Raw genomic sequence first — 56017 nt, forward strand, 5'->3', positions numbered from 1 at the left:
CACTCGTAGCTCAGCTGGATAGAGTACTCGGCTACGAACCGAGCGGTCACAGGTTCGAATCCTGTCGAGTGCACCATTTAAGAGTTAGTTGCAGCAATGCAGGTAGCTCGGCTTCAACCAGTTGTGATCTGGTCTAAAAACACAATCTGCACTCGTAGCTCAGCTGGATAGAGTACTCGGCTACGAACCGAGCGGTCACAGGTTCGAATCCTGTCGAGTGCACCATACAAACAAAAAGCCCGCCTAGTGCGGGCTTTTTGCCGTCTGGGATTTGTGTCGGATTTTATCTTTTTCTGCTGCTTCCTGTGTTTTCCTTCCGGGCTGCGTCGTCGCAGTTCATAGATGCGGCCAATGCTCAGCTTTGGCTCGCAAGCGCTTGTTCTTTCCAGTTTTTTAACGTTAAAAGCGAGCGCACGGTGTATCATTGCGCCCGTCAGCCCCGCCGGGGCTTGTGGAATACCTCCATGGACTTACCCAGTAGTTACTCAGTACCCCGTTTTACCAATCATGAATTGACTGATTGATCCTTCCGGCGTGCCCCGCTGCTGGGAGTGGAGTTCGCCTATGACCGAAGTAGAAGTAAAGAAAACTCAAGAAAGCCTGCAGGATCGCCTGGCTCAAGTCATCGAGCTGCTGCAGCGCCAGCGTGTGGTCGAAGAACTCACGCACCGCCAGGATGGCCCGAACCGCGACCGCGTTGAAAACCTGGTCCACCGGCAAAACCTCGTCGAGCTGCAACGCAAGCTCGATGACCTGCACTCCGCCGACGTCGCCTATATTCTCGAAGCCTTGCCGCTGGATGATCGACTGACCCTCTGGCAGTTGGTCAAGGCCGACCGCGACGGCGACATCCTGCTTGAAGTCTCCGACTCGGTCCGTGAAACCCTGATCGCCGACATGGACGATCACGAGCTCCTGGCTGCGGCCAAGGAGATGGACGCTGATGAGTTGGCCGACCTGGCCCCTGAGCTGCCTCGTGATGTTGTCCATGAGCTGATGGAAGCCCTCGATGGCCAGCAGCGTGAGCGTGTGCGCTCCGCGTTGTCCTATGACGAGGATCAGGTCGGCGCCCTGATGGACTTCGAGATGGTCACCATCCGCGAAGACGTCAGCCTGGAAGTGGTCCTGCGCTACCTGCGCCGGTTGAAAGAGTTGCCCGGCCATACCGACAAATTGTTTGTGGTCGACTACGAAGGCATCCTCAAGGGCGTGTTGCCGATCAAGCGCCTGCTGGTCAACGACCCTGAAAAGAAAGTTGCCGATGTGATGGCCAGCGACCCGGTGAGCTTTCATCCGGACGAAGACGCCTATGACGCCGCGCAGGCGTTCGAGCGTTATGACTTGATCTCCGCTCCGGTGGTCGACAAGAACGGCAAGCTGATCGGCCGTCTGACCATCGATGAAATGGTCGACCTGATTCGTGAAGAGAGCGAAACCGAAGTCCTCAACATGGCGGGTCTGCGTGAAGAGGAAGATATTTTTGCGTCAGTCTGGCGTTCGTTGCGCAACCGCTGGGCCTGGCTGGCCGTCAACCTGATCACGGCCTTCATCGCGTCGCGGGTGATCGGGCTGTTTGAGGGCTCTATCGAGAAGCTGGTGGCTTTGGCGGCATTGATGCCGATCGTGGCGGGGATTGGTGGCAACTCCGGCAACCAGACCATCACCATGATCGTACGCGCCATGGCGCTCGACCAGGTCAATACCGGTAACACCTCGCGGCTGATGCGCAAGGAGCTGGCCGTGGCGCTGATCAACGGCGTGGTGTGGGGCGGCGTGATCGGTATTGTCGCTTACTTGCTGTATGGCAGTTGGTCACTGGGCGTGGTGATGACTGCTGCCATGACTCTCAACCTGCTGCTGGCTGCGTTGATGGGGGTGTTGATCCCCATGACCCTGGCGCGCCTGGGGCGCGACCCTGCGATGGGTGCCAGCGTGATGATTACCGCCATGACTGACAGTGGTGGCTTCTTCATCTTCCTGGGCCTGGCGACAATCTTCCTGCTCTGATCCTCCACGGCACGCCGGCTCCCCTGTAGGAGCTGGCTTGCCAGCGATTGCCTTCACGGGCTGCATCGCCTGAATCGGCACCAAGCGGGCTCCTGCACAAATTCCAGGCAAAAAAAAGCCAGCACATGGCTGGCTTCGGCTTTCATTTGTAACTTAATTGGCTTCTGCGGCCGCCTCAACGTCGTGCGCGATAAGCGAGACGAGAGCATTTTGCTGGCGGTGGGAGAGCTGACGAAAACGCTGCAGCAGTTCGCGTTCGTGCAGCGACAGCTCGGGGCTGTCCAGGCGCATGCTCAACTCGTCGCCCAACGCACCTTCCTGAATGAGGCTCTGTTCCAGGCGCGCGATGATTTCGGAGTTCATGCTGCGGTGATGATTGCGAGCCACCTCGGCAATGCGTTCCCGCATTCCGTCTGGCAGACGTACGACGAACTTGTCAGCCGTACGGCTGGAATAAATTGCCTGTTTCAATGGGCGCATATATTTAACCGGTTAGTTCAGGGGAGCGGTTTTTGGAATTGGCCGCAAGATGAGTGTTAAGACAAGACTCACGACCAAAGTTCAACCCTAATTGCAAAGAGGCCGCATCATGCCTCAGATTTGACATTTCCTTGGCGTCAATTCTGTGACAAATATTGAACTGCCTAAAGGCTTTATGCCAGCACTCATTTGCATTTTTGCGGACTGGTTGGAAAACTTCTGCACGAGTGATCCCGCCAGGGAACTTCCCGTAAGTCCAGGCCACCACAGGGTTTAAGGCCGCACATCGTATAGCAAAGTGGCCTTTTGCCCTTATCTTTAAGACTAGTGGCAATTTGCCGATTTACTAGGACGAGGCGACATAAGGTAGGCGGGGGGCGATGCGAGAGGGGGTTAGCGTAGCACCGGGTCAAACTTGATTTTGCGGCCGACGATGAGCGTCAGCAGCAGCAGGCTTGCGCAGATGCCAGCCGCAACAAAGGCGGTGGTTTGCCCGTCCTGGGACTCGGCACCCAGACCCAGGATGCCAGTGGCGACGGTCAAGCACAGGAACAGCCAGGCAGATTTGGTCATCAGTTGTTTCCTCAGAAAACCCAGTGTTCGGAGGCAGGCGCCGCTTGGGTGCCTTGGGTCAGGCGCACTGGCGATTGCGCGTTGGGTGTCATCACCGCCAATTGCGGACGTTGCTGCAGATGGTGTGGCACCGCCTGGCTGATCTGGGCCGGGTCGTTGCTGCCGGTCGATTGGAAATGAAACATCACCAGTGCAGCCAGGGCTACGGTGTTGAGGGCTAACAGAAGGGCACTGTTCATGGTCATGTTCTCCGCTTAACGCCGTGGCTGAAGGGGTTTGTAGGAGAAGTATTGCAGGTCTCGTGCCAATCTATTATTTCAATAAAATCAATGGCTTGAGTCTACTTTAAAACGCTGAAAGGTTGCAATTTGCAATGCTGGCATTTTGAGGGAGTGCATTTTGCACGATGGCGCCCAAGTGCCCGTGTTTACGGGCCGAAACTGCATTGCGCCAGGCAAGGATTGGCCTACATTCAAAAAGCCAACGGACGACATGACAAAACCTACCTCGGCCGTTAACATGCACGCCGTCCGTCGCAGCGCCCCTGGCCTGATGGATGTCATTGGTCCCAGTAGCTCAATTGGATAGAGCATCCCCCTCCTAAGGGGAAGGTTGGCCGTTCGAACCGGCCCTGGGACACCAGATTCGCAGTTCACAAACAAGCCCCGTACAGCACCTGCTGGCGGGGCTTTTTTGTGCGCGCCGGGGCTTTTCACACTTCAGTCGAACCTTGCCGCCGATCGAGGTTCACAGCAGGTGCCGCCGGCTATTTTTCGCAACGCTGTACCTTGCATACCCTCCGGCAGCGTCTGAACCGTGAAGCAAAATAATCCCCGGAAACAGCGCCATTCGCCTGTCCGGAACCTGCAACCCCGGACTATCATGCCGATAGCCCTGTCTCTTACCGCAAGGAGCCGCTCGGAACGCCGATGCGCCAGATCTGGAAATCTTTTCGAGCCCTTTATTTCGCCTCCTTGATGATGCTGATCGGCTCCGGCCTGCTCAGTACTTACCTGGCCCTGCGCCTGGCGGCCGACCATGTCGACAGCCTGTGGGTGGGTGCGTTGATGGCAGCCAACTACTTTGGCCTGGTGCTGGGCGGCAAGATCGGGCATCGCCTGATTGGCCGGGTCGGGCATATCCGTGCCTATGCCACCTGTGCCGGGATCGTCGGGGCGGCGGTGCTGGGCCATGGCTTGATCGATTGGCTGCCGGCCTGGATCGTGCTGCGTACGATCGTGGGCCTGGGGATGATGTGCCAGTACATGGTCATCGAGAGCTGGCTCAACGAGCAGGCGGACGCCAAGCAACGTGGCGTGGTGTTCAGCGGCTATATGATCGCGTCCTACCTGGGGCTGGTCCTCGGTCAACTGATCCTGGTCATGCACCCCCAGCTCGGCCTCGAATTGCTGATGCTGGTCGCGCTGTGTTTTGCCTTGTGCCTGGTGCCGGTGGCCATGACTCGCCGCATTCACCCGGCGCCCCTGCATCCGGCGCCGATGGAGCCGCGCTTCTTTATCAAGCGCGTGCCGCAGTCGCTGAGTACCGTGCTGGGCGCCGGGTTGATCGTCGGTTCGTTCTACGGCCTGGCGCCGCTCTATGCCTCTCAGCAAGGGCTGACGACAGAGCAGGTGGGCCTGTTCATGGGTAGCTGCATTTTTGCCGGCCTGGTGGTGCAGTGGCCGCTGGGTTGGCTGTCGGACCGCTACGACCGCGCGCTGTTGATCCGTTGCTTTGCGTTGTGCCTGGCGGTGGCGGCGTTGCCCTTGGCGGTAATGACCCAGGTGCCGCTGGAAGTGCTGTTCGTGGCAGGCTTCGTGTGTTCCCTGGTGCAGTTTTGCCTGTACCCGCTGGCCGTGGCGTTCTCCAATGACCATGTGGAAGGCGATCGTCGCGTGTCGCTCACCGCCATGTTGCTGGTGACCTACGGCGTCGGCGCCAGTGTCGGGCCGCTGCTGGCGGGTGTGGTGATGAAGATGTTCGGCAGCCACATGCTGTACGCGTTTTTCAGCCTGTGTGCGCTGATCCTGGTATGGCGTATCCGGCCGAAAGCCGTGACCAACCTGCACCAGGTGGACGACGCACCCTTGCACCACGTGGCGATGCCCGACAGCATGTCCAGCTCGCCGTTGGTGGCTGCCCTTGATCCGCGGGTGGATGAACAGGTGGTGCAGGAGCAGATGCAGGTATCCGTACCTGAACCAGAGCCTGAAATCGAGCCCGAGTCTCCCGCTGATGAATCGGTGGTCGAGGCACCAGTCGATCCGCTCGACCCGGACGAGCATCCCCATGATTTGAGCAGGGCACGCCCCTGAAAACAAAAAACGGGCAGATCCCATCAGGATCTGCCCGTTTTTTTATGACGCCAAGCTTTAAAAGTCGTCGTCTTTATCGAAGCGGCGTGCTTCGCGTTGCAGCTGGTAGACGAAACGCTCGACCTGGCGCTGCACCAAGCCACTCATGTTGTGGAAGCGCACGCCGGCGAAGGTGGTGTTGATCTTCTCTTCGAAGTGCAGGTAACGCAGCTCGACCGAGGTGGTCATGCTGCCAAAGGGCAGGGCGGCGATGAAGCGGTCGTAGACCTGGCCCAATTGCAGGCGCTCGGAAATATCGCCATCAAAGCGCAGTTTGCAGCCGGTGGCGGAAATATCCAGCAATTTGCCACTGATCGGCGCCTTGAGTTTCTCGCCGCCCAGTTCGATGTTGACCAGTTGGGCCAGCTTCAAGGCGGCCCGGAAAGCGTTGCGACGCTGATGGTAAACCACCTCGTCGGGCAAGCTGCCGGTGTAGATGCGGTGGCCGTCCTTTTCGCTGATGCTCATGGCGCCGTTGCTTTCCCACGCAACACGCACGCCGTCGTGGAAGCCTTCGATGCGGAACGGCTCACCGTTTTCCAGGTGGCGTTCGCCGTCACGCGGGATCATTTCATCCAGGGCCAGGGTGCCGCCCTCGCGGTCGACATCCACCAGGTAACTCTGGAAGCGTTGGCTGCGTTCGTGGAAGGTGATGATCAGCGGGTCATGGCTTTCTTGCAGCATCCGCAAGGTGCCGGCGATTTCCAGAGGCGTGGTGAGGACCTTGGGTGGCTGCGGGGCATCTTCCGCATTAAGGGCGTTGAACACGGTTCTTCCATCTCCAGACAAAATACGACTACACGCAAGAGCAGGCATTTTGCCAGTATGTGGCGCGACTTGGATAGGCCGCGCGGTAAACGGGCATCAGGCTTGGCTGCGGGTGCTTGGCTTGACCAGGCGCGAGGTGGATCCCTGGGCGTTGTAAAGCGCCGGAGGCTCACCGCCGTGAAGTATACGCAACTGGTTGGCGGTCGTAGCTTGCTGAAGCTGGATCGACTGACCGTTGAGCAGGTTGGCTTCCTGGCACTGGGCGAGCAATTGATTGAGTTCTTTGCTCTGGGCCAGCAATTGATCGCCGACCGAGGAGTGGCTGGCCAATTGTGCCAGGCCATCATGGTCTGCCGGCAGGCCGAGGCTGATGAGGATTTCGCTGCGTTTTTTGCCGTGCTGTTCCAGCAGGACAATCAGCGATTGTTTGCGCGCCAGAATTTCTTCCAGCAAGGGCATGTCCCGGCCGAAGAGTGCCAGGGATTCTTCTTTCAGCAGCTCGAGCAAATGTTGCGTCGGCGCTAGATCATCAATGATCAGTTGAAGCAAATGTTCGTCGTGATGCATGGCTGGCCTTGGGGTTTAAGCGTCCAAAAGCCCGGCGCAGGCCTGTGCCTAGCGCTCGGCTTCGAAATTAAGCAGCTTGCTGGCTACACGGTTGCTGTCGACTTTATAGCTGCCATCGGCGATTGCCTGTTTCAATTCGGCCACACGGGCTTTATTGACTACCGGTTGATCGCGCAGCGAGTCAGTGACCTTCTGCAACTGTTGAGCCTCATTGCTCAGGTGTACGGATTCCCCGCTCTGGCTGGCGCTCGCCTGTTCTGCCTTCGCGGGCAGTGGCTGGGCCTTGGCTTCTACGCTGTCCTTGGTACCGGTGGTACGCGTAGGGCCTGACGTTGCCGGGGTGTTATTCAAACGACTGAAATCGATGACCATGATAAAAAACCTCTGGGTATTTGGACGCTTGCCATGTTTTCGGCCATACCCGGACAAACTTTAGGCGCAATTGACAATAAACTGCACAGGCCGGCACCCAACCCACAGTGTAGGAAAAGCCGGCGTCCGATACCAGCGGTCTATAAAGCCACCTCCACTTGGCCGGGTGCCGTCACCCGCGCCTTGATCACCCGGTTCGAGTTGAGGTTCTTCACCCGGATCTGCTCGCTCATGCCGCCATTGGACAGCGCCTCGCCTGGCATCTTTACCTGCAGCGCGCCGCTGCTGGCGGAAATCACCACCTGATCGCCCTTGCGGATCACCTCCGCCTGCTCCAGGTGCACCAGGGTAATGACCTGGTCGGTGACCACTGGTCGGGTCAATTTCTGTCCGACGGCCTGGTCGAGGGAGGTCAGGTAACCCTGATTGATCATGCTGATGTCGCGTTCACGCAGGACAACGTCCTCGAAACCGATGATGCCGGTGCGTTTCAGCGGGCGGGCCACCACCACCACATCGCGGAACAATTTGACCTGCGCCGGCACGAACACGGTCCAGGGCGAGGCGCCTTCGCAGCGAACTTTCACCGTCACGCGGCCGATGGGCTGGGCGGGACTTTCCAGGGTGGCTGTCAATTCCTTGTCGCAAATTGGCATGCGCAGGCGCGGATCGAGCTGGCTGACCTGGATTTCATAACGCCCGGGTGTCTGGGTGGTCGCCAGATAATCTTCTACAGTGAACTCAAGAAAGCCCTGAGTGACGCCGATAAGTAGATCAGGCAAGGTGACGTTATCGGCGCGGGCCGTGGTTCCCAGGCTCAAGGCGAGCAATGCCATCGAGACGCAGAGCAATCTGCAGTACCGTGGGAAGCCGGGGCGTCGGGAAACTGTCGTTTTAATATCCATGATCTGTAAATTGCAAAGCCCGTGCCGTTTAGTGTTGGGTGCGCGTCTGCCCTTTAGGGAACAGGCCAAAGGTTTTAGCGTAGGAGTAAAGGCATGGCAGGAGTAATGGATTCAGTAAACCAGCGGACACAGCTGGTAGGGCAGAATCGCCTGGAGTTGTTGCTTTTTCGCCTGGATGGCAAACAGTTGTATGGCATCAACGTGTTCAAGGTGCGGGAAGTGTTGCAGTGCCCCAAGCTGACGATCATGCCCAAGTCCAGTCCCGTGGTGTGCGGCGTCGCCAACATCCGCGGCGCGACCATCCCGATTCTCGACTTGGCGCTGGCCACCGGTTCGCCGGCCCTGCAGGACCGCGAGAATCCTTTCGTGATCATTACCGAGTACAACACCAAGACCCAGGGTTTCCTGGTGCGCTCGGTGGAGCGCATCGTCAACATGAATTGGGAAGAGATCCATCCGCCGCCCAAGGGCACTGGCCGCGATCACTACCTCACGGCGGTGACGCGGGTCGATAACCAGTTGGTGGAAATCATCGACGTGGAGAAGATCCTCGCCGAAGTGGCGCCGACCTCGGAATCGATTTCCGTGGGTGTGGTGGACGCCGAGACGGCACACAAGGCGATTTCCTTGCGGGTGCTGACGGTGGACGACTCCTCGGTGGCGCGCAAGCAGGTGACCCGTTGCCTGCAGACCGTCGGTGTGGAGGTGGTGGCGCTCAATGATGGTCGCCAGGCGCTGGATTACCTGCGCAAGCTGGTGGACGAAGGCAAGAAGCCGGAAGAAGAATTCTTGATGATGATCTCTGACATCGAGATGCCGGAAATGGACGGCTACACCCTCACGGCCGAGATACGCAATGACCCACGCATGCAAAAATTGCATATCATCCTGCATACTTCGTTGTCGGGTGTATTCAATCAGGCGATGGTCAAGAAGGTCGGTGCCGATGACTTCCTGGCCAAATTCCGCCCTGATGACCTGGCAGCCCGGGTAGTCGACCGGATCAAGGCAGCAGATCACGGCTAGGGGATGTCCCCTGGCGGTCACACGATTTAAGAGGCGGTATCATTGTCTACGGGTAATTTGGATTTCGAACAGTTCCGGGTCTTCCTGGAAAAAGCCTGTGGCATATTGCTCGGTGAGAACAAGCAGTACCTGGTATCCAGCCGTCTCAACAAACTGATGGAACAGCAGGGCATCAAGTCGCTGGGCGAGTTGGTCCAGCGCATCCAGGGCCAGCCGCGCAGCGGGCTCAAGGAAATGGTGGTCGATGCCATGACCACCAACGAAACCTTGTGGTTTCGCGACACCTATCCGTTTGAAGTGCTCAAGAGCAAGGTGCTGCCGGAAGCCATCAAGGCCAGCCCGGGCCAGCGCCTGCGCATCTGGTCGGCGGCCTGCTCCTCGGGGCAGGAACCGTACTCGATCTCGATGTCCATCGATGAGTTCGAGCGGACAAACATGGGCCAGCTCAAGGCCGGTGCGCAAATTGTCGCCACTGATCTGTCCGGCACCATGCTCACCAACTGCAAGACCGGCGAGTACGACAGCCTGGCCCTGGGCCGTGGCTTGTCCCAGGAGCGCCTGCAACGTTACTTCGACCCGAAAGGGGCCGGGCGTTGGGCGGTCAAGGCGCCGATCAAGAGCCGCGTGGAGTTTCGCTCGTTCAACCTGCTCGACAGCTACGCCAGCCTGGGCAAGTTCGACATGGTGTTCTGCCGCAACGTGCTGATCTACTTCTCGGCCGAAGTGAAGAAAGACATCCTGTTGCGCATCCACGGCACGCTCAAGCGCGGTGGCTATCTGTTCCTCGGCGCATCCGAAGCGCTGAACGGCCTGCCCGATCATTACCAGATGGTGCAGTGCAGTCCTGGGATCATCTACCAGGCCAAGTGACGGTTTGAAGTGTGCTTCGACAAAAAAGGGAGCCCCGCAAAGGGCTCTCTTTTTTTGTGCGCCAAGTCTGAATACCCGGGTGAGCGTAAGCCTTCCGGAACTCATGTTTCGCCATTTTCCACGAACCTGTGGAAGGGGGTGAAGTGCCTACGCCTCCAAAACTTCAGGTGTGCGAGTGGGATTGAATATTCCTCTTCGGCTCATAGTAGAGGGAAGGTCTATGGACAATATTTGGGTGGAGTCTCGCGTTGCGGCACGGTCTGGTTTTGATCCTGCTGTTCAACAACAGCCTTCCGCTGCGCGTGTAGCGCGTTCAGCAACACAACAAACTGGTTCGGGGCCTGTGTTTGGCGTTCAGGACGCCAGGCCGCCAGTCATCAATTTTTCCCCAAGCGAATATGGTTCATCTCAGCAGACCTATAGCTACGGGGCCTATTTGTCTAACGGCCTATCCTCTTCAATTGCTGACGCGCCCGCGGCTATCCTCCCTGGTAAAGCGCGTGGGGGAATCTGGAACAAGGCAAAGGATATTTTTGGAGGGTTTTTTCAGAGCCAAAATGGCAACTGCGCCACTATCTCAGGCATTAAGGCATTGAGCGCGCGTTATGGTTCGAAACCAACTGACCTCTTTTCGAAGGTGGAAGATCTCGGCGACAGGTATCGCGTTACCAAACGCGATGGGAAGGTCGTGGAGTTTACCCACGAGGAGTATATGCAGGTTAGGAAGGACGCGGGGATTGACGGCAGTGACCCTATTGCGCGCGATAACGCGGCCTTTGCCTATGCAGTCGCTGCCAAGCAGGCGGAGTACGATAATCACGAAGGCTCGAAAGGAAACTTCACCAAAGCCCTGGCGTCTCTGAAAAACGGCGAATATACCAAGGATCTTTTCGACCGACTGGGCTTCAAGGGGCTTTACAGGAAAGGAACCGTTGAGGAATTGAGAAATGGCAGCGTGGGCATTATAGAAAAAGATGTTGGGGGAGCAGGTACGGGGCATTCGATGGCCGTGATTGCGGGCGTCGAAGAGCGCTGGGGAAAAAGGGGGAATCTTGTTACACACGGAAAAATCACAGACACCAACGGCAACCAGTGGTCGGACAATGTACTGGTTTTGACTTGATCACTGCTTGCCGCATTGCGCACGTGGGGGATCTCCAGGTCTCGCAGACACGCAGTGCACGGGCGGCTTTTTGACCGCCCGGCTGTTCGGCCCTGCAAAAACGGCAATGCTCATTGCCGCTTTCCTGACGCTTCGCGGAAATCCATTGCCGCTTTTGCGCTGTTGCCACCGGCAACCTTCCTCTAAACCCTTGATTTAAGGGGCTTTCAATTATTGGCATGAGCCTTGCTATAACCCTGTTAACGAACAGCAGGTCAGCCTAAAGGTTTCCGCCATGAGCATCAGCTTCGATAAAGCGCTCGGTATCCACGAACAAGCCCTGGGCTTCCGCGCCCAGCGTGCCGAAGTCCTGGCCAACAACATTGCCAACGCCGACACCCCGAACTACAAGGCTCGGGACCTGGACTTCTCCGCCGTGCTCGCGGCACAGCAGGACAAGACCAAGAACGGCACCTTCGCCTTGAACATGACCAACAGCCGTCATATCGAAGCGCAAGGCCTGGGCAATGGTGACGAGTCGCTGCTGTATCGCACGCCGATGCAGCCATCGATCGACCAGAACACCGTCGACGCCCAGCTGGAGCAATCGGCCTACGCCGAGAACTCGGTGAACTTCCAGGCCAGCTTCACCCTGCTCAACAGTAAATTCAAAGGGCTGATGTCAGCCCTGCGTGGAGAGTAAGCCATGTCCCTGTCCAGTGTTTTCAATATTGCCGGCAGTGGCATGAGCGCGCAGACCACGCGTTTGAACACCGTCGCCAGTAACATCGCCAACGCCGAGACCGTGTCGTCGAGCATTGACCAGACCTACCGCGCCCGTCACCCGGTGTTCGCCACCATGTTCCAGGGCGGCCAGAGCGGCGGCAGCGATTCGCTGTTCCAGGACCAGGGCGCTGCAGGTTCCGGCGTGCAGGTGCTCGGTGTGGTGGAAGACCAGAGCAACCTGGAGGCCCGCTACGAGCCGAATCACCCGGCGGCGAACGAAAAAGGCTACGTCTACTACCCGAACGTCAATGTGGTCGAGGAAATGGCAGACATGATCTCCGCCAGCCGCTCGTTCCAGACCAACGCGGAAATGATGAACACCGCCAAAACCATGATGCAGAAGGTCCTGACCCTGGGTCAGTGATAAGGGGCGCCACTAATGGCCATCGTTGATACGACAAACAACACGGCAGTCCAGGACCTTTTCAATTCCAAGGTCAAGACCGCTACAGATAACAGCAGCGTCGGTGACGCCTCCAAGGCGGCGACGGGCAACCAGTCGCTGGGCAAGGATGCATTCCTGCAACTGCTGGTGACCCAGCTGAAAAACCAGAACCCGCTGTCGCCCCAGGACAACGGCGCGTTCGTGGCCCAGTTGGCGCAGTTCAGCAGCCTGGAAGGCATCAACACCCTGAACGACTCGGTGAATGCGATCTCGAGCAACTTCAGCTCCTCGCAAGCGCTGCAGGCATCGTCGCTGGTCGGGCGCTCGATCATCACCCAGACCGACAAGGCCCTGGTGGACACAAGCAAGAGCATGACCGGTTCGGTCGCGGTGACCTCTGCGGTGGGTAACGTCTCCATCAAGATCACTGACAAAGATGGCAACGTGGTGCGCACCATCGACATGGGCGCCCAGAGCGCGGGTAACTCCGACTTCATCTGGGACGGCAAGAACGACAAAGGTGAAGTGGCCCCCGCAGGTACCTACACCTTCGCGGCCACCACCAAAAATGACAAGGGCGACTCGGTAGCCCTGGCGACCTCGCTGCCCGCGACGGTGACCAGCGTGACGTTGAGCAAGACCGGCGGCGAAATGCTGTTGAACCTTGCAGGTGGCATGGGCAGCGTCAAGCTGTCGCAAATTCAGACTATCGGTACATAGAGCCGGCTAAATACGGCAGAGGGAGAGAAACATGTCTTTTAATATCGGCCTTAGCGGCCTCTATGCGGCCAACAAACAACTGGACGTGACCGGCAACAACATCGCCAACGTCGCGACCACTGGCTTCAAGTCGTCCCGTGCGGAATTCGCGGACATCTACGCCGCCTCCAAACTGGGCACCGGCCAGAACAGCATCGGCAATGGTGTGAACCTGGCGGCTGTGTCGCAGCAGTTCACCCAGGGTGACGTCAACAACAGCGGCGGTATCCTGGACATGGCGATCCAGGGTGGCGGCTTCTTCGTGCAGAAGGGCAGCGACGGCTCGCTGGAATACACCCGCAGCGGTGCGTTCCGTGCCGACAAAGATGGCTACATCACTAACAACACCGGTACTTCGCGCCTGCAAGGCTACGCGGCGGACGCCGATGGCAAAATCGTCAAGGGTGGCCTGGTCGACCTGCAGCTGAACCTGGCGAACCTGCCGCCGAAGGCGTCCACCAAAGTGGACTCCACCAGTAACCTGAATTCTTCGGACCTGCCGATCAATCAGACGGACCACCCGTTCGATCCGACCAAGACCGACAGCTTCAACACCCAGTACTCCACCACGCTCTACGATACCCAGGGCAACGCCCACTCGATGGTGCAGTACATGGTTAAAACCGATGGCAACGTCTGGCAGTCCTACACGCTGATTGACGGCCGTAACCCGGATGGCACGCCGATCAGCGGTAGCGGTGCCGTTGCCCCAGTGCCGTCTACGCTGACCTTTGATACCTCTGGCAAGCTCGAAAAAATTGTCGGCGCCAACGTCAAGGACACTACCATGACCATTGACGACTGGAAGCCGGGCGGCCTGGTCGATGGCGTTTGGAAGGACAACGGTGCTGCTGCCAACACCGGCGGTATTGCCGTCAACATGGGTAACATCACCCAGTACAACTCCGCCAGCTACCGCAACCCACCGGTCACCGATGGCTACGCCACCGGCCAGATCACCGGCCTGAAAATCGACGGCAGCGGTGTACTGTTCGCCACGTTCAGCAACCAGCAGAGCAAGGCTATCGGCCAGATATCCCTGGCCAGCTTCAACAACGAACAGGGCCTGCAGCCCTCCGGCGGCACCACCTGGAGAGAGACCTTCGCCTCGGGCCAGCCGGGTTATGACAGCCCGCAAGCCGGGACCTTGGGTTCGATCGTGGCCAACTCGCTGGAGAACTCCAACGTCAACCTGACCAACGAGCTGGTAGACCTGATCAAGGCCCAGAGCAACTACCAGGCGAACGCCAAGACCATCTCCACCCAGAGCACCATCATGCAGACGATCATTCAGATGACCTGATGCAAAAGCGCTCGACAAGAAGCCCCTCGTAAGAGGGGCTTTTTTGTGGGCGTAGGAAAATAACCCATGACACTACAGGTTACGCGTTGAATTTCTGGGGAAGGAACACTCCATTTCTGTCTTGCCACTGATGGTCAAGAGCCTTGTCGGCTCACCAATCAGTGGGAGTGCCGAAGATGGGAAGTTCAGGAGTATCGGGGGCGCGGCGTACCGCCTCTGTGGCTGGGGTTGCGCGAGGTGATTCGCCGCCCGTTAAACCTGTGGATCACGCATCGACGGTCAAGTCGTTCCTCCAACAGTTGTTCGACGCCGAGAAAGACGGCAAAACCCAGTCGGTCCAGGACTTGCGCAACAAATTGAGTGAGCTGCGTGAGAATTTGGGTGATGAAAAATTCAAGGAGATCCTCAAGAAGCTCATCGAAGAAGCCGATAGCAAGTACCTTGAGCTTCTCAAGCGGCTGCTGAAGGAATGGTTTCCCGATGCGGATGATGTCCCACCACCAGACACGCCACCGCCGGGAGGTGGCGGAGGAGGGGGTAGGGGCGGCGGTAGAGTGGACCCTGCGGGGTTTGGTCCTGCCGAGCAAATGGGCAATCGGCCTTACACAAAAGGGCAGAATTATTTCAACTACAAGCCTGATAACAGTAACCCCGGGCAAAAGCCGGGGACTGGAAAAGAACAGGGCAATATCTGGACGGGTTTCAAGCAAGGGCCTGACGGCAATTGTGTGACGGTTTCCGCAATTAAGGCCGCCATGATGCGGTATGGCAAGGAGCCTACAGATGTATTCAAGGAGGTAAAAGAGGCGGGCGATGGCTATGACGTGACGATGCGCGATGGATACAAGGTTCATTTTTCCAAGGAAGAATTCAAGTTGGCGGCAAAGGAGGCCCGATTCGAGGGCGATGATCCTTCGATGATAACGTCTGCCAACTTCATATTTGCCGCGAGCGCCAAGCGGGCCCAGATGGAAAACAACGACGGTAAGGGCGCGCGCAGTTTCGAGCAAGCCATCCAGACCCTCAACGATGGAGAGTATTCGCGAGAAGGTTTGGACCGCATAGGACTGAAGGGGCTTTACAGGCAGGCGACCGATGCCGACTTGAGAAACAGCAAGGTCGGGACGGTGGAGTACGGCGGCCATTCGATGGCGGTGATTAACGGCCGCATTGAGCTATGGGGGCAGCGAGGCGGTGTACCCGCAGTCGGTATCGCCACCGTATTGATCTAGTCTTGCACGAGGGTTTTACCGGGCAAAAGAAAGCCCCCGATACACGTTAAGTGTATCGGGGGCTTTTCAGCCTTGGGGGTTAGCCCCAGGGCGGGCTCAGCTTATTGGCAAGCTTCGCAATCCGGCTCGTCAATCGCGCAGGCCTTTGGCACTGGCGCCGGGCCGGCCGGGGCGGCGAGCACCGAATCATCACCGTGGTTACCGCTGGACACAGCGTTCAGCTTGCCGGTGTTGATGGTCGACTTCTCGGTGCTGGTCGCGGCCAGGGCACGGAGGTAGTAAGTGGTTTTCAGGCCACGGTACCAAGCCATGCGGTAGGTCACGTCGAGCTTCTTGCCCGATGCGCCGGCGATGTACAGGTTCAGCGACTGAGCCTGGTCGATCCACTTCTGGCGACGGCTGGCGGCATCCACGATCCACTTGGTGTCCACTTCGAAGGCAGTCGCGTAGAGCTCTTTGAGTTCTTGCGGGATGCGCTCGATCTGCTGCACCGAACCGTCGTAGTACTTCAGGTCGTTGATCATGACCGAGTCCCACAGGCCGCGGGCCTTGAGGTCGCGAACCAGGTACGGGTTGATCACGGTGAATTCGCCCGACAGGTTCGATTTCACATACAGGTTCTGGTAGGTCGGTTCGATCGACTGCGATACGCCGGTGATGTTGGCGATGGTCGCGGTCGGCGCGATGGCCATGATGTTGGAGTTACGAATGCCTTTCTGCACACGGGCACGTACCGGCGCCCAGTCCAGGGATTCGTTCAGGTCGACATCGATGTACTTCTGGCCACGGGCTTCGATCAGGATCTGTTGCGAGTCCAGCGGCAGGATGCCTTTGGACCACAGCGAACCCTGGAATGTCTCGTAGGCACCGCGCTCGTCGGCCAGGTCGCAGGAGGCCTGGATCGCGTAGTAGCTGACCGCTTCCATGGACTTGTCGGCGAACTCGACCGCAGCATCCGAACCGTAAGGAATGTGCTGCAGGTACAGCGCATCCTGGAAGCCCATGATGCCCAGGCCAACCGGACGGTGCTTGAAGTTGGAGTTCTGCGCCTGTGGCACCGAGTAGTAGTTGATGTCGATCACGTTATCGAGCATGCGTACAGCGGTGTTGACGGTGCGTTCCAGCTTGGCGGTGTCCAGCTTGCCGTTGACGATGTGGTTCGGCAGGTTGATCGAGCCCAGGTTGCAAACGGCGATCTCGTCCTTGTTGGTGTTCAAGGTGATCTCGGTGCACAGGTTCGAGCTGTGGACCACGCCGACGTGCTGCTGCGGGCTGCGCAGGTTGCACGGGTCTTTGAAGGTCAGCCATGGGTGGCCGGTTTCAAACAGCATGGAGAGCATTTTGCGCCACAGGTCTTTGGCCTGGATGGTCTTGAACAGCTTGACCTTGCCTGGGTACTCGGTGAGGGCTTCGTAGTACTCGTAGCGCTCTTCGAAGGCCTTGCCGGTCAGGTCGTGCAGGTCCGGGACTTCGGAGGGCGAGAACAGGGTCCACTTGCCGTCATCGAAGACGCGCTTCATGAACAGGTCAGGGATCCAGTTGGCGGTGTTCATGTCGTGGGTACGACGACGGTCATCACCGGTGTTCTTGCGCAGCTCGATGAACTCTTCAATGTCCATGTGCCAGGTTTCCAGGTAGGCACACACAGCGCCTTTGCGCTTGCCACCCTGGTTCACGGCGACGGCGGTGTCGTTCACCACTTTCAGGAACGGTACAACGCCCTGGGACTTGCCGTTGGTGCCCTTGATGTAGGAACCCAGTGCGCGCACCGGGGTCCAGTCGTTGCCCAGGCCGCCGGCGAATTTGGACAACATGGCGTTGTCGTGGATCGCGTGGTAGATGCCCGACAGATCATCCGGCACGGTGGTCAGGTAGCAGCTGGACAGCTGTGGACGCAGGGTGCCGGCGTTGAACAGGGTCGGGGTCGACGACATGTAGTCGAAGGACGACAGCAGGTTGTAGAACTCGATGGCGCGGTCTTCTTTCTGCTTCTCTTCAATCGCCAGGCCCATGGCCACGCGCATGAAGAACACTTGCGGCAGTTCGAAGCGGATACCGTCCTTGTGGATGAAGTAACGGTCGTACAGGGTTTGCAGGCCCAGGTAGGTGAACTGCTGGTCGCGCTCGTGGTTGATCGCCTTGCCGAGTTTTTCCAGGTCGAAGGTGGCCAGGACCGGGTTCAGCAATTCGAATTCGATACCCTTGGCGATGTAGGCCGGCAGTGCCTTGGCGTACAGGTCGGCCATCTCGTGGTGGGTGGCGCTGTCGGCGACTTTCAGGAAGCCCAGGCCTTCGGCACGCAGGGTGTCCATCAGCAGGCGCGCGGTCACGAACGAGTAGTTCGGCTCGCGTTCAACCAGGGTACGAGCGGTCATCACCAGGGCGGTGTTTACGTCGGTCAGGGCCACGCCGTCGTACAGGTTCTTCAGGGTTTCGCGCTGGATCAGGTCACCGTCGACTTCTTCCAGGCCTTCGCAGGCCTCGGTGATGATGGTGTTCAGGCGGCCCAGGTCAAGTGGGGCAAAGCTGCCGTCGGCCAGGGTGATGCGGATCGACGGGTGCGCTTGCACGGCAGCTTCTTCAGCCGGGGAACGTACGGCACGTTCCTTGGCGCGCGAGTCACGGTAGATCACGTAGTCGCGGGCGACTTTCTGCTCGCCGGCACGCATCAGGGCCAGTTCGACCTGGTCCTGGATTTCTTCGATGTGGATGGTACCGCCCGATGGCATGCGACGCTTGAAGGTCGCGGTGACTTGTTCGGTCAGGCGGGCAACGGTGTCGTGGATGCGCGACGAAGCGGCAGCGGTGCCGCCTTCAACTGCAAGAAACGCTTTGGTGATGGCGACGGTGATTTTGTCATCGGTGTAAGGAACGACAGTGCCGTTACGCTTGATCACACGCAATTGGCCGGGCGCTGTGGCGGACAGATCCAGGTTCGAATCAGCGGCCTGCGGCACGGAGCCTTGCGGGTTCTCGCGAGTTGTGTCGGTTTGCATGGGGGGTTGTCTCCACATTCTATATTTATTTGGGCACCATCTCGGTGCCCACCGTTCCGTCCTGAAGCACTTACAACAGGCCTTTGGCCTGGCATAACAACTTCGGGACAGGAGGAAGGGAGCTATTCGCGCCGCTTCCATGCCGAAGTCTTCGGTTCAAGGCGTAAAAGCCTCTGGCCGTATTCCTGTTGGGTGACAGTCGCCCGGTTCAAGCGCTGCAACACCCGTACCGTTTTGCGCTGTTGAAGCGTGAAACGGTTGCCATCCGCGTGCGCGGTGTGGGCTTTCAAAAAATGCTTTGGTTAGACCAAACAGGAGCAAGAAAGGGCTTGAGTTTCTTGTCTGATTTGTGTTGGGTCTTTTCGCTCAAAACCCTACATGTAGGGTTTTTTTAGCGCCGAGCTACAAGATAATGCGTTTTGGGGGGCTTAGCAACGCACTACCTGTGGATAACGCTGTGGGTAAAATGTGTATGAAACGTGGAACAGCCGTGTAGGCCGCAGTACTGCTGGATTCAGCCGTTTGTCACCGAATATTCCAAGATAAAAACAGCCGATTGGATTTTTGAGGGCGCGAACCCTATCACAAAAAAATGCGATCACCGAATGGATTTCCCGGCTTGTGCTTGAGGGTTGGGGCATGGCTACAATCGGGGTTTGTTATGCCCTCAAAACATTACAAATAAGGTATGCCGGGCGCAGATCAAACAGGTGGATCGGGCAATCTCGCTCCCCCCTTTGACGGCACTGGCTGACTAATCCCTTGATAAAAACGAGGATCACGCATGGAGCAGGAAGCCTGGCAGGTATTGATTGTCGAGGACGACGAGCGATTGGCCGAGTTGACCCGTGATTACCTGGAGAGCAATGGCCTGCGGGTTTCGGTCGAGAGTGACGGCGCCCTGGCGGCGGCACGCATCATCGCCGAACAACCCGACCTGGTGATCCTCGACCTGATGCTGCCTGGGGAAGACGGCCTGAGCATCTGCCGCAAGGTCCGCGAGCGCTACGATGGCGTGATCCTGATGCTCACCGCGCGTACCGACGACATGGACCAGGTGCTCGGCCTGGACATGGGCGCCGACGACTATGTGTGCAAACCGGTGCGGCCGCGCCTGTTGCTGGCCCGCATCCAGGCCCTGCTGCGGCGCAGCGAACCGGCGGAACCTGCCGCCGTGGAGAACCAGCGCCGCCTGCAGTTCGGCCCGCTGGTGGTCGACAACGCCCTGCGCGAAGCCTGGTTGCACGCGGGGGAAATCGAACTGACCAGCGCCGAATTCGACCTGCTGTGGCTGTTGGTGGCGAATGCCGGGCGCATCCTGTCCCGCGAAGAAATCTTTATCGCCCTGCGCGGCATCGGCTATGACGGCCAGGACCGCTCCATCGACGTGCGCATTTCGCGGATCCGCCCGAAAATCGGCGACGATCCGATCCACCCGCGCCTGATCAAGACCATTCGCAGCAAAGGCTACCTGTTCGTCCCCGAAGCCGCCGCTGATCTGCCGCTGTGAACTCGATCTTCCTGCGCATCTATGGCGGCATGTGTGCGGCGCTGATCCTGGTGGCGTTGCTCGGCGTGCTGGCCTTGCACCTGCTCAACGAGGTGCGCAGCGGCCAATACCGCGAGCGCCTGGCCCATGGCACCTTCGCGCTGATGGGTGACAACCTGCAGCCGATGAGCGCCATCGAGCGTCAGCGCGCCCTGGCGGTGTGGGAGCGCCTGCTCGGTATCCCGCTGCAATTGCGCACCCTCAGCGACGCCCAGTTGGACCTCAGCCAGCGCAATCGTCTGCAACGCGGTCAGGTCCTGGTAGAACAGACCGGCCCCCATGCGGCACGCGTGCTGCGCCTGGTCAGTGAGCGGGAGCAACTGGTGTTGACCGGCGAAGTGCAGCAGATCAGCGAACAACTGGCCCGTGCGACGATTTACCTGCTGGCCGATGAACTGGTGCGCTTCCCGGTGGCCGAACAGCCGCAACGCCTGGCCGCTATAAAAGAAGCCAAGGGCTTTGGCTTCGAGATGCACCTGATGGCCCTCGACCAGGCCGACATGGACGAAGACCAGCGTCGCCGCGTGTCGGAAGGCGATACGGTGATGGCCCTGGGCAAGGGCGGCGATTCGATCCGCGTCTTCGCCGGCATGGTCGGCACGCCCTGGGTGCTGGAAATCGGCCCACTGTTTCAAATGAACCCTTACCCGGCGCAATGGCTGATCCTGATCGCCTTGATCGGCCTGAGCCTGATTGGCCTGATCGTCTATCTATTGGTGCGTCAGCTGGAGCGGCGCCTCAAAGGCCTGGAAGCAGCCGCGACGCGTATCGCCAAGGGCAACCTGGAGGTGCGCGTGCCAGCCCGGGGGGCTGACTCGGTAGGGCGCCTGGCCGCGGCCTTCAATGGCATGGCCGAGCACTTGCAGCAATTGCTCGCCATTCAGCGCGAACTGGTGCGCGCGGTGTCCCATGAGCTGCGCACCCCGGTGGCGCGCCTGCGCTTTGGCCTGGAGATGCTCGGTGACGCGACCACCGCTGACGCCCGGCGCAAATACCTGGAAGGCATGGACAGCGATATCCAGGACCTCGATGGCCTGGTGGATGAGATGCTCACGTATGCGCGCCTGGAACAGGGCGCGCCGGAACTGAATTTCCAACGGGTGGACCTCGATGCGTTGCTCGATCAGGTCATCGGCGAATTATCGCCACTGCGCCCTCAAGTCGCGGTGAGTCGGGGCATTTGCCTGTCTTCGGCGCATTGGGATGACGCCTGGGTCGACGCCGAACCGCGCTATCTGCACCGCGCCCTGCAAAACCTGGTGAGCAATGCCATGCGCCACGCCCAGGGCCAGGTCCTGATCAGTTACCAGGTGGGGCAGGTGCGCTGCCGTATCGATGTGGAAGATGATGGCCCCGGTGTGCCGGAGAGTGCCTGGGAGCGCATCTTCACGCCGTTCCTGCGCCTGGATGACAGCCGCACCCGCGCCTCTGGCGGGCATGGGTTGGGGTTGTCGATTGTGCGGCGGATCATTTATTGGCACGGCGGGCGGGCTTTGATCAGCAAGAGCAACAACTTGGGTGGGGCTTGCTTTAGCCTCAGTTGGCCGCGAGACCAGGATAAGCCTTGATAGTGCTATCGCCCTATCAGGCGCCTATCGCCACCAGGCTCAACAGCTGTCCGTCATCCAGCGCAAACTGCCCCGTCAATTCCTTGCCATGGCACCACTCTTCGGACAAATCCGTCAGCAGCCGCAGCCGTAGGTGACCGGCCTCTGACCACTCCACCACCTCGGCATGCTCGAAATAGAAGCGCTTCTGCACGATCGGATAAAGCGCCTTGAACAGGCTCTCCTTGGCCGAAAACGTCAGCGTCACCAGCAAGGCGACCTGTTCGCGAGGGAGGGCGGCCATGCGCTGCAGTTCATCGGCGGTCAGGATTTCCCCGGCCAGGCGTTCCGCGCGCTCCAGGCTCAGGATGTTTTCCAGATCCATGCCGAGCCCGCGCCATTGCGCCTTGTGCCCGACAATCGCGGCGGCATGCCCGGTGCTGTGGGTGATCGAGCCACTGATATGCGCCGGCCACACCGGTGCGCGGTCGTCGCCAATCGCCGGCACACAATCCAGGTGATCCAGCCGTTGCAGGGCGGCGCGGGCACACAGTCGACCGGCAAGAAACTCGGCCTGGCGCTTGGCCACCGAGCGCTGGATGCTCGGCGGTGGCGGCACGGCGCTGCGCTGGAAATCCCCGTCCGCCAGCAAGGCCGGGTCAAACCGGGTGCTGAGAAATACCGTGCCCGGCAACGGGGCGGGCAGCGGCCAGTGGGCATCGAGTGGGGTGCAGCAAGCGGGTAGGGGATTCATGGGCGGTATTTTGCCGAGTTGCTGCGCCGCCGGATAGCCCGCAACGGTTCAGGCGAGGTTCAGAGCCTGTTCAGGGGGAGTTCAGGGGCGTTTGCGTAGGCTGGTCTCAACACACCACAGCCCTGCGCGTATGAGGTAACACCATGACTGCGATCAAAAAGCTGATGTTGGCGTTGACCATGCTGAGTGCCACTGCCGGGGTCCAGGCCTCCGATGGCGCCTTTGCAGGATTCGGTCGTGAGAAAACCAAGAAAACCAGCACGCTGATCCAGCGTGTGAGTTTCGAAGAGGCGGGCAGCCAGCCCACGCCCTGGGGCCAGTCCCTGGGCCTTACGACCCCGCAGCAGGGCTATCGCGCCGGTTATCAACACCTGACCGGCCAGTACAATGGCATTAAAATGCGCCAGCAAGACTTGCAGGGCCGCTATGATACCCCCCTGTCGGACAGTTGATTTGCTTTGGAGAGCCTTATGAAATTGCTGGTGGTGGAAGATGAGGCGCTGCTGCGTCATCACCTGTTTACCCGCCTGACCGACAGTGGGCATGTGGTCGAGGCCGTGGCCAACGCCGAAGAGGCCCTGTACCAGACCGGCCAATTCAATCATGACCTGGCGATCATTGACCTCGGCCTGCCCGGCATGGGCGGCCTGGACCTGATCCGCCAATTGCGCGCCCAGGCCAAGACCTTTCCGATCCTGATCCTCACCGCGCGCGGCAACTGGCAGGACAAGGTCGAAGGCCTGGCGGCGGGCGCCGACGACTACGTGGTCAAGCCGTTCCAGTTCGAAGAGCTGGAGGCGCGGATGAATGCCTTGTTGCGCCGCTCCAGCGGCTTTACCCAATCGACCATCGTCGCCGGGCCGTTGCTGCTGGACCTCAATCGCAAGCAGGCGTCCCTCGACGAACAGCCGCTGGCACTGACCGCCTACGAATACCGGATCCTCGAATACCTGATGCGCCATCACCAGCAAGTGGTGGCCAAGGACCGTTTGATGGAGCAGCTCTACCCCGATGACGACGAGCGCGATCCAAACGTCATCGAAGTGCTGGTCGGCCGCCTGCGCCGCAAACTCGAAGGCCCGGCGGGGTTCAAGCCGATCGACACCGTGCGCGGCCTGGGCTACCTGTTCAATGAGCGCTGCCGTTGATTCGCTCGCTACGCGTGCGCTTGATGCTGGCGGCCGCCACCCTGGCCGTGCTGTTCATGCTGGGTTTGTTGCCGGCCATGCAGGGGGCGTTCAGCCTGGCATTGCAGGATTCCATCGAGCAGCGCCTGGCGTCGGATGTCACCACCCTGATTTCGGCGGCACGCGTCGAAAACAACCGGCTGCTGATGCCGGCGCAGTTGCCCGACGAACGTTTCAACCTGACTGACAGCCGCCTGTTGGGCTACATCTACGACCGTGAGGGCCACCTGGTGTGGCGCTCGCGGGCGACCAAAGAAGAAAACATCAACTACAAGCCGCGCTATGACGGACGCGGCAATGAATTTGCGCGGATTCGCGAAGCCAACGGCCAGGAATTCTTTGTCTATGACGTCGAGGTCAAGCTGCTCGGCGGCAAGAGCGCGGCGTTCAGTATCGTCGCCCTGCAGCCGGTGCGCGAATACCAGCTGACCCTCGAAGGCCTGCGCGAAAACCTGTACCTGGGCTTCGGCGCGGCGCTGCTGGTGCTGCTGACGTTGCTATGGCTGGGCCTGACCTGGGGCCTGCAAGCCTTGCGGCGCCTGAGCCAGGAACTCGACCAGATCGAAGGCGGCACCCGCGAAAGCCTCAGCGAAGAACATCCCCGTGAACTGCTGCGCCTGACCGGCTCGCTCAACCGTTTGCTGCACAGCGAGCGCGAGCAACGGGCACGCTATCGCGACTCGCTCGACGACCTGGCCCACAGCCTGAAAACCCCGCTGGCAGTATTGCAGGGCGTAAGCGAGGACATGGCCCAGCGTCCGGAAGACCGCGACCAGGCCTGGGTCCTGCAATCGCAGATCGAGCGCATGAGCCAGCAGATCAGCTACCAGTTGCAGCGCGCGAGCCTGCGCAAAAGCGGCCTGGTACGCCACCAGGTGCGCCTGGAGCCGGTGCTGCAAAGCCTGTGCGACACGCTGGACAAGGTCTACCGCGACAAACGCGTGACCGTGTCTTTTGATCTGCCGGAAGAGTGCGACGTACCGATCGAGAAAGGCGCCTTGCTCGAATTGCTCGGTAACCTGCTGGAAAACGCCTACCGGCTTTGCCTGAGCGAAGTGCGCATCAGCCTGGTGGAAAGCCTGGAAGGCACCGAGCTATGCATTGAAGACGACGGGCCCGGGGTGCCACCGGATCAGCGTGCACGGATCCTGCAGCGGGGCGAGCGGCTGGACCGCCAGCATCCGGGGCAGGGCATTGGCCTGGCGGTGGTCAAGGACATCATTGAAAGCTACAGCGCGCGCCTGACCCTGGGTGATTCACCATTGGGTGGGGCGGCGTTCAAGATTCACTTTCCGGCGGTGTGAGCTTCATCGGCGGTGATGGCCTCATCGCCGGCACACCTCTAACTTTCCTGCGCCCGGTAAGCCCCCGGCGTCAGCCCCGTCCACTTCTTGAACGCCCGATGAAACGCCGACGGTTCGGAAAATCCCAACTGCTCGGCGATTTCCTGCAATGACAGATCCGCCCGCCCCAGGTGATAGATGGCGATGTCCCGCCGCAGCTCATCCTTGAGTGCCTGGAAACTGGTGCCTTCCTCTCGCAGATGCCGGCGCAGGGTTTGCGGGCTGATGTGCAGGTGCTGGGCGACGGCTTCCAGGTCCGGCCAGGGCGTGCGGTCGCGGCTCAGCAGGCGCCGCAGTTGGCTGCTCAGGCTATCGCCCTCATCGGGGCGCGACAGCAAATCCGCCGGCGAGCGTTCCAGGAAGTGCTTGAGCGTACGCTCGTCCTGCAGCAACGGCAGGCTCAGGTAGCGGCTGGGAAATACCAGGCTGCTGCTCGAGGCGCCGAACACCAGGGTGCACGGAAACAGCAGGTCGTATTCAGTGGCATGGGCCGGCATCGGGTAGCTGAACGTGGCCTGGTGCAGCCGAATCCGTTGGCCGATCAGCCAACTGCCCAGGCGATGCCAGATCACCAGCAGGCATTCGCTGAGGAAATGGTCCGGGTCCCACAGTTGCGAGTCGTCGAGGCTCAAGCGGGCCATGTCGCCTTCGCGGGTCAGCTGCCAGCGCGGACCTTGTGGGAATAGGCTATAAAATAATAAGCCGCGTTCCAGCGCTTTCTCCAGGGTGCGGCAGTGGATCAGCGCGTGGCACATCATGGCGAAAGTGCCGCGTTTGCTTGGGCCGTCGGCAAAGCCCAGGTATTCGTCGTCCAGCGCCAGCCAGAGCATTTGCAGCAGTCGGGTAAATTGCTCCGGTGCAATACGGGCGCGAGGTTCGCTCAGTAATTGCGGGGTGATACCGACTTGCAACAGCAGGCCCGAATAATCGTAGCCGGCTCGGCGTGCACCGCCGAGGGCCGCCCGGGCGTAATGACTGGCGATGGTACGTTCACGCATGCGAAGGCCTCGTCCATGGAGTGGCCGATGGTAGCCACCCCCTGGGAGAGGGACAAGGCGGATATCCGCCAAATTGTAGGACGGGATTGGGCGAGTGGGCGGAAATCCGCCACCTGTTTACCTGCGTTAGAAGGGGCCGGAAATCCCCCAGCCCTGATGTCTAAAGGCCTGTAGGATTTTTACCAAAGCTGGCACGCCGTTTGCGATACATACAACAGCGCAGGCCTGGTCCTACAAGCCTCGCAAACAACAAATCCCTCCAGTGCAGGAGGGTTCGCAATTCAAGTGTCGTGGGCAATGGCGGATATTTGCCACACGGGACGATTGAGGAACTTTGCAATGACGACTCGTCAGCCAATCTACAAATCCCTGTATTTCCAGGTGATCGTTGCAATCGTTATCGGTATTTTGCTCGGTCACTTCTACCCACAGACCGGCGTGGCCCTCAAGCCACTGGGTGACGGCTTTATCAAGCTGATCAAAATGGTCATCGCCCCGATCATCTTCTGCACCGTTGTCAGCGGCATCGCTGGCATGCAAAGCATGAAATCGGTCGGCAAAACCGGCGGCTACGCGCTGCTGTACTTCGAAATCGTTTCCACCATCGCCCTGCTGATCGGCCTGATCGTCGTCAACGTTGTGCAACCGGGCGCCGGCATGCACATCGACGTGGCGACCCTGGACGCCTCCAAAGTCGCGGCCTACGTGACTGCCGGTGCAGACCAGAGCGTGGTTGGCTTCATCCTCAATGTGATCCCGAACACTATCGTCGGTGCGTTCGCCAACGGCGACATCCTGCAAGTGCTGATGTTCTCGGTGATCTTCGGTTTCGCCCTGCATCGCCTGGGTGCCTACGGCAAGCCGGTCCTGGACTTCATCGATCGCTTCGCGCACGTGATGTTCAACATCATCAACATGATCATGAAGCTCGCCCCAATCGGTGCCCTCGGCGCCATGGCGTTCACCATCGGTGCCTACGGTGTCGGTTCGCTGGTGCAACTGGGCCAGCTGATGATCTGCTTCTACATCACCTGCATCCTGTTCGTGGTCGTGGTGCTGGGCGCCATCTGCCGCGCGCACGGTTTCAGCGTGCTGAAGCTGGTTCGCTACATCCGTGAAGAACTGCTGATCGTGCTGGGTACTTCCTCCTCCGAATCCGCACTGCCACGCATGCTGATCAAGATGGAGCGCCTGGGCGCGAAGAAGTCCGTAGTAGGCCTGGTGATCCCGACTGGCTACTCGTTCAACCTCGACGGTACTTCGATCTACCTGACCATGGCTGCCGTGTTCATCGCCCAGGCGACTGACACCCACATGGACATCACCCACCAGATCACCCTGCTGCTGGTGCTGCTGCTGTCCTCCAAAGGCGCTGCAGGCGTGACCGGTAGCGGCTTCATCGTACTGGCTGCAACCCTGTCGGCCGTGGGCCACCTGCCGGTTGCCGGCCTGGCGCTGATCCTGGGTATCGACCGCTTCATGTCCGAAGCCCGCGCGCTGACCAACCTGGTCGGTAACGCCGTTGCCACCATCGTCGTGGCCAAGTGGGTCAAGGAACTGGACACCGACAAGCTGCACAGCGAGTTGGCTTCCGGCGGTACCGGCATCTCCGACACCCGTGTGGAAGATGACCTGGGCGTCGCCGAAGGTCCTGCTCCTGCTTCGGTGAAGTAAGCGCTTTCTGGTGTGAATTGACACCGACGCTTCGCACAAACGCCCCGACTTGTTCGGGGCGTTTGCGTTTCGGGCGGATCACTTTTTCGAATTTTTGATTTACATTAAGTAAACACTTCATCAGATTGCATTGAAGCCCGTCTTTATGGGACTGCCGTTCACCCGGGTCGGTCTACGCTGATGAAACTCGCGCAGGGTTGCCCGTTCTAAAATCCATTGGCCAGCCGCTTGGCTGCGCTGCACGCTTGCAGGAGTGTTGATGGACAGTGTGGATCTGAATGTCTTGCGCAGCGTGCTCGAATGGCGTCGCGCCGGTCAGCCGGTGGTGTTGTACAGCGTGGTCCAGACCTGGGGCAGTGCACCACGGCCGCCGGGCGCCATGTTGGCGCTGCGTGGCGACGGCGTGGTGATCGGCTCGGTGTCCGGCGGTTGCATCGAGGATGACCTGATTGCGCGCTTGCAGGACGGCCGCCTGGCCGGTGACGGGCCGCCGGTGCAGTTGGTCACCTACGGCGTCACCCGCGATGAAGCGGCGCGCTTCGGCCTGCCTTGCGGCGGCACGCTGCGCCTGACCGAGGAGCGTGTGCAGGATTGGGACTGGGTCGCGCAATTGCTGGCGCGCTGCGAAGCGCATGAAATTGTCGCCCGCGAGTTGGACCTGGCCACTGGCGCCGTGACCCTGAGCAGCGCGAGCAAGACCGACATCGTCAGCTTTGATGGCGAGCGCTTGCGGGCCATCTACGGCCCGCGCTGGCGCCTGCTGTTGATCGGTGCCGGGCAGCTGTCACGCTACGTGGCGGAAATGGCGCGCTTGCTGGATTTCGAAGTCCTTATCTGCGACCCACGCGACGAATTTGTCTACGGCTGGGAAGAGCAGCATGGCCGCTTTGTGCCGGGCATGCCGGATGAGGCTGTGTTGAATATCCAGACCGATGAGCGCACCGCTATCGTCTGCCTGACCCACGACCCGCGGCTGGACGACATGGCCTTGCTGACGGCGTTGAATTCCAGCGCGTTCTACATCGGCGCGCTGGGCTCACGGGTCAACAGCCAGAAGCGCCGGGAAAACCTCGCGGCGCTGGGCTTGTCTGCCGAGGCAATCGCGCGTTTGCACGGGCCGATTGGTTTGCATATCGGCAGCCATACGCCGTCGGAGATCGCGTTGTCGCTGATGGCGGAAATTGTCGCGATCAAGAATGGCGTAGTGCCAATGCAGAAAAAGCCGCTGCCGGTGGTGGCGGAGTGACGATTACCGCGGTTGTTTTGGCGGCCGGCCAGGGCCGTCGTTTTCGTGCCGAGGCCGGCGCCGATCAAGACAAGTTGCTCGCCGATTGCGTCGGCCTGGATGGCGTGACGCGGCCGGTGATCGAACAGGTGCTTTTGGCGCTGCCGCCGCGGGTGGTAAAGCGCTGGGTGGTGACTTCGCCGGAGCGCCTTGAGGTGATTCGCTTGGCGCAAGCCTACGGCTGCGAAGTGTTGCTGCTGGATTCAGCGGGGATGGGCGACAGCATTGCGGCGGCCGTCGCGGCCAGTGGCACCGCTGAAGGTTGGCTGGTGGTGCTGGGGGATATGCCGTTTGTGCAGTCGTCGAGCATCGAGCGGGTGATCGCTGCGCTGGAGGAGGGCGGTATCAGCGTGCCGCTGCAGGATGGGCAGTATGGGCATCCCGTGGCGTTTGACCGGGCGCTGGCACCGGGCCTGATGGCGCTGACCGGTGACCGAGGGGCCAGGCCGCTGTTTGCACAGGCGACCGTCAGCGAGGTGTCGGTAGATGATCCGGGCGTACTCTGGGACGTCGACCTGCCGCAGAGTTTGAATTTCTCCCCCATCCAACGGTAGGAGCCGGCCAGCAAGCGCCTCCAGGCGAATGTATCCCAGGGATAAAGCTTGGTTTCTTGCGCTCAATAAAAAGCCCCGCCTGATCACTCAGGCGGGGCTTTTTAGTGGCGGTTGGAATCAGACGAGAGGTTTAGGCTCGTGCTCTTCTTCCAGGGCCTTTGGGTGGTGCTCTGCCACTTCTTCGACGGCGCGCGGGGCTTCGTCGACGATCGGGGCAGTGTGTTCAACCACGGCTTCAGCGGCCGGGGCCGGTGCTTCGGCGGCAGCAGCTGCTGCAGCGGCGGCTGCCTCGGCTTCTTTGCGACGACGGCGCACTTCACGTGGATCGTTCGGCGCACGACCATTTTCGGTCAGGGCGCTGGCAGGTGCTGCTTCAACCACCGGAGCGGCGACTTCGGCAACCACTGGCGCTTCAACCACTGGCTGAGGCTCGACCACCGGCGCAGGCTCGGCAACCACGGCTTCAACCACCGGCGCTGGCGCTTGCTCTACCACAGGGGCAGGTGCTGGCGCTTCAATCGGGGCGGCTGGCTCAGGGGCGGTCCACTGGAAGGCGGTCTGTTCTTCGCGAACTTCACGCACTGCCGGGGCAGCTTCTTCGACAACCGGGGCTTCAGCTGGTGCTTCAACGGCGGCTTCAACCACAGGCTGAGACTCAACCACCGGTGCTGGCTCGACAGCGGCCACTTCGGCTTCCGGCTGGGCTTCGCGAACTTCGCGAACCACCGGGGCCACTTCCACTTCCGGCACCACTGGGGCTTCGATCGGGGTGGTGGCTTCTACGACCGGTGCTTCAACAGCTGGCGCTTCTTCCACTGGGGTGTGCGCGACAGGTGCTTCAACCACAACGGTTTCTTCGACAGCGGCGGTAGCACGTTCAGCTTGCTCGTGCGCCTGGGCTTCAGCAGGGGCGCTGATCACCGAGCTGGCCACGGCGGCGGTAACGGCCAGGCCTGCAGCCAGTTCGGCGCCGGTCGGTTCGCTGGTCGCGGCTTCTGCGTTTTCGCCGGCTTCTTCCGAGCCTTCGATCACATTGCCGTTGGCATCACGCTGACGCTCACGACGGTTGCTGCGACGACGCTGGCCACGGGAGCGGCGGCGTGGACGATCGCCTTCGGCGTTGTCCTGACCGTCGTCCTGCAGTTGCTCTTCGCCGGTCAGCACTTCTTCTTCGCTGGCAGCAGCGGCTTGCTCGGCACGTGGCTGGCGCTCTTCACGCGGTGGGCGCGGCTGGCGCTCTTCGCGAGGGGCGCGCTCTTCGCGTGGCTGGCGAGCTGGACGCTCTTCAGCAGCGACAGCGCCGGCAGCAGCGGCAACGGCAGGTGCAGCGTCCAGCGGCTCGCGCAGTTCACGCACGCGCTCTTCACGCTCGCCACGTGGCTTGCGATCTTCACGCGGTGCACGTGGAGTGCGCGGTGCGCGCTCTTCACGCGGTGCACGTTCTTCACGGGCTACGGCTGGCGTGTCTTCACGGGCTTCGCGTGGCGCGCGCTCTTCGCGGGGTGCGCGTTCTTCACGTGGAGCACGTTCTTCGCGAGGCTTGCGCTCTTCGTCACGGCGACCGTTGCGGTTACGGCTTTGCTGGCGACCGTTGCGACGCTCTTCGTTACGGGCTGGACGCTCAGCGGCAGGTTTTTCCACCACCACCGGCGCTGCCGGCTCTTCCTTGGTGGCGAACAGGCTGACCAGCGACTTCACCAGACCCTTGAACAGGCTTGGCTCAGGCAGGGCGGCCGGCGCGGCAACCGGGGCGGCAACTTCAGTCGGTACCGGTGCGTTGGCACGCGCCGGTGCCGTCTTCACGGCTGCTTCCTGGCGAACCAGGGTGCGGGTCGCAGCGGCTGGCTGGACTTCTTCCACTTCGGCAGCGGCAGCGGCGATTTCGTAGCTGGACTGGCCGCTGTGGGCTTCCGGGCTGTCGTCGCGCAGGCGCTGGACTTCGAAGTGCGGGGTCTCAAGGTGATCGTTCGGCAGGATCACGATGCGGGCACGGGTGCGCAGTTCGATCTTGGTGATCGAGTTGCGTTTTTCGTTGAGCAGGAAGGCTGCAACCGGGATCGGCACTTGCGCGCGGACTTCGGCGGTGCGGTCTTTCAGGGCTTCTTCTTCGATCAGGCGCAGGATCGCCAGCGACAGCGATTCAACATCACGGATGATGCCGGTGCCGTTGCAGCGTGGGCAAACGATGCCGCTGCTCTCACCCAGGGATGGGCGCAGGCGCTGACGGGACATTTCCAGCAGGCCGAAGCGCGAAATGCGGCCAACTTGCACGCGGGCACGGTCGGCTTCCAGGCATTCGCGGACTTTCTCTTCCACGGCGCGCTGGTTCTTGGCGGGGGTCATGTCGATGAAGTCGATCACGATCAGGCCGCCGATGTCACGCAGGCGCAGCTGGCGGGCGATTTCTTCAGCCGCTTCCAGGTTGGTCTGCAGGGCGGTTTCTTCGATGTCGCTACCTTTCGTGGCGCGCGCCGAGTTGATGTCGATGGACACCAGGGCTTCGGTCGGGTCGATCACGATGGAGCCGCCGGAAGGCAGTTCGACGACGCGCTGGAAAGCGGTCTCGATCTGGCTTTCGATCTGGAAACGGTTGAACAGCGGCACGCTGTCTTCGTAGAGCTTGATCTTGCTGGCGTACTGCGGCATTACCTGGCGAATGAAGGTCAGGGCTTCGTCCTGGGCTTCAACGCTGTCGATCAGCACTTCGCCGATGTCCTGGCGCAGGTAATCGCGGATAGCGCGGATGATCACGTTGCTTTCCTGATAGATCAGGAACGGCGCGGAACGATCCAGGGACGCTTCCTTGATGGCGGTCCACAGCTGCAGCAGGTAGTCGAGGTCCCACTGCATTTCTTCGCTGCTGCGGCCCAGGCCGGCAGTGCGAACGATCAGGCCCATGTCGGCCGGTGCGATCAAACCGTTCAGCGCTTCACGCAGTTCGTTGCGCTCTTCGCCTTCGATGCGACGGGAAATACCGCCGGCACGCGGGTTGTTCGGCATCAGTACCAGGTAACGACCGGCCAGGCTGATGAAGGTGGTCAGGGCGGCGCCCTTGTTGCCACGTTCTTCTTTTTCGACCTGGACGATGACTTCCTGGCCTTCGCTCAGGACGTCCTTGATGTTCACGCGGCCTTCAGGGGCTTTCTTGAAGTATTCGCGGGAGATTTCTTTGAGGGGCAGGAAGCCGTGGCGCTCGGAGCCGAAATCGACAAAGGCAGCCTCAAGGCTTGGTTCGATGCGAGTAATACGGCCTTTATAGATGTTGGCCTTCTTTTGCTCGCGTGCACCGGATTCGATGTCCAGGTCGTAGAGGCGTTGGCCATCTACCAGTGCAACACGCAACTCTTCGGGTTGAGTTGCGTTAATCAGCATTCTTTTCATGTTGTACCGTCGGTTTCCGGGCTGCCGGAAACGGCGTTCGGCACACACGACTTCTCACGGTCGGTGTCAGGTGCGTCAAGAGTGGTTGGCCACTCCAGTGTCCAGCAAAACCTGCCAATTGGGCCGGTATCGCGACGGACGCGTCCTGCTTGTTAGCGGTGGTGACAAAGGCACCACTTCAACAAAAGCTAAGGTCAGGAGGAGGAATCAACCGGCGACTGTGGACGAGATGAAGCGTCTAAATATAAGCCTAGTGCTACACGGTCCGACGGTTGTGCATCTCCACCCTACACGTATCCCTGATAATTCGGGTGCTGCCGCGCGCAGAATCCGCAGCGGGTTGGCATTTACCGTGTTCTCCAATGGGGAGTCCACGCTCATGGCTAAACAAGACTAGGTGTGGGCGACTGCGCTCTCACTCAGCTCTTAACAGGCGTTGTTTCCGAAACATTCGCCATGGTCTGGCCCAAGACTGACTGCACTTTGTGAACTGGCCGTAAATATCGGCGCAGAATGCGAGTATTCACTCTGCTTTCTGCACTCGCTTCAGGCCTCATGTCACCTGCGCTTGTTACAATCTCGAGCCTTCCAGGGTGGCGAAAGCCCCGTAGGACGGCCTCGCGTCCTGATGAATTGCGATGGTCAGGGCCGGCAGTTTGCCGCAAGTCCTCTGTCCAGGCCGCTTTTGGCGGCGTTCGCGACTATAGCAGCAATGATTAAGTGCTTCAATTCCATAAAAAATTGTTATCATCGCCGCCATGACGACTACCGCCCCCCAGACCCCCAGCGTCCAGCTGCTCGAGGTCTCGCCGGAATATGCCGGCCAACGCATCGACAATTTTCTCCTGGCCAGGCTCAAAGGCGTGCCCAAGACCTTGATTTACCGCATCTTGCGTAAAGGCGAAGTGCGCGTGAACAAGGGCCGCATCAAGCCCGAGTACAAGTTGCAGGCGGGCGATATCGTCCGTGTGCCACCGGTGCGCGTGCCAGAACGCGACGAGCCTGTACCGTTGGCCCAGGGCCTGTTGCAGCGCCTTGAAGCCTCGATTGTCTTCGAAGACAACAAGCTGATCGTGATCAACAAGCCCTGCGGCATTGCGGTTCACGGCGGCAGCGGCCTGAATTTCGGCGTGATCGAAGCCTTTCGTCAGTTGCGCCCGGATGCCAAGGAGCTGGAGCTGGTCCATCGCCTGGACCGTGACACCTCCGGCCTGCTGATGATTGCCAAAAAACGCAGCATGTTGCGCCACCTGCATACCGCCCTGCGTGGCGATGGCGTGGACAAGCGCTACATGGCGCTGGTGCGCGGCAACTGGGCCAGTTCGATCAAGAGCGTTCGTGCGCCGTTGCAGAAGAGCAACCTGCGTTCCGGCGAGCGCATGGTTGAAGTGGACGAGGAGGGCAAAGAAGCCCTGACCCTGTTCAAGGTGCTGCGCCGTTTCGGCGATTTCGCCACCCTGGTCGAGGCCAAGCCGGTCACCGGGCGTACCCATCAGATTCGCGTCCACACGCTGCACGCAGGCCACTGCATTGCCGGTGACACCAAGTACGGCGATGAGGATTTCTCCAAGGAGATCCGCGACCTGGGCGGCAAGCGCCTGTTCCTGCACGCCTACATGCTCACTGTGCCGCTGCCCGACGGCGGCGAGCTGAAGCTGCAGGCGCCGGTCGATGAGATGTGGGCCAAGACCGTGGAGCGTTTGAGTGTCGCACCTTGATTACAAACTGCTGATTTTCGATTGGGACGGCACCCTGTGTAATTCCATTGGCCGGATTGTTGAGTCAATGCACGCCGCTTCGACCCGTTCCGGCTACGCACTGTGCAGCGACCTGGCAGTCAAGGGCATCATCGGCCTGGGCTTGCCGGAGGCGATTCGCACCCTGTACCCGCAGATCAGCGACGCTGAGCTGGTGGCGTTCCGCGACCATTACGCCGATCACTACATTGCGCTGGAGGCCACGCCTTCGCCGTTGTTCGAGGGCGTGATGCAGTCGTTGGAAGCGTTTCGCGCCGAGGGTTACCACCTCGCTGTTGCCACCGGCAAGGCCCGTCGCGGGCTGGATCGGGTGCTCAAGGCGCATGGTTTTGAAGACTTCTTCGATATCACCCGCGCCGCGGATGAAACTGCCAGCAAACCTCACCCTCTGATGCTTGAGCAGATCCTGGCGCATTGTGGTGTAGCGCCGCGCCAGGCACTGATGGTGGGCGATGCTTCTTTCGACCTGATGATGGCGCGCAATGCCGGCATGGACAGCGTGGCGGTCAGCTACGGTGCCCAGGCAGCTGAAGCCTTGCAGCAATACGAGCCCAGGCTGACGATTGATCATTTTTCTGAACTGCAGGCCTGGCTCAGCCAGGCCCGATAAGTCTTTGCTGGGGTTAATGGCATGAGTGACGAGTGGAAAGCGCCCGAAAAGGCCGATAGCAGTGATGACAAGAGCTGGAAGCTGCTGGAGAAAACCCTCCTGGCCAGTGTCCAGGAGCAGCGCCGGGCACGGCGTTGGGGGATTTTCTTCAAGTTGCTGACCTTTGTCTGGCTTATTGCCATGCTCGCGTTGTTCAGTCCGTTGATGGACATGGAAAAAAGCGCAACCCGCGGCGCCAACTACACTGCCCTGATTGAAGTGCGCGGGGTGATTGCCGACAAGGAGTCGGCCAGCGCCGACAATATTGTCAGCAGCCTGCGTGCCGCGTTCGAAGACCCCAAGGTCAAGGGTGTGATCCTGCGCATCAACAGTCCCGGCGGCAGCCCGGTGCAATCGGGTTATGTGTACGACGAGATTCGTCGTCTGCGCGGCCTGCACCCGGATATCAAGCTGTACGCGGTGATTTCCGACCTGGGTGCCTCGGGCGCCTATTACATCGCCAGCGCTGCTGACCAGATCTATGCCGACAAGGCCAGCCTGGTCGGTTCCATCGGTGTAACGGCGGCCGGTTACGGCTTTGTCGGCACCATGGAGAAGCTCGGCGTGGAGCGTCGCACCTACACCTCGGGTGAGCACAAGGCCTTCCTCGATCCGTTCCAGCCGCAAAAGGCCGATGAAACCCAGTTCTGGCAGGGCGTGCTTGACACCACCCACCGTCAATTCATCGCCAGCGTGAAGCAGGGGCGCGGTGATCGCCTCAAGGACAAAGACCATCCGGAGCTGTTCTCCGGGCTGGTGTGGTCGGGCGAGCAGGCGTTGCCGCTGGGCTTGATCGATGGCCTGGGCAGTGCCAGCTCGGTGGCGCGCGATGTGATTGGCGAGAAAGAGCTGGTGGATTTCACGGTTGAGGAATCGCCGTTTGATCGCTTCTCCAAGCGGCTGGGTGCCAGCGTGGCCGAGAAGCTGGCGTTCTACATGGGCTTCCAAGGCCCGGCCCTGCGCTGATCCAGCAGGCGCATCGATTCACATGTGGGAGCGGGCTTGCCCGCGATAGCAGTTGGCCAGTCGACATCCAGAGTGGCAGGACCAGCGCTATCGCAGGCAAGCCCGCTCCCACAGTAGTTTGGTGGTGGGCTTAGGGGATTTGCACGCCTTCGGCCAGCAGCATGTCGACCAGTCGTATCAGTGGTAGGCCCACTAAGCTGGTCGAGTCCGGCCCTTCGGTGCTCTGGAACAGGCTCACACCCAAGCCTTCAGCCTTGAAGCTCCCTGCGCAGTCATACGGCTGCTCGATCCGCAGATAGCGCTCAACACGCTCAACGTCCAGCACCCGCATGTGCACGGTAAACGGCACACAGTCGACCTGGCAGTGCCCTGTCTCGCTGTTCAGCAGCGCCAGGCCCGTCAGAAAGCTCACACGCTTGCCGCTGGCTGCCAGCAATTGTTCGCGGGCGTTCTCGAAGGTGTGGGGCTTGCCGATGATCCGGCCGTCGAGCGCGGCCACTTGGTCGGAGCCGATGATCAAATGGCCTGGATGACGGGCGGCGAGGGCGCGGGCTTTCTCTTCGGCCAGGCGCTTGACCAGGTCGACGGCGGATTCATTTGCACGGTGGCTTTCGTCGATATCCGGCGAGCTGCAGATGAACGGCACGTGCAGGCGGCTGAGCAATTCCCGGCGATAAACCGAGCTGGATGCGAGTAATAAAGGCAGCATGGGCGTCTCCTCAAGGCAGCCGGGGATTCTAGCGGGGCGACCGGCTGACGCACAGGGCTGAATTTCCTTTGACATGGCCGGGTGCATCCCTATAATGCTGCGCCTATGTTGAATGACCCGATTCCACCTCACGTTGACCCGCGCAAATTGGCTGATCGTGGCACCTCCCTTCAAGGTGAGTTGCTGCTGGCCGATTTGGAGAGACTCTGCGACCCGCTTTCCGACACTGTCGGTACGGTGCAGGCCAAATTCGTTTTTGAACGAGATGAACGTAAATCTGTGGTAATTCACAGCTTTATCGACACCGAAGTCAAAATGGTTTGCCAGCGTTGTCTTGAGCTGGTCACCCTGCCGATCCACAGCGAGTGCAGTTATGCTGTGGTGAAGGAGGGTGCGAATACCCAGTCGTTGCCGAAAGGTTATGACGTGCTGGAACTGGGCGAAGATCCTTTGGATCTGCATGCACTGATCGAGGAGGAGCTTTTGCTCGCCTTGCCCATTGTGCCTGCTCATCATCCGGAAGAATGCCAGCAGCCGGCGGGCCTCGATGACGAGCCCGAACCGAGCGAGGACGAGGTAACGCGGTCCAACCCGTTCAGTGTATTGGCGCAGTTAAAGCGTGACCCAAACGTTTAGGAGTTAATCAATTATGGCTGTTCAGCAGAACAAAAAATCCCGCTCCGCCCGTGACATGCGCCGTTCGCACGACGCTCTCGAGGCTAGCACCCTGTCCGTAGAAAAGACCACCGGTGAAGTTCACCTGCGTCACCACGTATCGCCAGAAGGCGTATACCGTGGCCGTAAAGTGATCGACAAGGGCGCTGACGAGTAATCACTTGTCTGCCCTAGTCATCGCGATTGACGCAATGGGCGGGGACTTCGGTCCCCGCAGCATTGTTCAGGCCTGCATTGCCAGCCTGTCTGCCACACCCTCGCTGCACCTGACCCTTGTCGGTCAACCCTCCCTTCTTGAAGAATTGATTGCCAGCCATCCGGCGGTGGATCGCGCGCGCCTGACGATTACGCCAGCCAGCGAAACCATCAGCATGGATGACAAGCCGGCGGCAGCCCTGCGCGGCAAGCCCGACTCTTCGATGCGGGTGGCCCTTGAGTTGCTGCGTGATGGCAAGGTGCAAGCCTGTGTCAGTGCCGGCAATACCGGGGCGTTGATGGCGCTGTCCCGACACGTGCTCAAGACGCTGCCGGGGATTGACCGGCCGGCGATGGTGGCCGCGATTCCGACGCAGAAAGGCTACTGCCAACTGCTGGACCTGGGGGCAAATGTCGATTGCAGTGCCGAGCACCTGTTCCAGTTCGCAGTGATGGGCTCGGTGGCTGCCGAAGCCTTGGGCGTGGCGCGCCCGCGTGTGGCCTTGCTGAATATCGGTACCGAAGACATCAAGGGCAACCAGCAGGTCAAGCTGGCCGCCACCTTGCTGCAGGGTGCGCGGGGTTTGAACTACGTAGGCTTCGTCGAAGGTGATGGCCTGTACCGTGGCGAAGCGGATGTGGTGGTGTGCGACGGGTTTGTCGGCAATATCCTGCTCAAATCCAGCGAAGGCCTGGCGACCATGATTGCTGCGCGTATCGAGGCCTTGTTCAAGCAGAATCTGGCGTCGCGCCTGGTCGGTGCCCTGGCACTGCCATTGATGCGGCGCCTGCAGGCTGACCTGGCGCCGGCGCGGCATAACGGTGCGAGTTTTCTCGGCTTGCAGGGCATTGTGGTGAAGAGCCATGGTTCTGCTGGTGTGGAAGGCTTTCAGAGCGCGATTGCACGGGCCTTGATCGAGATCCAGGAAAACCTGCCGCAACGCTTGCACGGCCGTCTCGAGGACCTGTTGCCTTAGGCGAATCGGCCCGGGAATGCTTAAATGTGACCGGCCAGTTCAATTGACCATCCAATCTGTCAGTTTCGTGCGCTCCCACCGTAGGGGCGTCGATTTCCGACGACCAGATCATTAGGGGCTTGTTACATGTCTACATCCCTCGCATTCGTCTTTCCAGGGCAGGGTTCGCAGTCCCTCGGCATGCTGGCCGAGCTGGGCGCGCAATATCCGCAGGTCCTGGATACCTTCAAGGAAGCTTCCGATGCCCTGGGTTACGACCTGTGGGCACTGACCCAGCAGGGGCCGGAAGAGCAACTCAATCAAACCGACAAGACCCAGCCGGCCATCCTGACCGCTTCGATCGCCCTGTGGCGCTTGTGGCTGGCACAAGGCGGCGCGCGTCCGGCATTCGTTGCCGGTCACAGCCTGGGTGAGTACAGCGCCCTGGTGGCGGCGGGCAGCCTGACCCTGGGTGAGGCGGTCAAGCTGGTTGAGCGTCGTGGCCAGTTGATGCAAGAGGCCGTTCCGGCCGGGCAGGGCGGCATGGCCGCTATCCTGGGTCTGGACGATGCCGTGGTGATCGAAGCCTGCGCCGAAGCGGCCCAGGGCGAAGTGGTCAGCGCGGTGAACTTCAACTCCCCTGGCCAGGTGGTGATCGCCGGTGCCAAGGCGGCTGTCGAACGCGCCATTGAAGGCTGCAAGGCCCGCGGTGCCAAACGCGCCCTGCCGTTGCCGGTCAGCGTGCCGTCGCACTGTGAGCTGATGCGCCCGGCGGCCGAGCGTTTTGCCGAGTCCATCGCTGCCATCAACTGGCAGGCGCCGCAGATTCCGCTGGTGCAGAACGTCAGCGCAGCCGTGGCTGCAGACCTCGACACCCTCAAGCGCGACCTGCTGGAGCAGCTCTACAAGCCCGTGCGTTGGGTAGAATCGGTGCAGACCCTGGCTGCCAATGGCGCCACTGAACTGGTCGAGTGCGGCCCGGGCAAAGTCCTGGCCGGCCTGAACAAGCGCTGCGCCGACGGCGTGTCGACTGCCAACCTCAATACCCCGGATGCCTTCGCTGCCGCGCTTGCGGCACAGGCCTGAAACCTGATCCCCGAACTTAGGAGAAGCCTGCATGAGTCTGCAAGGTAAAGTTGCACTGGTTACCGGCGCAAGCCGTGGCATTGGCCAGGCGATCGCCCTGGAACTGGGCCGTCAGGGCGCCGTTGTGATCGGCACCGCGACTTCCGCCTCGGGTGCCGAGCGTATCGCCGCGACCCTGAAGGAAAACGGCGTACAGGGCACCGGCCTTGAGCTGAACGTGACCAGCGATGAATCCGTGGCTGCCGTACTGGCCGAGATCACCGCACAGTTCGGCGCGCCGGCGATTCTGGTGAACAATGCCGGGATTACCCGCGATAACCTGATGATGCGCATGAAAGACGACGAGTGGTACGACGTGGTCGATACCAACTTGAACAGTCTGTTTCGCCTGTCCAAGGGTGTTTTGCGCGGCATGACCAAGGCGCGTTGGGGCCGAATTATCAATATTGGCTCCGTAGTGGGTGCCATGGGCAACGCAGGCCAAGTAAACTACGCGTCCGCCAAGGCCGGTCTGGAAGGTTTCAGCCGTGCATTGGCACGTGAAGTCGGTTCGCGGTCGATTACGGTCAACTCGGTGGCCCCAGGGTTCATCGACACCGATATGACCCGCGAGCTGCCGGAAGCACAGCGTGAAGGCTTGCTGACGCAGATTCCGCTGGGCCGTCTGGGCCAGGCTCAAGAGATCGCGAATGTGGTCGCTTTCCTGGCATCCGACGGTGCGGCATACGTGACTGGGGCTACAATCCCGGTGAACGGCGGGATGTACATGAGTTAAATTGTGACGGATCGCTTCAAAAAAATGTCATACGAGCTGTCTAAAATCCGTTATAAAGCTGCAACTTAATTTATAGGCAGGTGGCCGACCGGGTACAGGGTGAAGCTTTCAGTTGAAAAGCTGAAAAGGCTTTCTATACACTTACCCACTGGCCAGCTGCCTGAATTTGTCCATTAGGAGTTAAACAAGGTATGAGCACCATCGAAGAGCGCGTCAAGAAAATCGTCGCCGAGCAACTGGGCGTTAAAGAAGAAGAAGTGGTCAACACTGCTTCCTTCGTAGAAGACCTGGGTGCCGATTCCCTTGACACCGTTGAGCTGGTGATGGCTCTGGAAGAGGAATTCGAGACCGAAATCCCGGACGAAGAAGCTGAAAAAATCACTACTGTTCAAGCTGCTATCGACTACGTTACTAGCCACCAGGCGTAATAGTTTGTAGTCGTCGCTTGCTGTTAGGGAAAAACCGCACTGCTGTAACGGCGTGCGGTTTTTTCTTTAGCCCTGATGAAAAGTGAGCGCCGAAGCAAAGTGTCGTCATCAAGAAAAAGGAGAGTGCTGTGTCGCGTAGACGCGTCGTAGTCACCGGTATGGGTATGTTGTCGCCACTGGGCACGGATGTGCCGAGCAGTTGGCAGGGCATTCTGGCTGGCCACAGTGGTATTGGTCTGATCGAACACACGGACCTTTCTGCCTATTCCACCCGTTTTGGCGGCTCGGTAAAGGGCTTCAATGTCGAGGACTATCTCTCGGTCAAGGAGTCCCGCAAACTCGACCTGTTCATTCAATACGGCCTGGCAGCCGGTTTTCAGGCAGTGCGTAACGCCGGCCTGGAAGTCACCGACGCCAACCGTGACCGCATCGGCGTGGCCATGGGTTCGGGTATTGGCGGTTTGACCAATATCGAAGAAACCAGCCGCACGCTGCATGATTCCGGCCCCCGTCGAATTTCACCGTTCTTCGTCCCGGGCTCGATCATCAATATGATTTCCGGTTTCCTGTCCATCCACCTGGGCGCACAGGGACCTAACTACGCGATCGCCACGGCGTGCACCACCGGTACGCATTGCATCGGCATGGCCGCGCGCAACATCGCCTACGACGAAGCTGACGTGATGATCGCCGGCGGCGCCGAAATGGCCGCCTGTGGCCTCGGTATGGGCGGCTTCGGTGCTTCCCGTGCGCTGTCGACCCGCAACGATGAGCCGACCCGCGCCAGCCGTCCCTGGGACAAGGGCCGCGACGGTTTCGTCCTGTCCGACGGTGCCGGTGCGCTGGTACTCGAAGAGTTGGAGCACGCCAAGGCGCGTGGTGCGACCATCTACGCCGAGCTGATCGGGTTTGGCATGAGTGGCGACGCCTACCACATGACCTCGCCACCGTCCGACGGTGCCGGCGCTGCGCGTTGCATCACCAATGCGCTGCGCGATGCCAAGGTCAATCCGCAGCAGGTGCAGTACATCAACGCCCACGGCACCTCGACCCCGACGGGCGATTTGGCGGAAGCCGAAGCCATCAAGTCGGTGTTCGGCGAGCACGCCTACCAGCTGGCAGTCAGCTCCACCAAGTCCATGACCGGCCACTTGCTGGGCGCGGCGGGCGCGGTCGAAGCGATCTTCAGCGTGATGGCCATCAAGGATCAGGTCGCTCCGCCGACCATCAACCTGGATGAGCCGGACGAAGGCTGCGACCTGAACTTCGTGCCGCACGAAGCGCAGCCGATGCCGATCGACGTGGTGATCTCCAACTCGTTCGGCTTTGGCGGCACCAACGGTTCCCTGGTGTTCCGCCGGTTCGCCGAGTGATGCACAGCTGGGTCGACGGTCAGCCAGCGGACAGCGTGCCCCTGAAAGATCGCGGCCTGGCGTATGGCGATGGTCTGTTCGAGACCCTCGCCGTCAGGGCCGGGCAACCGGTGTTGCTCGACCGCCACTTGCAGCGCCTCGAAGAGGGCTGCAAGCGCCTCGCTTTAGCGGCGGATCACGCGTTGATCCGCAGCGAAGTGCTGGCTTATGCCGCCACCCTCGGCGACGGTGTCCTCAAGTTGATCCTCACCCGCGGCGACAGCCTGCGCGGTTATGGTTTCAACTCTGGTGCACCGGTGCGCCGTCTCCTGCAGGGCAATGCGCCTGCTCATTATCCCCAAGCCCATGGAACCGACGGTATCCGCCTGTTTCCGTGTGCCACCCGCTTGTCCGAGCAGCCCTTGCTGGCCGGTCTCAAGCACCTCAACCGCCTGGAGCAAGTGATTGCCCGTGCCGAGTGGCAAGATGCCGAACATGCCGAGGGCTTGATGCTGGATATGTCCGGGCGGGTCATCGAAGGCGTTTTCAGCAACTTGTTCCTGGTGCGTAATGGCTTGTTACTAACCGCCGATCTGAATCGTTGCGGGGTTGCCGGGGTCATGCGCGCCGAGATCCTGGCCCAGGCACAAGCCCTCGGCGTCCCGGTAGCCGTGGCTGACGTGAGTCTCGAGCAGTTGCAACAGGCTGACGAAGTCTTTGTGTGCAACAGCGTGTATGGCATTTGGCCGGTGCGTGGCTGCGCTGCGATGAGCTGGCCGGTTGGGCCGCTCACCCGTAAACTGCAGGGCATTGTTCGCGCGCTATTGGATGCTTGAGTTGATACGAAAACTGGTTGTACTGCTGCTGATCGGTCTGTTCTCGGCGGCGTTGCTGTTGGGGTTTTCCGCCTGGAAACTCGATTCCACCCTGAAGCAGCCCTTGAACCTGACCCAGGAGCAATTGCTTGATGTGCCGGCCGGGGCGACGCCCACCGGTACGTTCAATCGCCTGGAAGCCGACGGCGTGCTCGACGGCGCCTTCTGGTTGCGCCTGTACTGGCGCTTTAACCTTGATGGTCAGCCCTTGCACAGTGGCGAATACCGCATGACCCCGGGCATGACCGCACAGGGCCTGATCGGCCTGTGGCAGCGTGGCGAAGTCGTGCAGTACAGCCTGACCCTGGTCGAAGGCTGGAATTTCCGCCAGGTACGCCTCGCCCTGGCCAAGCACGAAAAGATCGTGCAGACCCTCGCGGGCCTGACTGACAGTGAAGTGATGGAGAAGCTCGGTCACCCTGGCGTATTCCCTGAGGGGCGGTTCTTCCCGGACACCTACCGCTTCGTGCGCGGCATGACCGATGTCGAATTCCTGAAAAAAGCCTACAACCGCCTCGACGACGTACTCGCCCAGGAGTGGAGCAAACGCGCGGCCGATGCGCCGTACACTGACCCTTATCAAGCGCTGATCATGGCCTCCCTGGTGGAGAAAGAGACCGGCGTGCCCGAGGAGCGCGGCCAGATTGCCGGCGTGTTCGTGCGGCGCATGAAGATCGGCATGCTGCTGCAGACCGACCCCACCGTGATCTACGGCCTGGGCGAGCGCTACAACGGCAAATTGACCCGTGCGCACCTCAAGGAAGCCAACCCCTACAACACCTACATGGTGGCTGGCCTGCCGCCGACACCGATCGCCATGGTCGGCCGCGAAGCGATCCATGCGGCGCTGAACCCTGTGCCGGGCAGCAGCCTGTATTTCGTCGCCCGGGGTGATGGCAGTCATGTTTTCTCCGACAACCTGGATGCGCATAATGCCGCCGTGCGCGAGTTCCAGCTCAAGCGCCGGGCCGATTACCGCTCCAGCCCGGCACCGGTCGTGAACCCTGCGCAAGACGCAGCGCCATCGGCCGAAGCCCCGGCTGAAAAGCCGGCGGAGCCTGCGTCGGACACCGCTGCACCGCAAAGCCCGCAATGACTCTGACTAAGGACTGCCTGTGACTGGCTTGTTTATTACCCTGGAAGGCCCCGAAGGCGCCGGCAAAAGCACCAACCGCGATTACCTGGCCGAGCGTTTGCGCGCCGAGGGCATCGAGGTAGTGTTGACCCGCGAGCCCGGTGGCACACCGCTGGCAGAGCGCATCCGTGAAGTGTTGCTGGCCCCGGGCGAGGAACAGATGAATGCGGATACCGAGTTGCTGCTGGTGTTTGCCGCGCGCGCACAGCACCTGTCCGAAGTGATCCGCCCGGCCCTGGCGCGCGGTGCCGTGGTGATTTGCGACCGTTTCACCGACTCCACTTATGCCTACCAGGGCGGTGGTCGCGGCTTGTCCCTGGAGCGCATCGCCACCCTGGAAACCTTCGTTCAAGGCGACTTGCGCCCTGACCTGACGCTGGTCTTCGACCTGCCGGTGGAAGTCGGCCTGGCCCGCGCCAGTGCGCGCGGTCGCCTGGACCGTTTTGAGCTCGAAGGCCAAGCCTTCTTCGACGCCGTACGCACGGCGTTCCTCAAGCGCGCCAAGGCTGAGCCTGCGCGTTACTACCTGCTGGATGCTGCGCAGCCGCTGGCCCAGGTGCAGCAAGCCATCGATGCCCTGTTGCCGAACCTGCTGGAGCGCGCCCGTGGCTGAAGCCTATCCGTGGCAGGACAGCCTCTGGCGACAACTGGCCGGCCGTGCCCAGCACGCCCACGCCTACCTGCTGCACGGGCCGGCGGGGATCGGTAAGCGTGATTTGGCCGAGCGACTCATGGCCAGCCTGCTGTGCCAGCGTCCGGTCAACCTGCAGGCTTGCGGTGAGTGCAAGTCCTGCCTGTTGCTCAAGGCCGGCAGCCACCCGGATAACTACCTGCTCGAACCCGAGGAAGCCGACAAGGCGATCAAGGTCGACCAGGTGCGTGACCTCGTCAGCTTCGTGGTGCAAACCGCGCAGATGGGCGGGCGCAAGGTGGTGCTGATCGAGCCGGTGGAGGCGATGAACATCAACGCCGCCAACGCCTTGCTCAAGAGCCTCGAAGAACCGTCCGGCGACACTGTTTTGCTGCTGGTCAGTCACCAGTCCAGCCGCTTGTTGCCGACTATCCGCAGCCGTTGCGTGCAGCAGGCGTGCCCGTTGCCGAGCGAGGCCATGAGCCTGCAGTGGCTGGCCAAGGCGCTGCCGGAGTGCTCCGAGGAGGAGCGGGTCGAATTGCTCACCCTGGCGGCTGGCTCACCGCTGGCGGCTGTGAAGCTGCAGGCCCAGGGCGTGCGTGAGCAACGCGCGCTGGTGGTCGACGGTGTGAAGAAGCTGCTCAAGCAAGAGCTGTCTGCCACGCAGCTGGCCGAAAGCGCCTGGAAGGACATCCCCCTGCTTTTGCTGTTCGACTGGTTCTGCGATTGGTCGAGCCTGATCCTGCGCTATCAGCTGACCCAGGATGAAAGCGGCCTGGGCCTGCCGGACATGCGCAAGGTGGTGCAGTACCTCGCGCAGAAAAGTGCGCAGGACAAGGTGCTGAACATCCAGGATTGGATCCTCGCCCAGCGCCAGAAAGTGCTCGGCAAGGCCAACCTCAACCGTGTCCTGCTGCTCGAAGCGCTGCTGGTGCAGTGGGTCGGCTTGCTCGGCCGGCGTTAATTTCGGTGGCCGACGGGTGTATCGTTGGCCAGACACTTTCGCGACTCAAGTTGTAGATTCCTATGCTCGTAGACTCCCATTGCCACCTCGATCGCCTCGACCTTGCCCAGCACGGTGGCTCCCTTGATGCTGCCCTTGAAGCGGCTCGCCAGCGTGGGGTAGGGCACTTCCTGTGCATCGGCGTCAGCGCCGAAAATGCCGCAGACGTCAAAGCCCTGGCCGAGCGCTATGCCGATGTGGACTGCTCGGTGGGTATCCACCCGCTGGACCTCAAGCCTGGCGAAGCCCCGGCCCTCGACTGGCTGCTGGGCGAACTCAACCACCCGCGTGTGGTAGCGATTGGCGAAACCGGCCTGGACTACCACTACGAGCCCGAAGCCGCCGACCTGCAGCAGGCCTCCTTTCGCCTGCATCTGCAAGCTGCCCAGCAGACCGGCAAACCGGTGATCGTCCACACGCGTGGCGCGCGTGCCGACACCCTGGCGTTGCTGCGCGAGGCCGCGTTGCCCCAGGCCGGCGTGCTGCATTGCTTTACCGAAGATTGGGACATGGCCAAGGCGGCCCTGGACCTGGGCTTCTACATTTCCCTGTCGGGCATCGTCACCTTCCGCAATGCCGACGCCTTGCGCGACGTGGCACGCCAGGTGCCGGCCGACCGCCTGCTGGTGGAAACCGATTCGCCTTACCTGGCGCCCATTCCTCATCGCGGCAAACCGAACCTGCCGGAATACGTACGGGATGTGGCGGATTACCTGGCCATGCTGCGGGGTGAGTCTTACGAGCGCTTTGCACAGCAGACCACCGACAACTTCAAGCGCCTGTTCCCGTTGGCCCACGTCGCCGGCTGACAGGCTCAAATCGCAGGCAAAAAAAACCCGGGTTCTGGGGGGTGAATCCGGGTTAAGACCATTAGGAGTAAAACAAGGGCACACAGTCCGTCGGTACCCAGGTCGGCGCGTCACTTGGGGGAGATGTCACGCCGACAGTTCAAGTATTGATCAGTATCCCATTCAGTCCAGTCGCATCTGATCGTTTTTTAAACAGATTTGGAATACGCGCGCTTCGCTTGAGTTCTCATTGGCTGGGTGCACGTGGATAGTTGTTGCGTATTATTTCTGACTGAAATCAAAGGAAACGTTGGCGCGCCGAAACTAAAGTGTGCGGCGGGTTCACATAGACGTTGCCCAACGACCGTTCAGTCGGGATAATCCCTCGCACTGGGTAAATCGTATCGCCGCGTATCCGTGGCCCTGCGCAACCCTCCCTATTCCGACCTCTGCAGACCTCTTCCTCATGCACAAAGAACCCCGTAAGGTCCGAGAGTTTCGCCGCCGTGAGCAGGAAATTCTCGACACCGCACTCAAGTTGTTCCTCGAACAGGGTGAAGACAGCGTCACCGTCGAGATGATCGCGGATGCCGTCGGTATCGGCAAAGGCACGATCTACAAGCACTTCAAGTCCAAGGCCGAGATCTACCTGCGCCTGATGCTCGACTACGAGCGTGATTTGAACGAGCTGCTGCATTCGGCCGATGTCGACAAGGACAAGGAGGCGCTGTCCCGCGCCTACTTCGAGTTCCGCATGCGTGACCCGCAGCGCTACCGCCTGTTTGATCGCCTGGAAGAGAAAGTGGTCAAGGGCCATCAGGTGCCGGAGATGGTCGAGGAACTGCACAAGATCCGCGCCTCGAACTTCGAACGCCTGACCCTGCTGATCAAGGGCCGCATCAGCGAAGGCAAGCTGGAAGACGTACCGCCGTATTTCCACTACTGCGCGGCCTGGGCCCTGGTGCACGGCGCCGTGGCGCTGTATCACTCGCCGTTCTGGAGTAATGTACTGGAAGATCAGGAAGGCTTCTTCCAGTTCCTGATGGACATTGGCGTGCGCATGGGCAACAAACGCAAGCACAGCGCCGAGCTGCCACAGGCGCCTGCCGAAACGCCTGCCACCTGATAGTTGCTGTCGGGCGCAGTACCCCAGGAATATACTCAGGCAAGGACCTTGCTAAAAGCTGATTTATAGGTCAGCTTTTAGCACGCCCGATTCATCCTCTGCCGGAGTGATCCATGATCGTTGATCGTCAAGGCAGGCGTTTTCGCAATTTGCGGATCAGCCTGACCTCAGCCTGCAATTACGCGTGTACCTACTGCGTGCCAAACGGCAAGCGGCTGGTGGCTGCCCAGGACGAACTCTCGGCCGAGGCCATGGCCCGTGGTGTGGCCTATCTAATCGAGGCGGCAGGGATCGAACGCCTTCGCATCACCGGCGGCGAGCCGTTGGTCAGCCCCAAGCTGGAAGCCTTCATGGGCGCTGTCGGCGGGATGGGGCTCAGTGATATCAGCCTGACCACCAATGGCCAATTGCTCGCGCGCAAACTGCCGCTGTTGGTGGACGCCGGTATTCGGCGCATCAACGTCTCCCTCGATACCCTGGATGCCGACGCTTTTCGCAGCATCGCGCGTGGCGGTGACCTGGCCACTGTGCTTGATGGCATGGACCAGGCCCGCGCCGCTGGGATCAAGATCAAGGTCAATATGGTGCCCCTGCGCGGCCAGAACCTCGATCAGGTGATGCCGTTGCTCGACTACTGCCTGGAGCGAGGCTACGAGTTGCGCTTTATCGAATTGATGCGCATGGGCCACCTGGCCAAGGACTCGAATGCATTCCTGCAGCAATTCGTCAGCCTGCAGCAATTGCTCAGCCTGATCGGCGAGCAGTATGAATACCTGCAAGCCAACGCGCCGGTCGATGCCACGGCAGTGCGCTACGAAGTGCCGGGCAAAGGCTTCTTTGGCGTCATCGCGAATGAAAGCGTGCCGTTCTGCCGTACGTGTTCGCGGCTGCGGCTGTCGTCCACCGGCTGGCTGCATGGTTGCCTGTCGTCGAGCAACCGTCACTACGTCGGCGACCTGTTGGATCAACCCCGCCATCAGGCACTGCCGGCCCTGCAGGGCCTGTTGATGAAGGCGTTGGGTGACAAACAGGAAGTAGCTTTCTCGGGCGGTGCCACCATCATGAAGATCATCGGCGGCTAGCCCAGGCTGGTGCAGAACCCTGTGGGAGCCGGATTGCTCGCGCATATGGTGTGCCGGTCAAAGGAAATACCGACTGATCCGCCGCATTTGCGAGCAAGCCGCTCCCCCATTTGCTTTGCGCCGCTTGCGAGTGGCCTGGATTCTGCATCTCGTGCCCATTCGCCGGTTTTCCGTCACCGGCTTCTGGAGGATTAGGATGCGTAACCTGGTTTTGTTGCTGGCGTCGTTGACGCTGAGTGGTTGCATGACCGTCAGCGATATGGCCGAAGGCACCCGCTATCAGATGAGCGACGCCGGGTTGCTCGACCACAGCGACACCCGCCGGACCGCCTCGGTTCGCATACAGCCGGATTCCTTTGTATTTATCGCCCAGGGTGCGTTCGTCCCACCGGGCAGCGCGTACCCGCGACCTAACGTGGTCGCCGAGGAAGCCTTCAACGGCTTCGTCGAATACTTCCCCATGGTGCGTCGTGCACGTCAGCCCGAAGGCCTCGAACAAGCCATGGCCGAAGCCCGTGCGGCCGGCGCGCACTACCTGTTGTACTGCCGGTTTGCCGCGGCGGATGACCGTATCGGCAATGCCGATGAGTGGACCGACCAGCAGGCCCTCGACCGCGTAGGCTTGGACAGCGGCGTAATCCAGATCATGTTGATCGAGACCAGCACCCAGTATTTGATTGATACTGCACGCATTCGCAGTCGTGGCGGTTTACTGACGTTCCACGACAACAAGCCAGAAGACCTGATTGCCCGCCCGCTGGCGCAGTACGCCCGCGGCCTGTTGGGAATGAGCGATCAGTAAGACACAGGAGATCCCCATGACCGATTCCGCCAAGGCCAATGATCTGTTGGCCCAACTGCCCAAGGGCAAGGGACCGGCGCCGGTGCATCTGTGGAACCCGGATTTCTGCGGCGACATCGATATGCGCATCGCCCGCGATGGCACCTGGTTCTACCAGGGCACGCCTATCGGGCGTAAGCCGATGGTCAAGTTGTTCTCCAACATCATCCGCCGCGATGGCGATGATTATTTCCTGGTCACCCCGGTGGAAAAGGTCGGCATCCGTGTCGATGACGCGCCGTTTGTGGCCGTGACCCTGGACGTGCAGGGGCAGGGCGACAGCCAGGTGCTGCGCTTTACTACCAACGTCGATGAACTGATCGACGCCGGGCTTGAGCACCCTCTGCGGGTGGTCATCGACCCCGTCACCCAGGAACCTGCGCCGTATGTGCGTGTGCGCGCCAACCTCGAAGCCCTGGTGCATCGCAACGTGTTCTACCAACTGGTGGAACTGGCGGTGAGGCGTCCGATCAACGGTCAGAACTGGCTGGGCGTGTGGAGCGACGGGGTGTTTTTCCCGATTGGCCTGGAGCCCTGAGGGCGTTTTTCCCTTCCCCCTGAAATAATTCGCTTGCTGTGATCGGGCGGTTTCGGTTATCAATTTGTACATGATTAGACATGTTCGATTTGATAAGAAAAAACGCGTCGTCGACGAGCTCATCCGCCGTATCGAGGGTGGGGTGATGGCCGACGGTTTCCTGCTGCCGGGCGAGCATCAATTGGCCGAGGAGTTTGCGGTCAGCCGAGGCACCCTGCGCGAAGCCCTGGCCGAACTCAAGCGGCGCAATTACATCGCGACCCAGAGCGGCGTCGGCTCCATCGTCACCTTTGACGGCATGGTGCTCGACCAGCGCAGCGGTTGGGCCCAGGCGTTGGCTGACACCGGCGCGCTGGTGACCACCGACATCCTGCGCCTGGAAGCGGTCACCCGCCCGGACCTGCTCAGCCGTTTCGGCACTGACCAATTCATCGCCCTCGACCGCCGTCGGCGTACCACCGATGGCACAGCCGTGTCGCTGGAGCGCTCGCTGATGCCTGCTGTCGGTGGCCTCGACAGCCTGCCGCGTGTGGGGCTGATCGACAACTCCCTGACCATCACCCTGGCCGCCTACGGCTATGTGGGCGCCGAAGGTGACCAGTGGATCGGCGCCGAGCCCTTGAGCGATGAAGACGCCGAGTTGCTCGGCCGTCCAGCCGGCAGCGTGTTTCTCAAGGCCTCGCGTACCACTTATGACCGTCGCGAACGCTTCATGGAGTACGTCGAAAGTTTGCTCGACCCTCTGCACTTTCGCCTGCACCTGCAGTTCGGAGCGTCGAAATGACCCGGCAAAATCGCGCCCTCGGCGCTTTCTACGGCCTGGCGTTGGGTGATGCCCTGGGCATGCCCACCCAATCCTTGAGCCGCGAGCAGGTCCGTGCGCGTTTCGGTGCCATTACCGGCCTGGAAGACGCCGACGCCGATCAGCCCATTGCCCCCAACATGCCGGCCGGCTCCATCACCGATGACACCGAGCAGGCGATCCTGGTCGGCGAGTTGCTGGTCGAAGGGCAGGGCAGCATCGAGCCGACCGTGCTCGCCCAACGCCTGATCGACTGGGAAGCGGTGATGCGTGCCAAGGGGTCGCAGGATCTGCTCGGGCCGTCCACCAAGCGCGCCATCGACATGATCCTCGCCGGCCACACTCCGGAAGAATCCGGGCGCTATGGCACCACCAACGGCGCAGCGATGCGCATCACGCCGGTGGGCATTGCCGCCGATGTCAGTGACCCGGTGCAGTTCATCCAGGCGGTGATCCAGGCGTGCCAGGTGACCCATAACACCACGCTGGGCATCTCCAGCGCGGCGGCAGTCGCGGCGGTAGTCTCGGCAGGCATCAATGGCGTGGACCTCGGTGAAGCGCTGAACATCGGCACGCAGATCGCCCAGCAGGCGGAAAGCCATGGTCACTGGGTGGCTGGCGGACGGATTTCCACGCGCATCAGTTGGGCGCGAACCCTGAGCGTCGGCAGCGGCGACAAGGCCCTGTTTGCCGAGCTGCTGTATGAATTGATCGGCACCTCCGTCGCTTCCCAGGAGTCCGTAGTGGTGTCGTTTGCCCTCGCCCAGCAAGTGGCGGTGGGTGAGTTGGAGGCCTTCGAGGCGCTGTGCCTGGCCGCCAGCCTTGGCGGAGACACCGACACCATTGCCGCGATCCTCGGCGCCATGCTCGGCGCCTGTCTGGGCCTGCAGTGCTGGCCTGAAGCGATGATCGAACAGGTCAAGCAGGTCAATGGCCTCGATTTGCAGCCGTTGGTCGCGGGGCTGCTTACATTGCGCTGAACCCTGTAGGCGTGCCCCCGGCTCCTACACAGGTCGCGTCGAGTCAGGATGACCGGTTAAAGCTTTGATTCTCTGCCACAACCACAACAATACAGGCACCAGGAGCACCCCTCATGAGCAGCACTTCTTCCGGCCAAAGTGCCGGGCAACTGGAAACACGCGGTATCGAACCGGTCCCTGAAGGCGAGTGCAACGGCCATCCGCTGCAACTGTTCTGGGTGTGGTTCGCGGCCAATATCAGCATCCTCGGCTTGCCGCTGGGCGCGACCCTGGTAGCGTTTCGCGGCCTGGCGATCTGGCAGGCGATCATCGTCGCGATCCTCGGCGCCGCCGGCTCTTTTGCGGTGGTGGGCATCATCTCGATTGCCGGCCGACGTGGCCGTGCGCCGAGCCTGACGCTGTCCCGCGCGATCTTCGGGGTACGCGGCAACATCGGGCCGACGCTGGTCTCGCTGATGTCGCGCCTGGGCTGGGAAACCGTCAACACCACCACCGCCGCCTTCGTGTTGCTGTCGTTGTGTTCGATCCTGTTCGGCTCGCCGGTCGAGGCCAAGAGCGCGCCGCTGCTGACGCTGATCTTCATCGCCATTTTCGTGCTGCTGACCCTGTCCGTTTCCGGCCTCGGCCACGCGACCTTGCTGGTGATCCAGAAATGGTCGACCTACGTGTTCGGCGCATTGAACATCCTGGTCGGCGGTTTCCTCTGCGCCACCATCGACTGGAGCGCGGTGTTCAATGCCACCCCGGCGCCGTTGAGCGCGATGATCATCGGTATCGGCACCATGGCGGCGGGTACCGGTATCGGTTGGGCCAACGCCGGTGCCGACATGTCGCGCTACCAGCACCGCAGCGTCAAGGCCGTGCGCCTGGTGGCGTCCGCCGCGTTCGGTGCGGGCATTCCGCTGGTGCTGCTGATTACCCTCGGCGGCCTGCTGTCGGTGGGCAACAACGACCTGGCGTCGGCGACTGACCCGATCATCGCGATCCGCGACATGCTGCCGACCTGGATGGCCGTGCCGTACCTGATCACCGCCTTCGGTGGGCTGCTGCTGTCGAACAACTTGTCGGTGTACTCGGCCGGCCTCACCACCTTGACCCTCGGCTTGAAGGTCAAACGTGTGCACGCGGTGATCGTCGATATCGTGGCGATCTTCGCCGGCTCCATCTACTTCATGCTGATCGCCGACAGTTTCTACGGCCCGTTCATCACTTTCATCTCGTTGCTCGCGGTACCGATCACCGCGTGGGTCGGGATCTTCGTGGTCGACCTGATCCACCGTCACTACTACAGCCCCAAGGACCTGCTCGACGTCAGCCCCAGCAGCGCCTATTGGTACCGTGGCGGGGTTGAGTGGCGCGCGTTTGGCGCCTGGGCCGTGGCGATCGTGCTGGGCTTCAGCTTCACCACCATCGGCACCACTGCCGAAAACATCTGGTTCGCCGGGCCGTTGTCCGACTCCTGGCTGGGCCACAACGGCCTGGGCTGGATCGTCACCTTCCTGGTGGCCGGCGGGATTTATGCGCTGCTGGGCGGCGCGTCTGACCGTCGTCCGGCTTTAGTCGAGAGTCACAATGTCTAGATTGCTGCACACCGGCCAGGTCATCGTTGACCTGGTCATGGCCCTCGACACCCTGCCCGCGACCGGCGGCGACGTGCTGGCGCAGTCGGCCAGCTTCGAAGCCGGCGGTGGTTTCAACGTGATGGCCGCCGCGCGCCGCAATGGGTTGCCGGTGGTGTACCTCGGGCGCCATGGCCGCGGGCGCTTCGGTGACCTGGCCCGTGCGGCCATGCAGGCCGAAGGCGTGGAAATCGCCCAGGCGGCCAGTGACGGCAAGGACACCGGCCTGTGTGTGTCGCTGACCGAAGCCACCACCGAGCGCACCTTCATTTCCCATATCGGCGCAGAAGGCGACTTGACGGCCGAGGATTTGGCAGGCGTCGTGCCACGGGCAGACGACTATGTGTACGTCAGCGGCTACAGCCTGTTGCTCGAGGGCAAGGCGCAGGCGTTGCTCGATTGGCTGCTGGCGCTGCCGCGCGCTATACCCGTGGTGTTCGACCCGGGCCCCTTGGTCAAGGCGCCGGACTCGGCGTTGATGGTTGCCTTGCTGCCGCGTATCGATATCTGGACCAGCAACGGGCCGGAGGCGCTCGCGTTTACCGGTGCCACGACGCTCGCCGATGCGCTGCTCGCACTCACTCGACATTTGCCTGCCGAGGCCTTGTTGGTGGTGCGCGACGGTCCGCAGGGTTGCTGGGTCAGTCGTCGGGGCGAGGCTGAGCATGTGCCGGGTTTCAAGGTCCAGGCGGTCGACAGCAACGGTGCGGGCGATGCCCATGCCGGGGTGTTCCTGGCCGGTTTGGCCAGCGGCCTGCAACCGGCCCAGGCAGCCCGTCGCGCCAACGCCGCCGCGGCCCTGGCGGTCACGCGCTGGGGCCCGGCGACTTCGCCAGGGGCTGCCGAAGTGGACGCGTTGTTGGCAGAATAGGGGCACTCAGTACGGAGCTGTCCCATGACCCAGAACATCTACGACACGCCGGCCTTCTTCGAGGGCTACAGCAAAATGAGCCGCTCGGTGGAGGGCCTCGCCGGCGCGCCGGAGTGGCCCGCCTTGCAGGCCTTGCTGCCGCCGATGTCCGGTTTGAACGTGGTCGATCTGGGCTGCGGTTATGGCTGGTTCAGTCGCTGGGCCCAGGAGCAGGGCGCCGCACAGGTGCTTGGCCTGGATGTGTCGCACAAGATGCTGGCGCGGGCCCGGGCGATGACCTCGGCGCCGACCGTCACCTACGCCATCGCCGACCTGGAACAACTCGACCTGCCGGCGGGCACATTCGATTTGGCCTACAGCTCCTTGGCGTTCCATTACATCGTCGACCTAAAGCGATTGTTCCAGACCCTCCATCAAGCGCTGGTGCCGGGTGGGCGGCTGGTGTTTTCCATCGAGCACCCGATCTTCATGGCGCCGCGCAACCCAGGCTGGCAGGTCGATGCTCAGGGTCGCAAAAGCTGGCCGGTGGACAGTTACCAATTAGAGGGGCCACGGGTGACGAATTGGTTGGCCGAGGGCGTGATCAAGCAGCACCGTACCTTGGGCACGTTGCTCAATATGCTGATCCAGACGGGGTTCACGCTGAGCCATGTGCAGGAGTGGGGGCCGAGCGAAGCCGACCTCAAGGTCCTGCCAGCGTTGGCAGAAGAGCAAGAGCGTCCGATGATGCTGCTGGTCTCGGCGCACCGCTGATTGGCGGCACCGCGAAAAATAATATGTGGCGAGTGGTGGCGAGGGAGCTTGCTACGGTTCGACAGCGCAGCCGGAGCAAGCTCCCTCATCACAGCCCAGAATGGGTTTTGAAATGTTCGGAAGACCGGCGTCAGCCAGCCTTTCGCAGCGCTTCAATCAGTTGATCCTTTCGCATGTTCGAGCGGCCCGGAATGGCCCTGGCCCGCGCTTCCTGCAGCAAGCTCTGCTTGGTTTGCGTCGCCAATGAGGCCCGGCTGTTGCGCGCATGGCCGTCACGGCTGGCCACGGCACGCTTGGCCGAGTCGCTGCGGGCCTGGGACTTTTCCTGCGGGGCTTTACGCTGACCCGAGCCACCGGCCTTTTCGCCACCGCCAGACTGCTTGTTGACGGTAGCCCAGGCGCGGGCCTCAGCTTCATCCTTGGGTACGCCCTGGTGCTCGTAACTCTGTTCGATACGGGCAGCCTTGCGCTTCTGTGCGGCGGTGTATTTGGCTTTGCTTCCTAGAGGCATTGCGATACTCCCACTGGCCCTGTCGCCAGGGCCAGACCAGACAAAATGGATTACTGAGGGCTTTCACTTTCAAGCTTGCGGGCCTCGTCGACACCGGAGGCGGTCAGCTTGATCGGCAGGTTCAACGAGTATTCACCGGCGTCGTCGGTGGTCACAT

General features: G+C 60.9%; 56 protein-coding genes and 2 tRNA genes (1 of these 58 running past the window's edge). 44 read left to right on the top strand and 14 right to left on the bottom strand.

What is annotated here, in order from left to right; genetic code table 11:
- The first annotated feature begins 148 nt into the window (after positions 1-148).
- Both AC07OJ_RS15290 and mgtE read left to right on the top strand, forming a co-directional pair.
- Positions 149-225: transfer RNA gene (locus tag AC07OJ_RS15290), tRNA-Arg, on the top strand.
- A gap of 339 nt (positions 226-564) precedes the next feature.
- A complete protein-coding gene (gene mgtE, locus AC07OJ_RS15295; protein ID WP_106802843.1) occupies positions 565-2007 on the top strand; it encodes a magnesium transporter in 1443 nt (480 codons plus the stop codon).
- Between the two features lie 153 nt (positions 2008-2160).
- Here mgtE and AC07OJ_RS15300 read toward each other — a convergent pair whose 3' ends face one another.
- The 3 genes from AC07OJ_RS15300 to AC07OJ_RS15310 form a co-directional block, all read right to left on the bottom strand.
- Positions 2161-2487 carry an Arc family DNA-binding protein gene (locus AC07OJ_RS15300; protein ID WP_003175643.1) on the bottom strand — a complete coding sequence of 109 codons (327 nt, stop codon included), beginning with the start codon at positions 2485-2487 and terminating at the stop codon, positions 2161-2163.
- A gap of 393 nt (positions 2488-2880) precedes the next feature.
- Entirely contained in the window at positions 2881-3060 is a 180-nt protein-coding gene (locus AC07OJ_RS15305; protein ID WP_106802844.1) for a PA3371 family protein, read from the bottom strand.
- A gap of 11 nt (positions 3061-3071) precedes the next feature.
- A complete protein-coding gene (locus AC07OJ_RS15310) occupies positions 3072-3299 on the bottom strand; it encodes a hypothetical protein (protein ID WP_065909230.1) in 228 nt (75 codons plus the stop codon).
- Between the two features lie 326 nt (positions 3300-3625).
- Between AC07OJ_RS15310 and AC07OJ_RS15315 the strand changes: the two genes are divergently transcribed.
- Positions 3626-3702: transfer RNA gene (locus tag AC07OJ_RS15315), tRNA-Arg, on the top strand.
- Between the two features lie 287 nt (positions 3703-3989).
- The gene (locus tag AC07OJ_RS15320) at positions 3990-5375 is read left to right on the top strand and encodes an MFS transporter (protein WP_495094750.1); all 1386 of its coding nucleotides are present in this window, start codon (positions 3990-3992) and stop codon (positions 5373-5375) included.
- 57 nt (positions 5376-5432) lie between these two features.
- Here the strand turns inward: AC07OJ_RS15320 and AC07OJ_RS15325 are convergent, their stop codons facing one another.
- The 4 genes from AC07OJ_RS15325 to flgA all read right to left on the bottom strand — a co-directional run bounded on the left by AC07OJ_RS15325 (position 5433) and on the right by flgA (position 8026).
- Positions 5433-6182: a flagellar brake protein gene (locus tag AC07OJ_RS15325; protein WP_495094751.1), complete on the bottom strand. Its 750-nt coding sequence runs from the start codon at positions 6180-6182 to the stop codon at positions 5433-5435.
- Positions 6183-6278: 96 nt separating this feature from the next.
- Positions 6279-6749, bottom strand: a complete 471-nt coding sequence (locus tag AC07OJ_RS15330; RefSeq protein WP_065909236.1) for a flagella synthesis protein FlgN — start codon at positions 6747-6749, stop codon at positions 6279-6281.
- A gap of 48 nt (positions 6750-6797) precedes the next feature.
- Complete coding sequence (flgM, locus tag AC07OJ_RS15335) at positions 6798-7121, bottom strand: flagellar biosynthesis anti-sigma factor FlgM (RefSeq protein WP_201145739.1); 324 nt, start codon at positions 7119-7121, stop codon at positions 6798-6800.
- Positions 7122-7261: 140 nt separating this feature from the next.
- Positions 7262-8026: a flagellar basal body P-ring formation chaperone FlgA gene (gene flgA, locus AC07OJ_RS15340; protein ID WP_495094752.1), complete on the bottom strand. Its 765-nt coding sequence runs from the start codon at positions 8024-8026 to the stop codon at positions 7262-7264.
- A 93-nt stretch (positions 8027-8119) separates the two neighbouring features.
- On the opposite strand from flgA, the gene AC07OJ_RS15345 reads away from it, so the two are divergent.
- The 8 genes from AC07OJ_RS15345 to AC07OJ_RS15380 all read left to right on the top strand — a co-directional run bounded on the left by AC07OJ_RS15345 (position 8120) and on the right by AC07OJ_RS15380 (position 15489).
- Positions 8120-9052, top strand: coding sequence for a chemotaxis protein CheV (locus tag AC07OJ_RS15345; RefSeq protein WP_106802849.1), 933 nt, complete (start codon positions 8120-8122; stop codon positions 9050-9052).
- A gap of 42 nt (positions 9053-9094) precedes the next feature.
- Positions 9095-9922 carry a protein-glutamate O-methyltransferase CheR gene (gene cheR / locus AC07OJ_RS15350; protein WP_016979774.1) on the top strand — a complete coding sequence of 276 codons (828 nt, stop codon included), beginning with the start codon at positions 9095-9097 and terminating at the stop codon, positions 9920-9922.
- 220 nt (positions 9923-10142) lie between these two features.
- Complete coding sequence (locus AC07OJ_RS15355) at positions 10143-11045, top strand: hypothetical protein (RefSeq protein WP_495094753.1); 903 nt, start codon at positions 10143-10145, stop codon at positions 11043-11045.
- A 274-nt stretch (positions 11046-11319) separates the two neighbouring features.
- Positions 11320-11727 carry a flagellar basal body rod protein FlgB gene (gene flgB, locus AC07OJ_RS15360; RefSeq protein ID WP_003214246.1) on the top strand — a complete coding sequence of 136 codons (408 nt, stop codon included), beginning with the start codon at positions 11320-11322 and terminating at the stop codon, positions 11725-11727.
- A gap of 3 nt (positions 11728-11730) precedes the next feature.
- Complete coding sequence (flgC, locus tag AC07OJ_RS15365) at positions 11731-12174, top strand: flagellar basal body rod protein FlgC (protein WP_015885456.1); 444 nt, start codon at positions 11731-11733, stop codon at positions 12172-12174.
- A gap of 15 nt (positions 12175-12189) precedes the next feature.
- Complete coding sequence (gene flgD, locus AC07OJ_RS15370) at positions 12190-12915, top strand: flagellar hook assembly protein FlgD (protein ID WP_065909244.1); 726 nt, start codon at positions 12190-12192, stop codon at positions 12913-12915.
- Positions 12916-12946: 31 nt separating this feature from the next.
- The gene (gene flgE / locus AC07OJ_RS15375) at positions 12947-14257 is read left to right on the top strand and encodes a flagellar hook protein FlgE (RefSeq protein WP_106802851.1); all 1311 of its coding nucleotides are present in this window, start codon (positions 12947-12949) and stop codon (positions 14255-14257) included.
- Between the two features lie 260 nt (positions 14258-14517).
- The gene (locus AC07OJ_RS15380) at positions 14518-15489 is read left to right on the top strand and encodes a hypothetical protein (RefSeq protein ID WP_495094754.1); all 972 of its coding nucleotides are present in this window, start codon (positions 14518-14520) and stop codon (positions 15487-15489) included.
- A gap of 101 nt (positions 15490-15590) precedes the next feature.
- On the opposite strand, the gene AC07OJ_RS15385 is transcribed toward AC07OJ_RS15380, so the two are convergent.
- A complete protein-coding gene (locus AC07OJ_RS15385; RefSeq protein WP_065909250.1) occupies positions 15591-18485 on the bottom strand; it encodes a ribonucleoside-diphosphate reductase subunit alpha in 2895 nt (964 codons plus the stop codon).
- A gap of 784 nt (positions 18486-19269) precedes the next feature.
- Between AC07OJ_RS15385 and AC07OJ_RS15390 the strand changes: the two genes are divergently transcribed.
- A complete protein-coding gene (locus AC07OJ_RS15390) occupies positions 19270-19995 on the top strand; it encodes a response regulator (RefSeq protein ID WP_106802852.1) in 726 nt (241 codons plus the stop codon).
- Positions 19992-21602 carry an ATP-binding protein gene (locus AC07OJ_RS15395; RefSeq protein WP_106802853.1) on the top strand — a complete coding sequence of 537 codons (1611 nt, stop codon included), beginning with the start codon at positions 19992-19994 and terminating at the stop codon, positions 21600-21602. Before AC07OJ_RS15390 ends, AC07OJ_RS15395 begins: the two co-directional genes overlap by 4 nt.
- Positions 21603-21618: 16 nt before the next feature.
- Here AC07OJ_RS15395 and AC07OJ_RS15400 read toward each other — a convergent pair whose 3' ends face one another.
- Positions 21619-22335 carry a 4'-phosphopantetheinyl transferase family protein gene (locus AC07OJ_RS15400; RefSeq protein ID WP_495094755.1) on the bottom strand — a complete coding sequence of 239 codons (717 nt, stop codon included), beginning with the start codon at positions 22333-22335 and terminating at the stop codon, positions 21619-21621.
- Positions 22336-22478: 143 nt separating this feature from the next.
- On the opposite strand from AC07OJ_RS15400, the gene AC07OJ_RS15405 reads away from it, so the two are divergent.
- From AC07OJ_RS15405 to AC07OJ_RS15415, 3 genes are read left to right on the top strand one after another with little or no spacing between them, the layout of a single operon-like run.
- The gene (locus AC07OJ_RS15405; RefSeq protein WP_495094756.1) at positions 22479-22787 is read left to right on the top strand and encodes a hypothetical protein; all 309 of its coding nucleotides are present in this window, start codon (positions 22479-22481) and stop codon (positions 22785-22787) included.
- An 18-nt stretch (positions 22788-22805) separates the two neighbouring features.
- Positions 22806-23483: a response regulator gene (locus AC07OJ_RS15410; protein ID WP_065909260.1), complete on the top strand. Its 678-nt coding sequence runs from the start codon at positions 22806-22808 to the stop codon at positions 23481-23483.
- Complete coding sequence (locus AC07OJ_RS15415) at positions 23480-24826, top strand: ATP-binding protein (RefSeq protein ID WP_065909262.1); 1347 nt, start codon at positions 23480-23482, stop codon at positions 24824-24826. The genes AC07OJ_RS15410 and AC07OJ_RS15415 overlap by 4 nt, the downstream gene beginning before the upstream one ends.
- A gap of 38 nt (positions 24827-24864) precedes the next feature.
- On the opposite strand, the gene AC07OJ_RS15420 is transcribed toward AC07OJ_RS15415, so the two are convergent.
- Positions 24865-25863, bottom strand: coding sequence for an AraC family transcriptional regulator (locus AC07OJ_RS15420; RefSeq protein ID WP_065909264.1), 999 nt, complete (start codon positions 25861-25863; stop codon positions 24865-24867).
- A gap of 339 nt (positions 25864-26202) precedes the next feature.
- Here AC07OJ_RS15420 and AC07OJ_RS15425 point away from each other — a divergent pair, with 339 nt between their 5' ends.
- From AC07OJ_RS15425 to AC07OJ_RS15435, 3 genes are all read left to right on the top strand, one after another.
- The gene (locus tag AC07OJ_RS15425) at positions 26203-27537 is read left to right on the top strand and encodes a dicarboxylate/amino acid:cation symporter (RefSeq protein ID WP_065909268.1); all 1335 of its coding nucleotides are present in this window, start codon (positions 26203-26205) and stop codon (positions 27535-27537) included.
- A gap of 259 nt (positions 27538-27796) precedes the next feature.
- Positions 27797-28783, top strand: a complete 987-nt coding sequence (locus AC07OJ_RS15430; protein ID WP_495094757.1) for an XdhC family protein — start codon at positions 27797-27799, stop codon at positions 28781-28783.
- Positions 28780-29376 (top strand): nucleotidyltransferase family protein, encoded by a 597-nt coding sequence (locus AC07OJ_RS15435; RefSeq protein WP_495094758.1) that lies wholly within the window; start codon positions 28780-28782, stop codon positions 29374-29376. The genes AC07OJ_RS15430 and AC07OJ_RS15435 overlap by 4 nt, the downstream gene beginning before the upstream one ends.
- A 117-nt stretch (positions 29377-29493) precedes the next feature.
- Here the strand turns inward: AC07OJ_RS15435 and rne are convergent, their stop codons facing one another.
- Entirely contained in the window at positions 29494-32757 is a 3264-nt protein-coding gene (rne, locus tag AC07OJ_RS15440; protein ID WP_495094759.1) for a ribonuclease E, read from the bottom strand.
- A gap of 758 nt (positions 32758-33515) precedes the next feature.
- Here rne and rluC point away from each other — a divergent pair.
- Genes rluC through AC07OJ_RS15455 form a run of 3 tightly spaced genes read left to right on the top strand, consistent with a single transcriptional unit; the run spans position 33516 to position 36129 of the window.
- Positions 33516-34475, top strand: coding sequence for a 23S rRNA pseudouridine(955/2504/2580) synthase RluC (rluC, locus tag AC07OJ_RS15445; protein ID WP_028617584.1), 960 nt, complete (start codon positions 33516-33518; stop codon positions 34473-34475).
- Positions 34462-35124: an HAD-IA family hydrolase gene (locus AC07OJ_RS15450; protein ID WP_120449549.1), complete on the top strand. Its 663-nt coding sequence runs from the start codon at positions 34462-34464 to the stop codon at positions 35122-35124. The genes rluC and AC07OJ_RS15450 overlap by 14 nt, the downstream gene beginning before the upstream one ends.
- A 21-nt stretch (positions 35125-35145) precedes the next feature.
- A complete protein-coding gene (locus AC07OJ_RS15455) occupies positions 35146-36129 on the top strand; it encodes a S49 family peptidase (protein ID WP_495094760.1) in 984 nt (327 codons plus the stop codon).
- Between the two features lie 130 nt (positions 36130-36259).
- Here AC07OJ_RS15455 and AC07OJ_RS15460 read toward each other — a convergent pair whose 3' ends face one another.
- Positions 36260-36838 carry a Maf family protein gene (locus AC07OJ_RS15460; RefSeq protein ID WP_495094761.1) on the bottom strand — a complete coding sequence of 193 codons (579 nt, stop codon included), beginning with the start codon at positions 36836-36838 and terminating at the stop codon, positions 36260-36262.
- 105 nt (positions 36839-36943) lie between these two features.
- Here AC07OJ_RS15460 and AC07OJ_RS15465 point away from each other — a divergent pair, with 105 nt between their 5' ends.
- From AC07OJ_RS15465 to AC07OJ_RS15565, 21 genes are all read left to right on the top strand, one after another.
- Positions 36944-37474 carry a YceD family protein gene (locus AC07OJ_RS15465; protein WP_010566563.1) on the top strand — a complete coding sequence of 177 codons (531 nt, stop codon included), beginning with the start codon at positions 36944-36946 and terminating at the stop codon, positions 37472-37474.
- Positions 37475-37487: 13 nt separating this feature from the next.
- On the top strand, positions 37488-37670 hold the full coding sequence (gene rpmF, locus AC07OJ_RS15470) for a 50S ribosomal protein L32 (RefSeq protein ID WP_003179396.1): 183 nt from the start codon (positions 37488-37490) through the stop codon (positions 37668-37670).
- Between the two features lie 4 nt (positions 37671-37674).
- Positions 37675-38685 (top strand): phosphate acyltransferase PlsX, encoded by a 1011-nt coding sequence (gene plsX, locus AC07OJ_RS15475; protein WP_083221498.1) that lies wholly within the window; start codon positions 37675-37677, stop codon positions 38683-38685.
- Between the two features lie 126 nt (positions 38686-38811).
- Positions 38812-39750: an ACP S-malonyltransferase gene (fabD, locus tag AC07OJ_RS15480; RefSeq protein WP_106802861.1), complete on the top strand. Its 939-nt coding sequence runs from the start codon at positions 38812-38814 to the stop codon at positions 39748-39750.
- A 31-nt stretch (positions 39751-39781) separates the two neighbouring features.
- Positions 39782-40525, top strand: a complete 744-nt coding sequence (gene fabG, locus AC07OJ_RS15485; RefSeq protein WP_065909285.1) for a 3-oxoacyl-ACP reductase FabG — start codon at positions 39782-39784, stop codon at positions 40523-40525.
- A gap of 191 nt (positions 40526-40716) precedes the next feature.
- Positions 40717-40953, top strand: coding sequence for an acyl carrier protein (gene acpP / locus AC07OJ_RS15490; protein ID WP_003175607.1), 237 nt, complete (start codon positions 40717-40719; stop codon positions 40951-40953).
- A gap of 128 nt (positions 40954-41081) precedes the next feature.
- Complete coding sequence (gene fabF, locus AC07OJ_RS15495; RefSeq protein ID WP_065909287.1) at positions 41082-42326, top strand: beta-ketoacyl-ACP synthase II; 1245 nt, start codon at positions 41082-41084, stop codon at positions 42324-42326.
- The gene (gene pabC, locus AC07OJ_RS15500) at positions 42326-43141 is read left to right on the top strand and encodes an aminodeoxychorismate lyase (RefSeq protein WP_495094762.1); all 816 of its coding nucleotides are present in this window, start codon (positions 42326-42328) and stop codon (positions 43139-43141) included. The genes fabF and pabC overlap by 1 nt, the downstream gene beginning before the upstream one ends.
- A gap of 1 nt (position 43142) precedes the next feature.
- Entirely contained in the window at positions 43143-44276 is a 1134-nt protein-coding gene (mltG, locus tag AC07OJ_RS15505) for an endolytic transglycosylase MltG (RefSeq protein ID WP_495094763.1), read from the top strand.
- 19 nt (positions 44277-44295) lie between these two features.
- On the top strand, positions 44296-44928 hold the full coding sequence (gene tmk, locus AC07OJ_RS15510) for a dTMP kinase (protein ID WP_065909293.1): 633 nt from the start codon (positions 44296-44298) through the stop codon (positions 44926-44928).
- The gene (locus tag AC07OJ_RS15515; protein ID WP_495094764.1) at positions 44921-45910 is read left to right on the top strand and encodes a DNA polymerase III subunit delta'; all 990 of its coding nucleotides are present in this window, start codon (positions 44921-44923) and stop codon (positions 45908-45910) included. The genes tmk and AC07OJ_RS15515 overlap by 8 nt, the downstream gene beginning before the upstream one ends.
- Before the next feature lie 62 nt (positions 45911-45972).
- On the top strand, positions 45973-46758 hold the full coding sequence (locus tag AC07OJ_RS15520) for a TatD family hydrolase (protein ID WP_065909298.1): 786 nt from the start codon (positions 45973-45975) through the stop codon (positions 46756-46758).
- Between the two features lie 445 nt (positions 46759-47203).
- Positions 47204-47863 (top strand): TetR/AcrR family transcriptional regulator, encoded by a 660-nt coding sequence (locus AC07OJ_RS15525; protein ID WP_065909300.1) that lies wholly within the window; start codon positions 47204-47206, stop codon positions 47861-47863.
- Positions 47864-47976: 113 nt separating this feature from the next.
- The gene (locus tag AC07OJ_RS15530) at positions 47977-48945 is read left to right on the top strand and encodes a GTP 3',8-cyclase MoaA (RefSeq protein ID WP_065909301.1); all 969 of its coding nucleotides are present in this window, start codon (positions 47977-47979) and stop codon (positions 48943-48945) included.
- A gap of 196 nt (positions 48946-49141) precedes the next feature.
- Complete coding sequence (locus tag AC07OJ_RS15535) at positions 49142-49747, top strand: DUF4823 domain-containing protein (RefSeq protein WP_065909302.1); 606 nt, start codon at positions 49142-49144, stop codon at positions 49745-49747.
- A 16-nt stretch (positions 49748-49763) separates the two neighbouring features.
- Positions 49764-50324, top strand: coding sequence for a DUF1285 domain-containing protein (locus AC07OJ_RS15540; RefSeq protein WP_495094765.1), 561 nt, complete (start codon positions 49764-49766; stop codon positions 50322-50324).
- 70 nt (positions 50325-50394) lie between these two features.
- A complete protein-coding gene (locus AC07OJ_RS15545; protein WP_120449533.1) occupies positions 50395-51108 on the top strand; it encodes a GntR family transcriptional regulator in 714 nt (237 codons plus the stop codon).
- Entirely contained in the window at positions 51105-52106 is a 1002-nt protein-coding gene (locus AC07OJ_RS15550) for an ADP-ribosylglycohydrolase family protein (RefSeq protein WP_495094766.1), read from the top strand. Before AC07OJ_RS15545 ends, AC07OJ_RS15550 begins: the two co-directional genes overlap by 4 nt.
- A gap of 113 nt (positions 52107-52219) precedes the next feature.
- Positions 52220-53686 carry a purine-cytosine permease family protein gene (locus tag AC07OJ_RS15555; protein ID WP_120449528.1) on the top strand — a complete coding sequence of 489 codons (1467 nt, stop codon included), beginning with the start codon at positions 52220-52222 and terminating at the stop codon, positions 53684-53686.
- Positions 53679-54596, top strand: a complete 918-nt coding sequence (locus tag AC07OJ_RS15560; RefSeq protein WP_495094767.1) for a PfkB family carbohydrate kinase — start codon at positions 53679-53681, stop codon at positions 54594-54596. The genes AC07OJ_RS15555 and AC07OJ_RS15560 overlap by 8 nt, the downstream gene beginning before the upstream one ends.
- Positions 54597-54620: 24 nt before the next feature.
- Entirely contained in the window at positions 54621-55349 is a 729-nt protein-coding gene (locus tag AC07OJ_RS15565) for a class I SAM-dependent methyltransferase (RefSeq protein WP_495094768.1), read from the top strand.
- Between the two features lie 130 nt (positions 55350-55479).
- On the opposite strand, the gene AC07OJ_RS15570 is transcribed toward AC07OJ_RS15565, so the two are convergent.
- Positions 55480-55860: a termination factor Rho gene (locus tag AC07OJ_RS15570; RefSeq protein WP_065909320.1), complete on the bottom strand. Its 381-nt coding sequence runs from the start codon at positions 55858-55860 to the stop codon at positions 55480-55482.
- 50 nt (positions 55861-55910) lie between these two features.
- Positions 55911-56017, bottom strand: the final stretch of a protein-coding gene (locus tag AC07OJ_RS15575) for a hypothetical protein (RefSeq protein ID WP_065909322.1). Its footprint extends 160 nt past the window's final position; 107 of the gene's 267 nt are visible here — the last part of the coding sequence; the start codon falls outside the window, past its right edge; its stop codon occupies positions 55911-55913.

The sequence above is a fragment of the Pseudomonas sp. GW821-FHT09C08 genome (assembly GCF_059418125.1).

Bases quoted from the DNA above. Each gene is read 5' to 3' on its own strand.
- mgtE (WP_106802843.1), top strand. From the start codon at position 565: ATGACCGAAGTAGAAGTAAAGAAAACTCAAGAAAGCCTGCAGGATCGC.
- AC07OJ_RS15300 (WP_003175643.1), bottom strand. From the start codon at position 2,487: ATGCGCCCATTGAAACAGGCAATTTATTCCAGCCGTACGGCTGACAAG.
- AC07OJ_RS15305 (WP_106802844.1), bottom strand. From the start codon at position 3,060: ATGACCAAATCTGCCTGGCTGTTCCTGTGCTTGACCGTCGCCACTGGC.
- AC07OJ_RS15310 (WP_065909230.1), bottom strand. From the start codon at position 3,299: ATGAACAGTGCCCTTCTGTTAGCCCTCAACACCGTAGCCCTGGCTGCA.
- AC07OJ_RS15320 (WP_495094750.1), top strand. From the start codon at position 3,990: ATGCGCCAGATCTGGAAATCTTTTCGAGCCCTTTATTTCGCCTCCTTG.
- AC07OJ_RS15330 (WP_065909236.1), bottom strand. From the start codon at position 6,749: ATGCATCACGACGAACATTTGCTTCAACTGATCATTGATGATCTAGCG.
- flgM (WP_201145739.1), bottom strand. From the start codon at position 7,121: ATGGTCATCGATTTCAGTCGTTTGAATAACACCCCGGCAACGTCAGGC.
- flgA (WP_495094752.1), bottom strand. From the start codon at position 8,026: ATGGATATTAAAACGACAGTTTCCCGACGCCCCGGCTTCCCACGGTAC.
- AC07OJ_RS15345 (WP_106802849.1), top strand. From the start codon at position 8,120: ATGGCAGGAGTAATGGATTCAGTAAACCAGCGGACACAGCTGGTAGGG.
- AC07OJ_RS15355 (WP_495094753.1), top strand. From the start codon at position 10,143: ATGGACAATATTTGGGTGGAGTCTCGCGTTGCGGCACGGTCTGGTTTT.
- flgB (WP_003214246.1), top strand. From the start codon at position 11,320: ATGAGCATCAGCTTCGATAAAGCGCTCGGTATCCACGAACAAGCCCTG.
- flgC (WP_015885456.1), top strand. From the start codon at position 11,731: ATGTCCCTGTCCAGTGTTTTCAATATTGCCGGCAGTGGCATGAGCGCG.
- flgD (WP_065909244.1), top strand. From the start codon at position 12,190: ATGGCCATCGTTGATACGACAAACAACACGGCAGTCCAGGACCTTTTC.
- flgE (WP_106802851.1), top strand. From the start codon at position 12,947: ATGTCTTTTAATATCGGCCTTAGCGGCCTCTATGCGGCCAACAAACAA.
- AC07OJ_RS15385 (WP_065909250.1), bottom strand. From the start codon at position 18,485: ATGCAAACCGACACAACTCGCGAGAACCCGCAAGGCTCCGTGCCGCAG.
- AC07OJ_RS15390 (WP_106802852.1), top strand. From the start codon at position 19,270: ATGGAGCAGGAAGCCTGGCAGGTATTGATTGTCGAGGACGACGAGCGA.
- AC07OJ_RS15400 (WP_495094755.1), bottom strand. From the start codon at position 22,335: ATGAATCCCCTACCCGCTTGCTGCACCCCACTCGATGCCCACTGGCCG.
- AC07OJ_RS15405 (WP_495094756.1), top strand. From the start codon at position 22,479: ATGACTGCGATCAAAAAGCTGATGTTGGCGTTGACCATGCTGAGTGCC.
- AC07OJ_RS15410 (WP_065909260.1), top strand. From the start codon at position 22,806: ATGAAATTGCTGGTGGTGGAAGATGAGGCGCTGCTGCGTCATCACCTG.
- AC07OJ_RS15420 (WP_065909264.1), bottom strand. From the start codon at position 25,863: ATGCGTGAACGTACCATCGCCAGTCATTACGCCCGGGCGGCCCTCGGC.
- AC07OJ_RS15425 (WP_065909268.1), top strand. From the start codon at position 26,203: ATGACGACTCGTCAGCCAATCTACAAATCCCTGTATTTCCAGGTGATC.
- AC07OJ_RS15430 (WP_495094757.1), top strand. From the start codon at position 27,797: ATGGACAGTGTGGATCTGAATGTCTTGCGCAGCGTGCTCGAATGGCGT.
- rne (WP_495094759.1), bottom strand. From the start codon at position 32,757: ATGAAAAGAATGCTGATTAACGCAACTCAACCCGAAGAGTTGCGTGTT.
- rluC (WP_028617584.1), top strand. From the start codon at position 33,516: ATGACGACTACCGCCCCCCAGACCCCCAGCGTCCAGCTGCTCGAGGTC.
- AC07OJ_RS15455 (WP_495094760.1), top strand. From the start codon at position 35,146: ATGAGTGACGAGTGGAAAGCGCCCGAAAAGGCCGATAGCAGTGATGAC.
- AC07OJ_RS15460 (WP_495094761.1), bottom strand. From the start codon at position 36,838: ATGCTGCCTTTATTACTCGCATCCAGCTCGGTTTATCGCCGGGAATTG.
- AC07OJ_RS15465 (WP_010566563.1), top strand. From the start codon at position 36,944: ATGTTGAATGACCCGATTCCACCTCACGTTGACCCGCGCAAATTGGCT.
- rpmF (WP_003179396.1), top strand. From the start codon at position 37,488: ATGGCTGTTCAGCAGAACAAAAAATCCCGCTCCGCCCGTGACATGCGC.
- fabD (WP_106802861.1), top strand. From the start codon at position 38,812: ATGTCTACATCCCTCGCATTCGTCTTTCCAGGGCAGGGTTCGCAGTCC.
- fabG (WP_065909285.1), top strand. From the start codon at position 39,782: ATGAGTCTGCAAGGTAAAGTTGCACTGGTTACCGGCGCAAGCCGTGGC.
- acpP (WP_003175607.1), top strand. From the start codon at position 40,717: ATGAGCACCATCGAAGAGCGCGTCAAGAAAATCGTCGCCGAGCAACTG.
- pabC (WP_495094762.1), top strand. From the start codon at position 42,326: ATGCACAGCTGGGTCGACGGTCAGCCAGCGGACAGCGTGCCCCTGAAA.
- AC07OJ_RS15520 (WP_065909298.1), top strand. From the start codon at position 45,973: ATGCTCGTAGACTCCCATTGCCACCTCGATCGCCTCGACCTTGCCCAG.
- AC07OJ_RS15525 (WP_065909300.1), top strand. From the start codon at position 47,204: ATGCACAAAGAACCCCGTAAGGTCCGAGAGTTTCGCCGCCGTGAGCAG.
- AC07OJ_RS15530 (WP_065909301.1), top strand. From the start codon at position 47,977: ATGATCGTTGATCGTCAAGGCAGGCGTTTTCGCAATTTGCGGATCAGC.
- AC07OJ_RS15535 (WP_065909302.1), top strand. From the start codon at position 49,142: ATGCGTAACCTGGTTTTGTTGCTGGCGTCGTTGACGCTGAGTGGTTGC.
- AC07OJ_RS15540 (WP_495094765.1), top strand. From the start codon at position 49,764: ATGACCGATTCCGCCAAGGCCAATGATCTGTTGGCCCAACTGCCCAAG.
- AC07OJ_RS15545 (WP_120449533.1), top strand. From the start codon at position 50,395: ATGATTAGACATGTTCGATTTGATAAGAAAAAACGCGTCGTCGACGAG.
- AC07OJ_RS15550 (WP_495094766.1), top strand. From the start codon at position 51,105: ATGACCCGGCAAAATCGCGCCCTCGGCGCTTTCTACGGCCTGGCGTTG.
- AC07OJ_RS15555 (WP_120449528.1), top strand. From the start codon at position 52,220: ATGAGCAGCACTTCTTCCGGCCAAAGTGCCGGGCAACTGGAAACACGC.
- AC07OJ_RS15560 (WP_495094767.1), top strand. From the start codon at position 53,679: ATGTCTAGATTGCTGCACACCGGCCAGGTCATCGTTGACCTGGTCATG.
- AC07OJ_RS15565 (WP_495094768.1), top strand. From the start codon at position 54,621: ATGACCCAGAACATCTACGACACGCCGGCCTTCTTCGAGGGCTACAGC.
- AC07OJ_RS15570 (WP_065909320.1), bottom strand. From the start codon at position 55,860: ATGCCTCTAGGAAGCAAAGCCAAATACACCGCCGCACAGAAGCGCAAG.